General features: G+C 40.0%; 48 protein-coding genes, 1 rRNA gene and 3 pseudogenes. 16 read left to right on the forward strand and 36 right to left on the reverse strand.

The annotated features are described in order from the left end of the window. Positions 1-323 precede the first annotated feature (323 nt). From BMX30_RS21110 to BMX30_RS21120, 3 genes are all read right to left on the reverse strand, one after another. Positions 324-1,052: a LytR/AlgR family response regulator transcription factor gene (locus BMX30_RS21110; RefSeq protein WP_139195429.1), complete on the reverse strand. Its 729-nt coding sequence runs from the start codon at positions 1,050-1,052 to the stop codon at positions 324-326. A 199-nt stretch (positions 1,053-1,251) separates the two neighbouring features. Further along, entirely contained in the window at positions 1,252-1,410 is a 159-nt protein-coding gene (locus tag BMX30_RS21115) for a sporulation histidine kinase inhibitor Sda (protein WP_090750069.1), read from the reverse strand. Between the two features lie 299 nt (positions 1,411-1,709). Continuing rightward, positions 1,710-2,480, reverse strand: coding sequence for an HpcH/HpaI aldolase family protein (locus tag BMX30_RS21120; protein ID WP_090750071.1), 771 nt, complete (start codon positions 2,478-2,480; stop codon positions 1,710-1,712). 223 nt (positions 2,481-2,703) lie between these two features. On the opposite strand from BMX30_RS21120, the gene BMX30_RS21125 reads away from it, so the two are divergent. After that, on the forward strand, positions 2,704-3,294 hold the full coding sequence (locus BMX30_RS21125; protein ID WP_090750074.1) for a hypothetical protein: 591 nt from the start codon (positions 2,704-2,706) through the stop codon (positions 3,292-3,294). A 205-nt stretch (positions 3,295-3,499) separates the two neighbouring features. Here BMX30_RS21125 and pdxR read toward each other — a convergent pair whose 3' ends face one another. Next, entirely contained in the window at positions 3,500-4,861 is a 1,362-nt protein-coding gene (pdxR, locus tag BMX30_RS21130) for a MocR-like pyridoxine biosynthesis transcription factor PdxR (RefSeq protein WP_090750075.1), read from the reverse strand. 92 nt (positions 4,862-4,953) lie between these two features. Here pdxR and BMX30_RS21135 point away from each other — a divergent pair, with 92 nt between their 5' ends. Continuing rightward, positions 4,954-5,529 carry a GNAT family N-acetyltransferase gene (locus tag BMX30_RS21135; RefSeq protein ID WP_090750078.1) on the forward strand — a complete coding sequence of 192 codons (576 nt, stop codon included), beginning with the start codon at positions 4,954-4,956 and terminating at the stop codon, positions 5,527-5,529. Positions 5,530-5,641: 112 nt separating this feature from the next. Here BMX30_RS21135 and BMX30_RS21140 read toward each other — a convergent pair whose 3' ends face one another. After that, the gene (locus BMX30_RS21140; RefSeq protein ID WP_090750080.1) at positions 5,642-7,048 is read right to left on the reverse strand and encodes a fused MFS/spermidine synthase; all 1,407 of its coding nucleotides are present in this window, start codon (positions 7,046-7,048) and stop codon (positions 5,642-5,644) included. Positions 7,049-7,674: 626 nt separating this feature from the next. After that, positions 7,675-7,959: a hypothetical protein gene (locus BMX30_RS21150; protein WP_090750085.1), complete on the reverse strand. Its 285-nt coding sequence runs from the start codon at positions 7,957-7,959 to the stop codon at positions 7,675-7,677. Between the two features lie 227 nt (positions 7,960-8,186). Between BMX30_RS21150 and BMX30_RS21155 the strand changes: the two genes are divergently transcribed. Beyond that, a complete protein-coding gene (locus BMX30_RS21155; protein ID WP_090750087.1) occupies positions 8,187-8,828 on the forward strand; it encodes a YesL family protein in 642 nt (213 codons plus the stop codon). Positions 8,829-8,907: 79 nt separating this feature from the next. Here the strand turns inward: BMX30_RS21155 and BMX30_RS21160 are convergent, their stop codons facing one another. The 5 genes from BMX30_RS21160 to xylA all read right to left on the reverse strand — a co-directional run bounded on the left by BMX30_RS21160 (position 8,908) and on the right by xylA (position 15,382). Beyond that, positions 8,908-9,735 (reverse strand): carbohydrate ABC transporter permease, encoded by an 828-nt coding sequence (locus BMX30_RS21160; RefSeq protein WP_425283794.1) that lies wholly within the window; start codon positions 9,733-9,735, stop codon positions 8,908-8,910. A 67-nt stretch (positions 9,736-9,802) separates the two neighbouring features. Beyond that, entirely contained in the window at positions 9,803-10,681 is an 879-nt protein-coding gene (locus BMX30_RS21165; RefSeq protein WP_090750091.1) for a carbohydrate ABC transporter permease, read from the reverse strand. A gap of 87 nt (positions 10,682-10,768) precedes the next feature. Beyond that, entirely contained in the window at positions 10,769-12,055 is a 1,287-nt protein-coding gene (locus BMX30_RS21170; RefSeq protein ID WP_090750156.1) for an extracellular solute-binding protein, read from the reverse strand. Positions 12,056-12,334: 279 nt separating this feature from the next. Next, complete coding sequence (gene xylB, locus BMX30_RS21175; protein WP_090750093.1) at positions 12,335-13,837, reverse strand: xylulokinase; 1,503 nt, start codon at positions 13,835-13,837, stop codon at positions 12,335-12,337. A gap of 222 nt (positions 13,838-14,059) precedes the next feature. Continuing rightward, positions 14,060-15,382, reverse strand: a complete 1,323-nt coding sequence (gene xylA, locus BMX30_RS21180) for a xylose isomerase (RefSeq protein WP_090750095.1) — start codon at positions 15,380-15,382, stop codon at positions 14,060-14,062. 281 nt (positions 15,383-15,663) lie between these two features. On the opposite strand from xylA, the gene BMX30_RS21185 reads away from it, so the two are divergent. Continuing rightward, on the forward strand, positions 15,664-16,761 hold the full coding sequence (locus BMX30_RS21185) for an ABC transporter ATP-binding protein (protein WP_090750097.1): 1,098 nt from the start codon (positions 15,664-15,666) through the stop codon (positions 16,759-16,761). A gap of 432 nt (positions 16,762-17,193) precedes the next feature. On the opposite strand, the gene BMX30_RS21190 is transcribed toward BMX30_RS21185, so the two are convergent. Genes BMX30_RS21190 through BMX30_RS21210 form a run of 5 tightly spaced genes read right to left on the reverse strand, consistent with a single transcriptional unit; the run spans position 17,194 to position 21,388 of the window. Beyond that, positions 17,194-18,441 carry an ABC transporter permease gene (locus BMX30_RS21190; protein ID WP_090750099.1) on the reverse strand — a complete coding sequence of 416 codons (1,248 nt, stop codon included), beginning with the start codon at positions 18,439-18,441 and terminating at the stop codon, positions 17,194-17,196. After that, entirely contained in the window at positions 18,434-19,366 is a 933-nt protein-coding gene (locus BMX30_RS21195) for an ABC transporter ATP-binding protein (RefSeq protein WP_090750101.1), read from the reverse strand. The genes BMX30_RS21190 and BMX30_RS21195 overlap by 8 nt, the downstream gene beginning before the upstream one ends. 6 nt (positions 19,367-19,372) lie before the next feature. Continuing rightward, the gene (locus BMX30_RS21200; protein ID WP_090750103.1) at positions 19,373-20,239 is read right to left on the reverse strand and encodes an ATP-binding cassette domain-containing protein; all 867 of its coding nucleotides are present in this window, start codon (positions 20,237-20,239) and stop codon (positions 19,373-19,375) included. Between the two features lie 3 nt (positions 20,240-20,242). Further along, positions 20,243-20,638 (reverse strand): GntR family transcriptional regulator, encoded by a 396-nt coding sequence (locus tag BMX30_RS21205; RefSeq protein ID WP_090750104.1) that lies wholly within the window; start codon positions 20,636-20,638, stop codon positions 20,243-20,245. 24 nt (positions 20,639-20,662) lie between these two features. After that, complete coding sequence (locus tag BMX30_RS21210) at positions 20,663-21,388, reverse strand: hypothetical protein (protein ID WP_090750106.1); 726 nt, start codon at positions 21,386-21,388, stop codon at positions 20,663-20,665. A 285-nt stretch (positions 21,389-21,673) separates the two neighbouring features. On the opposite strand from BMX30_RS21210, the gene BMX30_RS21215 reads away from it, so the two are divergent. The 5 genes from BMX30_RS21215 to BMX30_RS21235 all read left to right on the forward strand — a co-directional run bounded on the left by BMX30_RS21215 (position 21,674) and on the right by BMX30_RS21235 (position 27,433). After that, the gene (locus BMX30_RS21215; protein ID WP_244532687.1) at positions 21,674-22,168 is read left to right on the forward strand and encodes a CBO0543 family protein; all 495 of its coding nucleotides are present in this window, start codon (positions 21,674-21,676) and stop codon (positions 22,166-22,168) included. A gap of 131 nt (positions 22,169-22,299) precedes the next feature. Beyond that, positions 22,300-22,983 (forward strand): response regulator transcription factor, encoded by a 684-nt coding sequence (locus tag BMX30_RS21220; RefSeq protein ID WP_090750160.1) that lies wholly within the window; start codon positions 22,300-22,302, stop codon positions 22,981-22,983. A 1-nt stretch (position 22,984) separates the two neighbouring features. Next, a complete protein-coding gene (locus BMX30_RS21225) occupies positions 22,985-23,989 on the forward strand; it encodes a sensor histidine kinase (protein ID WP_090750108.1) in 1,005 nt (334 codons plus the stop codon). A 172-nt stretch (positions 23,990-24,161) separates the two neighbouring features. Beyond that, positions 24,162-24,848, forward strand: a complete 687-nt coding sequence (locus BMX30_RS21230) for an ABC transporter ATP-binding protein (RefSeq protein ID WP_090750110.1) — start codon at positions 24,162-24,164, stop codon at positions 24,846-24,848. Then, positions 24,845-27,433 (forward strand): ABC transporter permease, encoded by a 2,589-nt coding sequence (locus BMX30_RS21235; RefSeq protein WP_090750113.1) that lies wholly within the window; start codon positions 24,845-24,847, stop codon positions 27,431-27,433. The genes BMX30_RS21230 and BMX30_RS21235 overlap by 4 nt, the downstream gene beginning before the upstream one ends. 146 nt (positions 27,434-27,579) lie before the next feature. Here the strand turns inward: BMX30_RS21235 and BMX30_RS21240 are convergent, their stop codons facing one another. The 4 genes from BMX30_RS21240 to BMX30_RS21255 all read right to left on the reverse strand — a co-directional run bounded on the left by BMX30_RS21240 (position 27,580) and on the right by BMX30_RS21255 (position 31,606). Next, positions 27,580-28,800: a glycoside hydrolase family 3 N-terminal domain-containing protein gene (locus BMX30_RS21240; protein ID WP_244532688.1), complete on the reverse strand. Its 1,221-nt coding sequence runs from the start codon at positions 28,798-28,800 to the stop codon at positions 27,580-27,582. 183 nt (positions 28,801-28,983) lie between these two features. Then, the gene (locus tag BMX30_RS21245; protein ID WP_090750115.1) at positions 28,984-31,074 is read right to left on the reverse strand and encodes a beta-glucosidase; all 2,091 of its coding nucleotides are present in this window, start codon (positions 31,072-31,074) and stop codon (positions 28,984-28,986) included. A gap of 256 nt (positions 31,075-31,330) precedes the next feature. Continuing rightward, on the reverse strand, positions 31,331-31,465 hold the full coding sequence (locus BMX30_RS21250) for a YjcZ family sporulation protein (RefSeq protein WP_090750117.1): 135 nt from the start codon (positions 31,463-31,465) through the stop codon (positions 31,331-31,333). Between the two features lie 45 nt (positions 31,466-31,510). Beyond that, positions 31,511-31,606: a YjcZ family sporulation protein gene (locus BMX30_RS21255; RefSeq protein ID WP_090750119.1), complete on the reverse strand. Its 96-nt coding sequence runs from the start codon at positions 31,604-31,606 to the stop codon at positions 31,511-31,513. 323 nt (positions 31,607-31,929) lie between these two features. Here BMX30_RS21255 and BMX30_RS21260 point away from each other — a divergent pair, with 323 nt between their 5' ends. Next, the gene (locus BMX30_RS21260; RefSeq protein ID WP_090750121.1) at positions 31,930-32,166 is read left to right on the forward strand and encodes a hypothetical protein; all 237 of its coding nucleotides are present in this window, start codon (positions 31,930-31,932) and stop codon (positions 32,164-32,166) included. Positions 32,167-32,274: 108 nt separating this feature from the next. Then, positions 32,275-32,430 carry a hypothetical protein gene (locus BMX30_RS23695; protein WP_170843964.1) on the forward strand — a complete coding sequence of 52 codons (156 nt, stop codon included), beginning with the start codon at positions 32,275-32,277 and terminating at the stop codon, positions 32,428-32,430. A 67-nt stretch (positions 32,431-32,497) separates the two neighbouring features. Here BMX30_RS23695 and BMX30_RS21265 read toward each other — a convergent pair whose 3' ends face one another. The 4 genes from BMX30_RS21265 to BMX30_RS21280 form a co-directional block, all read right to left on the reverse strand. Further along, entirely contained in the window at positions 32,498-32,995 is a 498-nt protein-coding gene (locus BMX30_RS21265; protein ID WP_090750122.1) for an STAS domain-containing protein, read from the reverse strand. 185 nt (positions 32,996-33,180) lie between these two features. Beyond that, positions 33,181-33,894, reverse strand: coding sequence for a CPBP family intramembrane glutamic endopeptidase (locus BMX30_RS21270; protein ID WP_090750125.1), 714 nt, complete (start codon positions 33,892-33,894; stop codon positions 33,181-33,183). A 222-nt stretch (positions 33,895-34,116) separates the two neighbouring features. Further along, positions 34,117-34,233, reverse strand: a complete 117-nt coding sequence (locus BMX30_RS21275) for a YjcZ family sporulation protein (RefSeq protein ID WP_090750127.1) — start codon at positions 34,231-34,233, stop codon at positions 34,117-34,119. 54 nt (positions 34,234-34,287) lie between these two features. After that, positions 34,288-34,374 (reverse strand): YjcZ family sporulation protein, encoded by an 87-nt coding sequence (locus tag BMX30_RS21280; protein ID WP_139195430.1) that lies wholly within the window; start codon positions 34,372-34,374, stop codon positions 34,288-34,290. A gap of 553 nt (positions 34,375-34,927) precedes the next feature. On the opposite strand from BMX30_RS21280, the gene BMX30_RS23700 reads away from it, so the two are divergent. Both BMX30_RS23700 and BMX30_RS21285 read left to right on the forward strand, forming a co-directional pair. After that, positions 34,928-35,089, forward strand: a complete 162-nt coding sequence (locus BMX30_RS23700) for a hypothetical protein (protein WP_170843965.1) — start codon at positions 34,928-34,930, stop codon at positions 35,087-35,089. A gap of 205 nt (positions 35,090-35,294) precedes the next feature. Beyond that, positions 35,295-36,437 carry an NADH-dependent flavin oxidoreductase gene (locus BMX30_RS21285; protein ID WP_090750131.1) on the forward strand — a complete coding sequence of 381 codons (1,143 nt, stop codon included), beginning with the start codon at positions 35,295-35,297 and terminating at the stop codon, positions 36,435-36,437. 444 nt (positions 36,438-36,881) lie between these two features. Here the strand turns inward: BMX30_RS21285 and BMX30_RS21290 are convergent, their stop codons facing one another. Beyond that, a complete protein-coding gene (locus BMX30_RS21290) occupies positions 36,882-38,042 on the reverse strand; it encodes a DUF4317 domain-containing protein (RefSeq protein ID WP_090750133.1) in 1,161 nt (386 codons plus the stop codon). 263 nt (positions 38,043-38,305) lie between these two features. Between BMX30_RS21290 and BMX30_RS21295 the strand changes: the two genes are divergently transcribed. Next, the gene (locus BMX30_RS21295; protein WP_090750134.1) at positions 38,306-39,799 is read left to right on the forward strand and encodes a carboxylesterase/lipase family protein; all 1,494 of its coding nucleotides are present in this window, start codon (positions 38,306-38,308) and stop codon (positions 39,797-39,799) included. A gap of 115 nt (positions 39,800-39,914) precedes the next feature. On the opposite strand, the gene BMX30_RS21300 is transcribed toward BMX30_RS21295, so the two are convergent. From BMX30_RS21300 to BMX30_RS21310, 3 genes are all read right to left on the reverse strand, one after another. Further along, entirely contained in the window at positions 39,915-40,904 is a 990-nt protein-coding gene (locus tag BMX30_RS21300) for an NADPH:quinone reductase (protein ID WP_090750136.1), read from the reverse strand. A gap of 271 nt (positions 40,905-41,175) precedes the next feature. Further along, positions 41,176-42,450, reverse strand: a complete 1,275-nt coding sequence (locus BMX30_RS21305) for an MFS transporter (protein ID WP_090750138.1) — start codon at positions 42,448-42,450, stop codon at positions 41,176-41,178. A 364-nt stretch (positions 42,451-42,814) separates the two neighbouring features. Further along, positions 42,815-43,573 (reverse strand): SDR family oxidoreductase, encoded by a 759-nt coding sequence (locus BMX30_RS21310; RefSeq protein WP_090750139.1) that lies wholly within the window; start codon positions 43,571-43,573, stop codon positions 42,815-42,817. A gap of 203 nt (positions 43,574-43,776) precedes the next feature. Here BMX30_RS21310 and BMX30_RS21315 point away from each other — a divergent pair, with 203 nt between their 5' ends. Continuing rightward, a complete protein-coding gene (locus tag BMX30_RS21315) occupies positions 43,777-44,355 on the forward strand; it encodes a TetR/AcrR family transcriptional regulator (RefSeq protein WP_090750141.1) in 579 nt (192 codons plus the stop codon). Between the two features lie 165 nt (positions 44,356-44,520). Here BMX30_RS21315 and BMX30_RS21320 read toward each other — a convergent pair. Then, positions 44,521-45,210: pseudogene (locus tag BMX30_RS21320) on the reverse strand (alpha/beta hydrolase); the annotation flags it as partial. Positions 45,211-45,341: 131 nt separating this feature from the next. After that, positions 45,342-45,486: pseudogene (locus tag BMX30_RS24325) on the reverse strand (alpha/beta hydrolase); the annotation flags it as partial. A gap of 358 nt (positions 45,487-45,844) precedes the next feature. On the opposite strand from BMX30_RS24325, the gene BMX30_RS21325 reads away from it, so the two are divergent. Continuing rightward, complete coding sequence (locus BMX30_RS21325; RefSeq protein ID WP_090750145.1) at positions 45,845-46,408, forward strand: hypothetical protein; 564 nt, start codon at positions 45,845-45,847, stop codon at positions 46,406-46,408. Positions 46,409-46,479: 71 nt separating this feature from the next. Here BMX30_RS21325 and BMX30_RS21330 read toward each other — a convergent pair whose 3' ends face one another. The 6 genes and pseudogenes from BMX30_RS21330 to rrf form a co-directional block, all read right to left on the reverse strand. Beyond that, positions 46,480-47,553, reverse strand: a complete 1,074-nt coding sequence (locus BMX30_RS21330; protein WP_244532689.1) for an SGNH/GDSL hydrolase family protein — start codon at positions 47,551-47,553, stop codon at positions 46,480-46,482. Positions 47,554-47,835: 282 nt separating this feature from the next. After that, positions 47,836-47,907: pseudogene (locus BMX30_RS24035) on the reverse strand (YjcZ family sporulation protein); the annotation flags it as partial. Positions 47,908-48,049: 142 nt separating this feature from the next. Next, positions 48,050-48,160 (reverse strand): YjcZ family sporulation protein, encoded by a 111-nt coding sequence (locus tag BMX30_RS21340; protein ID WP_090750150.1) that lies wholly within the window; start codon positions 48,158-48,160, stop codon positions 48,050-48,052. A 184-nt stretch (positions 48,161-48,344) separates the two neighbouring features. After that, complete coding sequence (gene pfkA / locus BMX30_RS21345) at positions 48,345-49,304, reverse strand: 6-phosphofructokinase (RefSeq protein ID WP_090750152.1); 960 nt, start codon at positions 49,302-49,304, stop codon at positions 48,345-48,347. Between the two features lie 191 nt (positions 49,305-49,495). Further along, positions 49,496-50,056: a CBO0543 family protein gene (locus tag BMX30_RS21350; protein WP_090750154.1), complete on the reverse strand. Its 561-nt coding sequence runs from the start codon at positions 50,054-50,056 to the stop codon at positions 49,496-49,498. Between the two features lie 564 nt (positions 50,057-50,620). Next, positions 50,621-50,736, reverse strand: a 5S ribosomal RNA gene (gene rrf, locus BMX30_RS21355). Positions 50,737-50,913: the final 177 nt, after the last annotated feature.

Raw genomic sequence — 50,913 nt, forward strand, 5'->3', positions numbered from 1 at the left:
CATCTTAAAACAATCAAACTGAACATCTGTAAAAAAAGCCTCTTAATTGGGGAGGGGGAAATTATATTCAAAACCAATAAAAATTAGGGAAATCTATATGATCAGGCCTAAAAAGAGGATCAAAAGGCAAAAAAAGAAATGAAACCGAAAGGTTGAATTCCCATAGGCCAGGGGCCGCGACTTCATTCTTCTCTGGCAATCAAAAATTTTGCGTATGGATCTTCAGCCTAAAAAACATCAAAGGCACAACTAGCTCATTCTCACTAGTTGTGCCTTTTTACATGCAAAACTTCCGATTGTCCGCTTTAAGAACCGTCCCCTGCCTATTCTCCTGAAATAAAGGATATCTCTTTGTATAGTTCTTTTATCCGAAGCTTGGAAATGTGTACAAAGTGGGGATGATCTTCTAGGTAGGCAAGATAACCTTCGCCCTCCGTAGTAATTTGTGAAATGTAATATAGATTAACAATAAAAGCGCGGTGTGTTCGAAAAAAGTCGCTGTTCAGTCTCTTAGAAATACTATCTAAAGATTCATTTGTTTCGTATTTTTTATCAAGCGTATGAACAATCGTTTTGCGATTCGCTTTTTCTATATAAATAATCTTTGAAAAATGAATAAAATGGGAATCTCTATTAATCTGTAAGGTTAGAATTTTCTTCTTTCCCGCTAGATTCTGTTTTGAGATGGCCATTTTCGCCTTTTCTAAAGCAATGTATAACCGCTCTTTTTTAATTGGCTTGATGACATAGTCAACGGCATTCAAGTCAAACGCATGGACAGCATACTCACTATGGGCTGACGTAAAGATAAACTTTAAATGAGGGTTAACAACTAAACAGGCTGCAATCGCTTCTTTTCCAATTATTAACGTCATATTCATATCTGCAATGATTATATCTGGCTTTAGTTTACTATTCAAATCAAGCAAACTTTCTCCATTATCAGCAAACCCTACTATTTCAAAGGATTCGAGAGGTTCAATAAAAGTCGCAAAGCATTCTTTAGCGCCTGGATGACCTTCTGCAATCGCTACTTTGATTTTTGAGTTCACTTCAGATGCCACCTTCTCTCTTGGTTGCCTAATTTCCTAGTTTGGAAGGCTTAAATTGATGAGTTCTTCCTTTATATAAGATTGTGGCGTTTTTGTGAACACTCCCATTGTAACATTCATTCTTTGAGAAACTGTCGCTCTTAAGGAATTGGCAAGTATTTACCATAAATTCCACTTATTTATAAAAGCCCTCAACCTCCTAACTCTGCGGGGAGGAAGCGGACTGGTTATATTTGTGACCGATTTCTTTTCTTCGTTTCATCTCTTGTTTTAGTAGGTTAATAAACTCTTGGTCCACATCTAATGCGATTGCCTTCTCGTAAACCTCTAATAAAAAATCATCACTTAATTTATTCATTTACTAGAAACCCCTTTGTTTTTTACAATAGTTTTTTAATTATATTCTCTATTTTTTTGTTTTTAAACGTAAGGGGCGTCTAACGAGATTTACTAGAGTGTATCAATCCGGTATTTGAATCCTTTTTAACGTAATTTCAGTAGGATAAATCGGCTTTCTAATCTTTCGCAGGAATCACTCGAAAATTGTCAACTTTTGTTTTTTGTTGCCCTAGGGACGGTTCTCTTGCTTCCATCGCTTGAAACTTAAGAGGAAGTATTAAACAGGACAAGGAAGCAGGAGAACCGTCCCCCTGCTTCCTATTTCCCAGTACTCTTAAACTCGGTAACTAGCTGTCTGACTCCTTGATATAGAATCGCAGCATCGATTCCTCCTAATAGGAAGGTAAATCCCATGTCTAAATGTTGGTCCATTGCCCCTGACCAGGTCATGATTCCTGGGGTTACATTATGTTTCTGGCACGCTTCGATGACCTTCTGACATTGTTTTTGAACTTCAGGATGATTTATCTGTCCTTGTAGTCCCATCGAGGTACTCAAATCCATTGGTCCGATAAATGCTAGATCAATTCCTGGGACCGATAGAATCTCTTCAATGTTTTCAACCGCCGTATAATGCTCAATTTGAACTATGACCAATACTTCGTCATTGGCAGCTTTAAAATAGTTCTCATACTCTTCTGCTCCAGCTCCAAACAAAATCGCCCTGCCTGCTCCCATGCCACGGACACCGAGTGGCGGGTATTTACAAAACCTCACCGCCTTCTCGGCATCTTCTTTTGTGTTCACCATCGGAATCATAATCCCCGCAGCACCGGTGTCTAATCCTCTTTTAATCAGCGATTGCTCATTTCCGGCTACTCGTAGTAAGGGAACGGTTGATGTCCCTCTTATGATCGAAACCATGCGCCCCGCTGTTTCGAGATCCATTGACCCATGTTCGCCATCAATCATAATGCAATCCGCCCCAGCATGTGCTAATATCTCAGCCGTATCCAAACCATTTGTCATAATAAAAGTTCCGAAAACCTTTTCATTATTTGCTAGTTTCTTTTTTAATGAATTCTTCATTTATCCATCTCCTTAAAGAAGTTATTAACCTAACAATATGACAAAAAAAATGGGTTGTATAGAAGGATTTCTAGAAATTTGGAAGCTTGTTCATGTGGGGTTTGGCAAGGTCTTATGCCCCCGATTAAAGTGACCAAACTGTCTCCTCCATCTAATCACGGTATTGGAAGCCAAACGTAGCTTACTCTGTTCTTTCCTTGTAAAATGGAGATGATTGATTTTTATGAAAGGTCTGATAAAAATGAGATTTTTACTGATGATTGTTTCTCTCGGGATTCTGTTGGCAGGCTGCGGGTACAAAACTCTTGATGAAGCGATTGCGAAGGACCTTCCTTATGAAGTCGAAGATGTGCTCCTCGTTAAAGAAATAAACGGAGTCAGTATCGTATTATACACGACCATTCCTGATCAGGAGGAAATGCCCCATATCAAGGGGGCTGTTCTAGCACGTGCCTATTTTAAAAAGAATGAAAGGGGGAAGTGGGAAAATACAGGTGGGAATGGATGGGAACATCAAGAAAATAACCAGTTTACGGTGTATCATGATTATTACACCGAGACTGACCATAACGGAACGGAAGTGATCAACATCCCTACCATTATCGGTGAAATAAACAATCTCGAGATCACTAGGATTGAAACCCTTTCACTTGGAGAGGAAGAATACAAGCAAGCAACGGTTGTCGAAAAAGATGGCCGGCGTTATTACCTCGCAATAGGACAGATTAATGCCGTCAAAGGCCTTTCTGAGGATGGAAAAGTGGTTGATTTCCAAAGCTGGCAGATTGGCGACCATCCTGCTCCCAAAGAATGAAGTCGGATTCAGGGACAGGCACCGTGTCCTAACTTAGACCACGTTGCCTGTCCCTTGACCCTCCCCATAAGCTTGAGCGGATCAATCGAACGATAGCCCACTTCAATGGCTTTCCCGACAACAGTTCACATTCTTCAAGGTAGTTGATTTGATCATCTACCGAAACTTTTTACCTTTAAAAAAATCTATAAAATAAACCTCTATACTACCCTTTTCTCCAAACACTTGCCAGCAGCTGAACTCCCTCGGAGATTTCTTCCATCGAAGGGGCACCGTAACCTAGCATGATTTGGTTCTTTGGCTTTGCAAGCTGGTACATGATTGACACAGCATCGATGTCGACTCCAGCGTTCTTCGCCCGGTCTATCGCTTCCGCCTCTTCCAATCCTCCCGGAAGCTGCAGGAGGATATGCAAACCTGCTGAATCCCCTATGACCTGGTATTCCTCTCCCAAAGAATCGGCAATACATTGAATTAAAACCTTTCGTTTTGCTCGGTACAATGACCTCATTTTAGCGATATGTCTCGCATAATGGCCTTCTTCCATAAACATGGCAAGCACTTGCTGGTCGATTCTTGAAACGGAGGACTTCTGAAAAACGTTGAATTTCTCGTAGTTGGCTACAAGGGTTGTAGGTATGACCATATAACTCATTCGAAGAGACGGCAGCAAGGTTTTTGAAAAGGTTCCAAAATAAAGCACGCGCTCACAATGATCCAAATGGGACAAAGTTGCAATAGGCGCACCTGTATAACGGAACTCTGCATCGTAATCATCTTCGAGAATATACGAATCATTCTTTAATGCCCATTTCAGTAATTGCATTCTTCTGGCTGCAGTCATAATCACACCAGTCGGATATTGATGGGCAGGTGTTGTATATAAAAGCTTTACTGCTTGCTTCGGAATAGAACTGCCTTCCGCATCGATTGGTATAGGGTGACACTCCATCTGCAATTGTTCAAAAACAGACCTGGCCCGGACAAATCCAGGTTCCTCCATACCGATCGCCGGCCTCTGAAAAAACAGGCTTATATTCATCAGCTGTTGTTGAAAACCGCTGAACAAAAAGATTTGCTCCGGCTGGCATGAAAGCCCTCTTGCTTGCTGCAAGTAATGGGCAATTTGCACTCTTAAGGAAATCTCTCCTTGCCACGGTGCATTACCCCCATTGCCTTCATGCAGTTCCCTCTTATAGAGCTTAAGCCATTGCTTATAAGGAAAAGCGCTGGCATCCACCTGACCATTTTTAAAATTGATATAACTGTCCGTGTTTCTATTCTCCACCGCTAGTACAGTGGACTTCTCTACATATTGCCAATCCTCATCAATTACTGCGGCAAAATATCCTTTTCGTTCAACGGAATAGATATAGCCTTCGCTATGCAACTGCTCATAAGCTAGTTGCACCGTCATGATACTCACGTTTAATTGCTGTGCCAAATTTCGTTTCGAAGGGAGTCTGTGATGAGCTGGCATCCTTTTGTCGAGGATGGAGTGGCGGATGGATTGATAGATTTGTATATACTTGGGATGATTTCCTTTGAAAATGATTTGAAGTTCCATAATAGGTCACCTGGTATTATTTTTATTTTAAGTTTTGGTTCTAACCATCATACCAGAATTGAAGTTTAATAAACATATGAGGAGTGATAAGAATGAAAAGATTAGAAAATACGGTCGTCCAATTAATTCCGATGGAACTGAATCATATCAAAGGCATTTTTAAAGCCGCTCAGGATCAGCGAATATGGGAGCATATGTCCGTTGATTTGACGAATAAAAATAGTGTTATTCAATATGTACAGGATGCGCTTAGGAAACGAGAGAACGAAACTGATTTTGCTTATGTGATTATCAGCAAAAAGGACCAATCAATCATTGGTGCTACCTGGTTCCTTGATATTTCCAAACATCATCGGCGCATTGAAATCGGTTCAACCTGGATCAATCCCCGGTATTGGCGAACAAACATCAACACCCATTGCAAATATTTGCTGCTGAAATATTGTTTCGAGGAACTGAATCTAAACCGTGTTCAAATCAAGACAGGACATGAAAATATCAGGTCCCAAAAAGCAATCGAACGAATTGGCGCAGTTAAAGAAGGTATCCTGCGAAACCATATGATTCGCAAAGAAGGAGAAATCCGTCATACCGTCATGTACAGCATCATCCGGGAAGAATGGGCTCAAGTAAAAACAGACTTCGAAAAACGTTTATTACAACAATAGAAAAATCCCAATAGTAGATTGGGAATTGCAATCTAGAGTTCAAGCTCCCACTGGAATAAATACCTTAGAAGGGCTGGAGAAAATTATTCACCAGCCCTCTCCTTACGATTGATTAATTTAAGTTTCTCAGTTTCGTATCCTCGTCTGAAATGAGTTCCCCACCCTTTACCTTTACAGGCGTCAGCCCTTTAAATGTTTGCGAGGTCAGAGGTTTATTGCTTGCCATGATTAATAGATTTTGCCATTCACTACGTTCATCTTCTGCGAGTATCTGTACTTCGTTGAACACGCTTTTCAAGGTGGTGTCCATGCTTTCAATCACCGGGTCATCTGCAGGCTTTCCGATCGCATTGATAATCAAAATTCCGTCCTCCTGCAATTTCTCCTCTGTTAGTGTAAAAAATTCTCTTGTTATCAAGTGAAACGGAATCATGTTCGTATTATGGTAGGCATCAAGGACGATGACATCGTATAAGCGCCTTTGCTCTTGAAGAATTTTACGTCCATCACCAATTTCAACACTATCGCCTTCATATAGAAAATACTCCCTACTAACTTCGAGAACCGCTTGATCTAATTCCACCACCTTCACCTCTTCGATTTCGTTTTCAAACTGCCTCGTTAATGAACCAATTCCATGCCCAATCATAAAAATACTTTCATTGTTTGGTGCGTGCCGCTCAATTGCTTCCCAAATATGTTGGGTATAATCCAATTTTAAGGTTTCCGGGTCTTCCATATCCATGAGCCCTTGTACCGTGTCCTCAATCCCAAATCTCATGTAGCGGAGATCACCTGTCATCCCATCGAACTCCCTCGTTTCAAAAACCTGAATCTCATGATAAAGGCTTGTTTCATCATAAAGGATGCCTGATGAAGAGAGGTTTCCCGGCACAAAAGGAAGGAAAATCCCCATAATCGGTAGCACTAAAAGAATGGTCTCCATCTTTTTCTTGGTATCAAAATAAAATAAATAAGGAAGAAAGATCATCGCAGCAAATATCGCTATGACGGTATTTATGTTGGTCAAAGGGATAAAGAAGAAAGTAGTGACCAGTGTTCCAAGAACACTGCCTAAAGCAGAAGCTGTGTGAAGATTTCCAATCGCCTTTCCGCTCAACTCTTTATCCAGCCCCATTTTCATCAGCATCGTCACAATCATGCTGAAGAGAATATTGGGGATAAAGTAGAGAATTAGGACACCGACCGTCGTACCTGGTACACTCGACACAAACTCTAAAAACGGGAATACTCCGCTTTTTATCAAGGGGATCAGACCGATGAAAAGGATGCCTAATATATAGAACCAGCGCATCCATTCAAGTCCATTTTTCCTGTCTGCAAGATTTCCCCCTAGCGAATACCCTATCGAGGAACCAATCAGGAACACAGAAATGACAATCCCCCATGTGTAGACGGTATTCCCAAACGACGGCGCAATCAACCTCGTCGCCGTCATCTCTAATCCCATGATCACAAAACTGACCAAAAATAAATTTAGATAAATTTTCTTTTGCATAATAAACTCCAAGTCTTTTAATTAAAGGGTCGGTTCATCAGCTTCATTGATTTTAAGACAATTCTACTTTCGGAGGTTATAGCACTGACGATTTGATGATTAAAAACACGTTATGCTTTAACGAAACCGAAGGATCTTTTAGTTTTCAAACTCCATCTGCAAGTAATAAAGGTATTTGTTGGCTGATAGAAGTAGCTGGTTTACAGCAGGGTGAACTAACTGATTTACTTTTCACTATACCGCAACCATTTTTCACTCTACAAGACCTAAAGAATAAAAATCAAATAAGACGCCCCCTTGTAAAAATGATAGGAGGCGCCTTTTCCGTGATTACTCAAGATGTTTATATATAAAATAATCAAAATCCGCAAAGGCATTTCGGCCTAATGGATACCCTTTTCTAAATGGAAATCCATTCCATTCTTTTTGTTTAAGGCTGTGTTAAAGGACAATGTTGATTTTGAGCAGGTTGATTGGAGCTCCAGGCACGAAGACTCCTGCGGGAGTGCAAGACCAAGGGAGACCCCGCAGGAGCGGTAGCGACGAGGAGGCTCCCGGACTGCCCGCGGAAAGCGAAGTGCCTGGAGCGGAAATCAACATCTACGTATAACATAGCCTTGTTTAAATTATAGATTATTCAGGTAGGTTTGCAAGATCTGTTTAAGATGCTCAGGTTCTTCCGATTTAATGACAAAATGATCACCATCTAAGTGAGTCGATACCCCTTCAATCCCTTGTACCTTTAAAAAATCAACAATATCTTCAACCTCTTCAGATTGCGTCAGTAACGTCTTTTTCCCAATATACTCTTCATTAACATAAACATCATACTGATCGTGAGCATTTTTTATTGGTTCAGCCTCGGGTCCCCGTCTAAATGGTGGAAAGGCATTTTGATTATATGTTTGCACTATCATCACTCCTATTTGAATTACTTACTGTTAGTTTGCTCCAATTAACAATGGGTTTATGTGTGTAATACGAAACTTATAAATAAGGGTGTTTTTGCACACTTTGTTGCTCTCCACAGTTCTACCTTCAAGCTTGACTACTCTCTATGGAAAATGCTTGCTCATACGTATGGATTTCAAATTCCAAGAAATACTAATCGTAAACAGTACGGAAGGAGTTGTTACTGGTGAATTCGTTCATTTCAGGTTTCTACCGTGCAAATGAGTGGGTAATGCGGTTTGCTTTGGTTAATTTATTATGGTTTCTCTTTTCTCTACTAGGTCTAGTTTTGCTCGGATTCTTTCCTGCGACCACAGCCATGTTTGCTGTTATTCGGAAATGGATTATGGGAAGATCGGATATCTCTATTTTTGAAACCTTTTGGCATACCTACAGAAAAGAGTGGCTAAGAAGCAATCTATTTGGCGCAATCCTCTTGGTTATCGGTTTCTTAATCTATTTTGATTTGAATATTGTTTACCATAGTTCCGATCCTTTGCTTCAATGGAGTAAGTATCCTTTGCTTATCTTGGTCATCAGTTTTAGTTTAGCTCTGCTTTATGCCTTCCCCTCGTTTGTTCATTATAATGTAAGCCTTTTTAATGTTTTAAAGAATGCCTTTTTAATCATGTTGATCAATCCAGTTTATAATGTCATCATGTTATTAGGTTTAGCATTGATTTATTTGATGGCCAATATCCTCCCTCCTTTTTCGATTTTCTTTGGAGGAAGTGCGATTGCATTTGTGATTATGTGGTCTTGTTACCAAAGCTTTTTAACTATTGATCGAAAAAAAGCAAAACGAAAAGACATTACGAAAGAGCCTTAAAGGCCACAAATTCTCTTTTCATTCCTAATAAAAGAAGAATAACTTCATTGAGAAGTTATTCTTCTTTTCTGTTCTCTGCTTATCCTTTAACTGCCCCAGCAGCGATTCCTTCGACAATCTTGTTGCTAAGGAAAACGAAAGCAATGAGGATTGGTAAAACACTGATCACTAACGTTGCCCCAATGGCTCCCCAATCCGTACTATATTGCCCAATGAAATTTTGAATCCCAACGGTTAATGTCTTAAAACGATCTGAACTGATAAACGTGTTAATGAACACAAATTCATTCCAGTTATAAATCATGTTAATAATAAATGTCGTTGACATGACCGGCATCGTCAGCGGTAAGATGATTTGCACAAAAATTCGATGAATGGAACTTCCATCAATAATAGCTGCTTCCTCAATCTCACGTGGCAAGGTCGTATAAAAACCAAGTAAGATCATAATCGTCAACGGAAGATTAAAGGCTGTGTAGGTTAAAATCAAAGCTAACGGATGGTCAATTAAGTTAATGTTTAAGAAAAAGTTAAATAAAGGAATAATCGTAGAATGGACAGGAATCATTAACCCTACCATAAATAGACCTAAGACTAGTTTATTTAGTTTCCAAACCATTCTCGTAATCGCAAACGTAGCCAGACTCGCGATAAGCACGGTTAAGATAACAGAAACTAAGGTAATCCACACACTATTGAAGAAATATAGGCTTATATTTCCTTGTGTCCATACGGTTGTATAATTCTCCCATCTAGGTTCAATTGGTAATGCAAATGGAGATGCATTAAAAACTTCTTGGTTTGACTTCAGCGAGAATATCACTAGCCAAATAAGTGGGTAAATTTGGAGGAAGGCGATAATCCCTAGGATCAGATACAGAATGCCATACCCAACTTTCCCCAACATATTTCCTTCATTATTATTCTTACGGGATACGTCATGCTCTGTCCCATTCATGTTGGTGTTAGCCTCCTTAGTATTGAATATCGTCGTCGGACTTAGTTAGTTTTTGAATAAATACCGTTGCTAATAAACAAAGCAATAATAAAGCAAACCCAATCGCACTACCGTAACCAAAGTTGTAGCTATTAAATGCTTGTTTATACATATAAGAGGCAATAACCTCACTTGCTCCATTTGGTCCTCCACCTGTCATTACCCAAATTAAATCAAAGTATTTTAAGGAACCAACAAAAGATAGAACAATCGTTACTTTAATAACACCAAGAATAAGCGGCAGCTTAATTCGATAGGCAATTTGTAAGGGACTTGCGCCATCAATTTTAGCTGCTTCAATCACAGTATCAGGAATATTTTTCAGAGCCGCGTAATAGATCAATATATAAAAGCCGGCATATTGCCAAATAATCGGCACAAAAATGGCTCCTAAGACCAAATCTGGATTGGCTAGCCATGACGGAGGATTGTCCACCCCTATATTGACAAGGAAGCTGTTTAATAGCCCATTAATCGGGTGGTAAACCTTTAACCAAAGTTGCGCAATCGCAACGGAAGAAAGTAACATCGGAATCAAGTAGATTTTTCTTAACAGATTGGCTCCCTTTATTTTAGCGGCTAGAACAAGTGAAATCGCTAGATAACCGATCAAGCTTACTCCAGAGAAGATTGCTAATAACAAAGAGTTTAGGGCACTTCCCCAAAATTTCGGATCGGATAATAGCCTTGTGTAATTTTCCAATCCGATAAAGCTCATTTCTCCAATTCCATCCCAATCCATTAACCCATAATATCCGGTCAGGACGATAGGAACATACACGAGTACCAGAATTAAGAGAAGTGCTGGTAAAATATATAAGGCAATGACAAATTTATTTGACATTACTTTGTTCATATGTTCATCCCCTCTCTGTTTACTTATAGTAGAAAAAAGGGCATATCCGTAAATTCTCGATATGCCCTTTTTAAATTCAACTTGTTTTTAATCTTCAGCTTCTAGTACCTGCTCATGTTGTTTTGCGAATTCTTCTGGAGGAATTTCCTTACCAAATAATGATTGAATTAAATTCAAGTGTTCTTGTGCGGCAGCTGCGCTCATTTGTACATCTGCATACAAAGTAATATTAGAGGCATTGTTTAACTCATCTAATACATCAATATACATTTGAGGCAAGTCTAACTCAGCTGTATCCACTTTTGTCGCTGGGATTACACCCGCATCCGTTACCGACCGTTCTCCCCATCTTTGAACGAAGAACTTAACAAAGTCTTTTGCTTCATCCTTCACCTTTGATTGCTCAGCAACGAATAACCCTACACCAGGGCCTCCAACAAAGCTATTGATATCCCCTTTCCCACCGTCATACGTTGGGAATTTAAAGAAACCAATTGATTCTCTGAATTCTTGTGGAACATCTTCATTCGTTGTGTAGTTAGGTAACTCCCAAGTACCCATCATATACATTCCAGCTTGGTTATTCATAAATGGACCTTTTGCTTCTTCATTTCCAAGTCCGTTGTACCCTTTTACAAAAGCATCCAAGTCAACTAGGTTTTGAAGTTCTTCCGCCGCTTGGATTAATCCTGGATCTTCAAATGTTCCCGTTCGATTGATGGCATTCGTTAATGTTTCTGGTCCACCTATGCGGTCTGCTAAATACATATACCACATCGAACCTGTCCAAGGTTCTCTGTTCCCGACCGTAATTGGTGTAATTCCATTCTTCCTAAGTGTTGTGACAACATTTTTAAATTCCTCAAAGGTTTTAGGAACTTCTAGGTTATTGTCTTCAAAAATCTTTTTATTATAATAGATAGGCGCAATGTTTAACTCAAGTGGAAGTCCATACGCTGTTTCATTTGATGAAAAAGCATCTACTGTCCCTGCAACAAAGGAATCGCTTAAATCCCCTTCTAGCACATCATCAAGACTTGTAAACTTTTCACCTCTAATATATGGTTCCATGAACCCCGCTGCCCAAGTCAAGCCCACATCAGGAAGCTGATTTGAGGAAGCAAGTACTTTGATTTTCTCCTTATATTGATCATTAGATAAAACTTCAACATCAACTTTCACATTTGGATTTTCTTCTTCATACGCGTTAACGATGTCTTGAACGATCATGTTATGCTGTTTTGCACTACCTTCTGGCCAGAGATGCATAAATTTCACTGTCTTTTGATCATCGCCACCTCCATCGGTGGTGCCTGCATTGTCCTCGTCTCCACCACCACCACAAGCACTTAAAACGATAGAAACTATCATCATAAGCAACAAAGAAATGGCTGTAACTTTCTTCTTATACACAATGAATCCCTCCTATTTAAATATGTATCAATATAGACATGCATATTTTCCTCTAATACTTCCTTGTTTATTCGCCTTAGACAGAATGCTTTATGTTTGCAGCTTGAACTTACCTCTTGAATTTTAGTAAAAATAAAAAAACTTGCATTGGTTATAATCGATTGATTCGTTGCAAAACCATGTAAAAAAGAAGAAGAAAAGCTTCCTCCTTCTTTCATTTCTTTTCAACTCATAAACAACCTATATTTTCCGAAAGCTCTTTAAGCCTGCATTTAACTCTTTTGTTTGTTTATAAACCTGTTGATATAAAGCAAATAACTCATTGTATTTTTTTACATTATTTTCAATTGGTTCAAAGAATTTGTCGTAATGAACAAATTGATTTGCACACTCTTCTAGAGAGGCGTACCATCCGCAACCATAAGCAGCCAACATAGCTGCTCCCATCGCTGCACCTTGCTCATTTTTTAATTTAATAATCTTGGCATCAAATACGTCCGCTTGAATCTGAAGCCAAGTATCATTTTTGGAGCCTCCTCCGATGGAGATAATTTGATCAATCTTCTTGCCTGCTTTTCTAAAAATATCAATAGACTCTCGTAAAGAGAACGTAATCCCTTCAATCACCGCCCGAGCAAAGTCTATCCTTTTATGGGAGGCATCCATCCCGATAAAACTCCCACGAATCACAGCATCCGCATGGGGCGTTCTTTCCCCTACTAGATATGGGGTATAAAGGAGTCCATTGCTACCAATCGGCACATTTGATAATCCTTCTAGAAAAGTTTCAAAGCTTTCCCCTTTTGCAAACGTATCCCGGAACCAACTTAAACTATGTCCCGCGGATAACGTTACACCCATGGTATAGTAGGCATCTTCTTTACTATGGTTGAAATAATGAACTTTTCCTCCAAAATCTCTATCCTTCGTTTGCTCATAAGAAAGCACAACACCTGATGTACCAATGCTGCAAAGGGTTTTCCCATCTGATAAAATCGATGCACCTGTCGCACCGCACGCATTATCCGCGCCACCAGCAAACACTTTGGTTGTTTTGGACAACCCTGTTTTTCGCGAAAAGTCCTCTGTAATCGTACCTACTTGAGCGGTCGATTCAACCAATGGCGGGCAGAGTCGTGAAGAGATTCCTACTACATCACAAATCTCTTTGCTCCATTCTTTTTTAGCAATATCTAACAGCAAGGTTCCTGCTGCATCGGAATATTCACTATGTATAGTTCCTGTCATGACATAGCGCAAATAATCTTTAGGTAACATAAAAACAGAAGCCTGTTTAAATAACTCAGGCTCATATTGTTTTACCCAAAGAATCTTAGGTAAAGTAAACCCTTCTAAGGCGGGATTTTTCGTAATACTTAATAACCTTTCTTCGCCGACAAGGTCATAAATTTGCTTACATTGCTCTGTTGTCCTGGTATCATTCCAAAGAATTGCATTTCTTAGAACCTTCTTCTCCTCGTCAAGCAATACGAGACCATGCATTTGTCCAGAAAAACTAATCCCTTCAATCGAAGAAACATCCCCAGAAAACTTATCAACTAGCTCCTTTAAAGCCTCTGTAGTCTTATCAATCCATTCTTTTGGATCTTGTTCACTATAACCATCTTTTTCCTGAATTAAAGGATACTCTTTCGAAACTTCAAGGACAATGTCCCCGTCTTGATTGAGCAAGATTCCCTTGACTGCACTTGTCCCAAGATCTACACCAATCACATATTTCATTGTCTCACCACCTTACTTATTTTAGGCTGTGTTAAACGCAACTGTTGATTTATGCTCCAACTAAACTCTAAACAACATTGACCTTTAACACAGCCAGTATAAAAATAAAATAAAAGGGGTCAGGCACTCTTTTACGAATGCCGTCCTCACAAAGAGTTCTACTTATTTTTTAAACCAGTGAACCAAAGACCCTTCTCGAAACAAGTTCATTATTTCTAGATTTTACCCACGAACAGCATTCAATAAATATTGATTGATAATTGCTTTCAAGTGCTCCTGTCGGCCGGATTTATTTTCAATCTCACCTAAGCTAAGCGCATAATCGGATAATTTATGAAAGTCTGCTTTTCCTTCCACAATGTCACGTCCGATGCCCTCTTTATAGCTGCTATATCTCTCATCAATAAAGTTATCCAACACTTTATCTTCTATTAGTTTTTGTGCAACTTTTGTTCCAATCGCAAAACTATCCATCCCAGCTATATGAGAAAGAAATAAATCATCAGGTTCAAATGATCCTCGTCTCACTTTTGCATCAAAGTTTAAACCACCTGTACCAAGGCCATCATTTTTGAGGATTTCATACATCGCTAAGGTGCTAGAATACAAATCTGTTGGAAACTCATCTGTATCCCATCCAAGTAATGGATCACCTTGGTTTGCATCGACAGATCCCAACATCCCATTTATGCGCGCCACACGTAACTCGTGTTCAAAGGTATGTCCTGCAAGCGTGGCGTGGTTCGCTTCAATATTGAATTTAAATTTTTGATGAAGATCATATTTTTGAAGGAAACCGATTCCTGTTGCCACATCAAAATCGTATTGATGCTTTGTCGGTTCTTTCGGTTTTGGCTCAATCAGGAATTGCGCATCAAAACCAATTTCCTTCGCATAATCTAGTGCCATATGGAAAAAGCGAGCTAAGTTATCTAGTTCAAGTTCCATATTTGTATTAAGCAATGTTTCATACCCTTCACGACCACCCCAGAATACATAATTTTCTGCACCTAGTTCCTTTCCGATTTCCAGACCTTTCTTTACTTTTGCCGCAGCATAAGCATAAACATCCGCATTTGGAGCGGTAGCTGCTCCATGTAACCAGCGGGAGTGGGAGAACATATTTGCCGTATTCCAAAGTAATTTTGTTTTACTAGTTTTTAAGTAATCTTTAATCATTCCGACAATTGTATCGATATTTTGGAACGTTTCACTTAAGGAATTTGCTTCAGGTGAAATATCAAAATCATGAAAACAGAAATAAGGAACATTCATCTTTTCAAAAAATTCAAAAGAAGCTTCTACACGTGCCTTTGCTAAATCCATCCCTGTGAATTTTTCATAAGGTCTTACCATTGTGCCTTGTCCAAATGGATCCGAACCCTCACCGGTAAACGTATGCCAGTAGGAAACAGCAAAGCGTAGTAATTCTTCCATTGATTTACCGTTAATCTGTTCTTCAGGATTATAATATTTAAATGCAAACGGTTCTTTGGAATCTGGCCCCTCAAATTTCACTTGATTGATATTCCCAAAATAACTCATGACAATTTCCCTCCTATAGTCCATAAATAAATTAGTGCCAAATCTAGATGTCTAGGTTAAATTAAAACCTAAAGCATAGTGTGTTCCTTGAGGACTAAATTATTCTTTTCCGACTCAAGAAAACATCGCTGTATATTTCCCAGCTTTCCTTATTTCAGACAACTAAACAGCTGTTTACGAGCTAAATGAAATGTATAGTCATGTCATTCATTTCCAATACTACTTAGGAAAATAGAAAGTGCATTTAAAATCACAACCTAGTAGGAGGGAATTTTAACCTAATGGCAGAACTTCGGTTAGAACATATTTATAAAATTTATGACGGGAATGTAACGGCTGTAACGGATTTTAATTTAGATATAAAGGACCGGGAGTTCATTGTATTCGTAGGCCCATCGGGCTGTGGCAAGTCAACCACCTTACGGATGATTGCTGGCCTCGAAGATATTTCTAAAGGTGATTTCTATATTGATGACCAACGTGTGAATGATGTTGCACCTAAAGATCGAGATATTGCGATGGTTTTCCAAAACTATGCTCTGTACCCACATATGAAAGTATATGATAATATGGCTTTTGCGCTTAAGCTTCGAAAAATGGATAAATCAGAAATTGATAGAAGGGTTCAAGAAGCGGCAAAAATCCTTGGACTCGAGCAATATTTGGACAGGAAGCCTAAAGCTTTATCTGGTGGGCAACGGCAACGTGTTGCACTTGGACGCGCGATTGTCCGCGATGCAAAGGTATTTTTGATGGACGAGCCTTTATCGAATCTTGATGCTAAACTACGGGTCCAAATGCGCTCTGAAATTATTAAACTTCACCAACGTTTAAATACCACTACCATTTATGTAACCCATGACCAAACGGAAGCCATGACCATGGCTACTCGCATTGTTGTCATGAAAGATGGGGTGATTCAACAAATCGGAGCCCCAAAGGAAATTTACGACAAACCAAATAATGTCTTTGTCGGAGGATTTATCGGTTCACCTGCCATGAATTTTTTCCGAGGAGAATTAAAAGAAGATCGGTTCATCATGAATAACTTTGCTTTCCAAGTCCCAGAGGGAAAATTGAAAGTTTTGCGAGAAAAAGGCTATCAAAATAAACCAATCATCCTTGGAATCCGTCCAGAAGATATCCATGATGAACTCCTATTTATTGAGGCTTCATCTGGTTCCACTTTCGATGTGAAAATCGATGTCGTCGAATTAATGGGCGCAGAAACCATCCTTTATGCAACGATCAATGATCAAAATTTAATTGCACGCATCGATTCCAGAGCGGATATAAAAAATGGTCAAACCCTCCAGCTAGCCTTTGATATGAATAAAGCTCATTTCTTTGATCATGAAGCCGAAAATCGAATTTACTAGGGACGGTTCTCTTGCTTCCGTCCTTCTTCTTATCAGGGTATGCTGTTCATTCGCATACTCTGTATATCTAATAAAATCTGTCAATTCTTCTCTCTTAGAACAGACAAAGAGGTGTAAGAATGAACAAAAAAAGTTTAGAATAAAAGGGACGGTTCTTATAGCGGGCAATCGGAAGTTTTGCGCGAAAAAAGGCACCACAAGCGGTTTTAACTGCTCGCGGTGCCTTTTTCTGTATTGTGATTCAGCTTAACGCAAAAGTATTCTTTCTTGGAATTGTTTGGTTAGGCGATTAGACAATACCATAAGAAAGAGTATTTTTCTTTTTTTATTAATTTTTAATTTTCAAGACTGTTTTGAGAGCCATCGCGGAGCGATTTCGTTCTTCTTTTGCTTCCGCATCGAAGGAAGCAAAAGAACTGTCCCCTTGCTTCATTACTGTCTGATCCACTTCCAAATTTCTTGTGGGGTTGCATTTTTTCCGTACATAAGGATGCCGGTTTTGAATATTTTCCCTGCGAGCTTCATGAAGAGCCATATACTTAGGACCAGGATCACCAAAGAAATGATGATTTCAAGCCATGGCCATTCTTCCAAAACCGAGAGACGGAAGAGCAAGATGGCTGGTGAAGTAAGCGGAAAATAAGAACCAATTTGAGCAATCAATCCGCTTGGGTTTGAGAGTACTGGCCCAATAAGGATGGCAGGAAGAAACGGAAGCATCATGACCATTCCTTGGAAATTGCTTGTAGCCGTCATGTCTTCTACTGTCGCACCCACACCAACAAAGATGGCGGCAAAAAGAAGATAGCCTGCAAACGAAATAAATAATAGAAGCAGAAGTTCAGGAACAAATAAATAGCTAAAGAGTGGAAACTCAAAAAACCAAGTGATAATCGGAATAGCGAATAACATCCACACAAATACTTGAACCATTCCCAGCCCAAAGTAACCGATAATTTTCCCGTTCATTAATTCTTCAGGGGTTAATGAAGAAAGAACAATTTCAGCCACCTTTTCTTTCTTTTCCTGCGAAGCACTTTGGAAAATCATCATCCCCGTTATAACAATTGAAAAGAGAACGATGCCAGCAGTCGCGCCTGGTACAATCCGTTCAAGTTGATTTTCCATACCAACCTCGCCAACAGGATGATCCATACCAGCTTCATCTGTTTCTTCTGAAACCGAAGCTTCTTCAAAAACTACACCTTTGGTTAAAACCTCAATTTCCTCTGCTGATAACCCCAACTTCTGAAATTGCAACTGCCTTAGGGGCCCTTCTAATACACTCAGCTGATAGATAAACGTGTCATCTACGTCCTCACTTAAGTAAACTTGAATTCTCCCTTCTTCTAGCGCAGCTTCCGTTAAAGGAATATACGCGGCATTCTCCTGCTCGGTTAATTCTTCTAGTAGCTTTGCCTCTTGTTCAGTTGTTATCTGAACATTCCAATCTACCTCTAAAGAAGCGAGCACTTTCTCCATTTCAGTCCAACTATTTAATTCATCTTTAATATATACATTTACACTATCCTGTTCATCATTATTAAATTTTTCAAGTAGTGTCGGAATCGTGGCAAATACAATAAATAAAATCGGGGTTAAAAACAAGGAAATAATGAAAGATTTATTTTTCATGTTTCGCTTCATTTCCCATTTCGCTACCTTAAAACTATTACGCATCTTGTACTCCCTCCTTTGTTCCCGTTCCTGTTGCAATTTGAATGAAAATTTCATGAAGTGTTGTACGGTCAATAGATAATTCCTCTACCTGAATTCCCTCTGGCCATTGTTTTACCCACTTTGGTATATCCATTTCAGCAGATAAATAAAGGATGGTTTGCTTTCCTTTTTGCTCAATCCTTAATACATTAGGAATTTTTTCAAGGAGGGCAGGTTCATTATCTCCATGTATCGTGCATTTAAAATTAGCGTATTCTTTTTTCACTTCGGATAATGTTCCTGACACCACTTTTGATCCTTGGTGAATCATATATAACCGATCACAAAGCTCTTCTACTAAATTCATTTGATGAGAAGATAAGAGAATCGCAGTACCATTGTTGGCCAATTCCTTAATTTCTTGTTTGAACACCTCTTGACTAACTGGATCCAATCCTGAGAATGGCTCATCTAAAATCAATAACTCTGGTTCATGGATAATAGAGGCGATAAATTGCACTTTTTGGCCCATCCCTTTGGATAGTTCTTCAATCGAGGTTTTCTCTTTTCCCTCAAGACCAAACTTCGATAAATAAGCAAGTGCACGTTTTTTGGCTTTTGCTACAGGATAGTCCTTAAGTTCAGCAAAGTACATTAAGATATCCATAATACTTACATTTTTATAAAGACCACGTTCCTCAGGCAAATAACCAATTTTATGGCGAGGGATACTTCCCGACTTATAATGAGCAAAGGTCACAGATCCTTCATCTGGATACATAATTCCCATAATGTTTCGAATGGTCGTTGATTTCCCGGCACCGTTCGGGCCGAGAATCGCCATGATTTCACCCTTCTTTACTTCAAAAGATATATCAGAAATAATTTTTTTATCTTTGAATGATTTACCTAACTGACTGACACTAAGCACGATTTCCCCACTCATTCTAAGTCACCCTTTCCTTTCATTGTTCAACACGATTGAGATAATGTCTTCTAAATCAAGAGACTCAGCATCGAGCCAACGCTGGTTTTCTTTACGCAGGTGGGCCTCTGTTTCTAGAGGATGGTTACTAATGATTAGGCGTTCGCCTTTTCGGGCGATTTCCCCTGGTAATGGTTGAGCAGACAGAGAAGATTCTAGCCAGTAACGTTTGTATTGTGCTACTAGTTCTTCTTTTACGTAATTCCCGACGATTTTTCCTTTTTGAAACAGAACTAGGTAATCCGCTAGTTTACGGATGTCCTCCACTTGGTGGCTGGCAATGAGAATCATTTTATCTCCTCTATCCATCCAGTCAACAAGGCAATCCATTAAAATTTGTTTTGTCGGGATATCCATATGTGCCGTTGGTTCATCCAGTAATAAAATCTCCGTATCCCTTGGAATCGTTAACGCAAGGCTAAGTTGCTTTTGGACTCCTTGTGACAATTTGCCAAAAGCTTTTGATAAAGGAAGTTCAAACTGATGAACAAGCTTAGTAAACAAATCATCATCCCAGGTAGGATAATAATGAGAAACTAATTTCTTCAATTCCTTCCCTGTAAACGAGTTGACCCCATTCAAACTTTGGGGCTGATAGGAAATCTTTTTCTTCCAATCTTCGTTTTCTCCTAGAATGGATTGCCCTTTTATAAAGATATCCCCTTCCGTAGGAGAAACTAAATTCATTAAAAGCTTGAAAAACGTACTTTTTCCCGCACCATTTTTCCCAACTAATGCTGTGATGGTTCCCGGCTCAAATGATAGGTTAATAGGTCCTAGTTCAAAATCATCATTTGATTTTCTTACATTTTTGAATTCAATCAAAGGCTGCATTTTCTACTCCTCCTTTTTTTTATAGGCGGCAATGATCGATTGAAAGATTTTCTCTACCTCAGTCGGTGTATAATCATGGCGAAGAGCTGTTTCAATGGCTCCTTCAATCGCTTTATAAACGGCTTCGACTTTCACCTTTTCCTTTAATGCATCCTCGATGTCAGCTACAAATGTTCCTTTTCCTTGCGTTGTTTTAATGAACCCTTGATATTCAAGGTTCTGATAGGCACGTCTAATCGTGATCACACTGATTTCTAAGTCTTTTGATAGTGCGCGGATTGATGGTAAAGGAGTACCTGTTTTGAGCTGTCCGCTTGAAATCAGAGCCTTGATTTGATTTTCAATTTGATGATAAATCGGTTCTCTTGACTCTTTGGTTAACCGTATGGGAAGATGCATTTCTTTGCCTCCTTCCTTTCACCTTCATGAAAAGTAATCCACTTTCTGGATTTTTTGTTTCATTTTCCTTTTCCAAAAAACCGTACTTAATCTTACTATAAGAACGGACCCTACGATTGATTGAAAAGGCCACTCTGTTGCTGCAATCATCGTCCAGGCAACAATTCCATTCTCCGTCCCCATTTGAATAAGGACGAGTGCCACAACAATTCCAAAAAAGAGTGGAATCGTCTGAATAGTCGACTTTAACAAGGTGATATAGTCGCCTGCGTCTACGGCTGGAAAAATAGATCCAACACTAACGCCAAAACTCAACCAAATTAATGAGAAAACAAGAAAAGATGGGATATCCATACTCTCTCTAAGTGCAGGAGTAAGAGTATAAACTGAAATTAATATCAGTAAGTGCAGAGGAATCGAGTAAAAGTAATAAATTAGAAATCGGCTATTTATCAATGCTTCGCGTTTAATTGGCAATTGACTAAGTGTCATAAAAAGTGGAAGACCCCAAGTCTCATCATTAATCTTTTGATATTGAAACTCCTTTGGTTTAGCCCATATCGCTGCGATTCCGAATACCATAAGAAAAGCTAGCTCATAGAAGATGATTCCCGTATCCCGATAGAACACATAAAATTCGCTAAAAAAATACGAGGCTGAAATAGCCATTAACAGCAATAACCCTATTGCCGTTATGGATTTTTTTAATTCGAATTTCACTAACCAGAATGCTTGTTTCCAATGATCCATTATAAATCCTCCTTACTAGTTAACTGTTATAGTGTTTATATCTATATATACACTATACGACAGTCCCCAAATACTGGCTACCCCTTTTTTATTTTTCTTCCACCCATTCCTAAATTACAGCAAGACCAAAAAAGACCAGACTACGTGAGTCTAGCCCTTCCATTCACTAAAAAATAACAAGACGAAACTTCACCTTTGCCTATAGTGCGAGTTAGCCGCATCTTGGTTTGTGAAAATTACATAAAACCCTGTCATTGGCAAATATTAAAACAGGAGGTGTAAAAATTGATTAAAAAAAGTTGGCAATCGTATTTTTTAATCATCACAACCATCATCGGATTATGTTTATTACCGTTTGCGATTATCAAACGCCCTTTTAAAGATTGGCTGATTGTTTATCTTGTCAGTATCATTGGCAATGCCGCGGCAGATAATTATTTAGTTTCAAAAGGCTACCTAAGTTACCCACGTAAACTTTTCTCGAGAATTACTTCTATCCATTTGCCTTTTGATTTTATCCAATACCCGCTTATTTTGCTTTATTATAATCAGTGGACGTTGAACAGCAAACCAGCGGGAGTCTTATTCAAACTTTTTCCTTTCCTCGTGCCTCAAATATTGATTGAAACGATCGCTGCCAAGAAAACGAAGTTAATTTCCTGGAAAAATGGCTGGTCGTGGTATCACTCGATGATCAGTCTAATGATAAAAATGCTCGTTTGCAGAGGAATTATTGCCCTAGTTCGTGTCATAAACAAGGACAAAGTTTCACTAAGTTAAAGAGACCTAAATCAATGCCATCCGTACTCTCTCTGTATTCGTTTCTTTTTAACGAGGAAATCACATCAATTTTGACGAAAACAGTTCTTTTCAAATAAGATGGAAGAAAACGCATGATAGGGATGAGCGAGATGAGAATTTTATTGGTGGAGGATGACCGGACCATCGCTTCAGGGCTTGAATATTCGTTAAAACAAGAAGATTATGAAACGGTTCTCTGTCACAATGTAGCTACAGCCAAGGATGTTATTAACAATCAACTTGAAGAAATTGATTTATGTTTATTTGATTTGTCTTTACCTGATGGAAGTGGCTATGAGTTATGTGAATTAGTAAAGAAACAGCAGGACATACCCGTCATTTTCTTGACCGCTTACGATGATGAAGTCAATGTCGTCATGGGCCTTGAAATGGGAGCGGATGATTATATTACCAAACCGTTTCGGATTCGAGAACTGTTATCGAGGATTAAAACGGTTTTACGCCGCTACCATCGGCACACCCAACCAACCAGCTCGATTGAAATTGAAAATATCCGGATCAATACGTTAGAAGGCAAAGTATATAAAAACGGCGAGGAAGTCCTGCTAACTGCTTTAGAATATCGGCTTTTCCTCATTTTTGCCAATCATGTCGGACAAGTTCTTACAAGAGCACAATTGTTAGACCGAATCTGGGATGTCGCCGGTGATTTTGTCAATGACAACACATTGACCGTATACATAAAAAGATTACGTGAAAAGTTAGAAGACAACCCACAGCAGCCAACCTTAATTAAGACTGTGCGAGGCTTAGGCTATAAGGTCGGTGAGTAACTTGCTTCGTAATCGAGAAATTCTATTTTTAATCCTTTTTCTCAGTTTCATCAGTTTGTTTGGATTTGTCATAGCCTCCCTTTTTGCCTCAATGGAAACAGCTGCGTTTGTTTTGGGTGTATCGATTTTGTTGATTGGCTGCACATTGTTTTTTACCAGATGGCGCTACCGGGAAATCGAAAAGCTATCAGGCTATCTTCGCCAAATTAGCAGCGGTGACTACACGCTAGATGTCCGTGATAACTATGAAGGAGAATTGAGCATTTTAAAGAGTGATATTTATAAAGTCACAAGAAAGCTTGCTGAACATGGTTCGCTTCTACAACATGACAAGGCGAAGCTAACGAATGCGATCTCAGATATCTCCCACCAATTGAAAACACCGCTCACTTCCATGATGGTAATGGTCGATTTGTTACAAGACAACCGATTAGATGAAACGAAACGAGCAGAGTTTACCCGGAACATTCAAGTCCAGCTCGAACGGATGGAATGGCTCGTATCATCCTTACTAAAGCTTTCTAAAATTGATGCCGGAACGATTGCCTTTAAAAAGGAAACCGTTTTGGTTCCTGATTTAGTCCGTCGTGTCGTCGGGCCTTTGGTCGTTCCGATGGAAATAAAAATGCAAAGTTTACACGTGGAAGGCGATGCAAATGCCACATTTATTGGTGACTTCAATTGGACAGCAGAAGCGCTGATTAACATTTTAAAAAATTGTGTCGAGCACACAGGTGACGGTGGAAACATTTATATTGCCTACTCCGAGAATGCCCTATTTACTGAAATTTCGATTCGTGATAATGGAAAAGGAATTTCAAAAGAAGACCTTCCTTATATCTTTAAACGATTTTACAAAGGGAAAAATGCCAGTGAGGATAGTGTCGGCATTGGCCTTGCGATGGCGTACAGTATTATCACAAGTCAGCAAGGAGATATCGAGGTTAGCAGTGAACCTGGCATTGGTTCTTTGTTTCAACTGAAGTTTTACAAGCAGGTGATATGAGCAATCATTCCCTGCTTTTGTTTTGTTGGGAAGGAAATCAAACTTCCTCGTTCCCCCTCCCTTTCAAAGGTCTTAAAGATTCCAAAGTGACAAAACTGTCACTTAAGAGTCACTTTAAAGTCATACTAGGCAGATATACTGAACTCAACTTAGAAAACGTGGAGGTTTTACCATGAAAAATATATTAGAGATTCAGAATTTGTCGAAGGTATACGGCAAAGGAGAAACGACTGTAACGGCACTTGATAATGTTTCGTTTTCGATTAAAAAAGGCGAATTTGTTTGTATTATCGGTCCGTCTGGTTCGGGGAAATCAACGCTCCTTCATTTACTCGGTGGTGTCGACCGGCCGACTAGTGGGAAGGTCCTCATCGATAACACCGATATTTATAACCTGAACGAAACACAGCTTGCCATTTTTAGAAGAAGGCAAATCGGATTGGTCTATCAATTTTATAACCTCATTCCGATTTTAACGGTTGAAGAAAATATTACCCTACCAATGCTATTGGATGAGCAAAAAGTAGATCCTTCGCAATTTAATAAGGTGGTCGACATCTTAGGGTTGAGCAATCGTCTTTCTCACCTTCCCAACCAGTTATCAGGTGGTCAGCAACAACGGGTATCGATTGGACGAGCGTTGATCAGCAATCCAGCCATCATGCTTGCCGATGAGCCAACCGGAAATCTTGATAGTAAAAACAGCGAAGAAATTATGGAACTTTTAAAAATGTTTAACAAGACCTATAATCAAACACTGATTGTCATTACCCATGATGAACGGATTGCCCTTCAAGCCGATCGTGTGATTTCGATTGAAGATGGTCGGATTGCCAAGGACGAGGTGATCCGTCCGTGAATATTATCAACAAACTAACTCTTCGCCACCTAAAAGAAAACAAACGGCGATCACTTGTTACGATTATTGGCGTCATCATTTCGGTGGCGATGATTTCCGCCGTTGCGACACTTAGTGTATCCTTCTTGGACTTAATGATTAGACAAGACCTTGCTAGAAATGGTGAATGGCATGTTCAATATAAAAATGTGAATACCAGTCAACTCGAAGCAATCGAAGAGGACTCCGAAACTGAGAAGCTTGCTCTCTCAAATGATGGGTACGCTGCCTTAGAAGGCTCGTCTAATAAAAATAAACCGTACGTATATTTTAAAAACTATGACAAAACCGGGATGACCCAGTTCCCGATACAAGTGAAGGAAGGAAGACTTCCCCTTAGTGACAATGAAGTCGCTATTTCTGAGGAGATTGCCAAAAATGCAAACGTGAACTATAAAATTGGCGATCAACTGAACTTTGACATTGGCGATCGGTGGAATGAGGCTCAAGGAATCTCCCTTTCCCAAAACGATTCACTGAATAAAGACGAAAGTGGCGCGATTACTGAGGAACTGCAAATAGAAGAATCGAAAACCGTTACCATCGTTGGAACGATCGAGCGTCCCACTTGGGAACCTACTTGGTCCCCCGGGTACACCGTTATTGGTTATATTGAAAAAGATACGCTAAACGAAACTGACACAGTGGATGCTTTTGTTGTTTTAGATAAAGTCAGGAGTTCGCTCTATGACCATTCCGAAAAAATTGCATCCGAACAAGGGATAGAAAAAGTCAATTATAATTCGGATTTGCTCCGCTACTACGGAGTGACCGACAATGATAATTTACGCATGACTCTCTTATCCTTATCTGCAATTATCATGGCCGTGATCATCATAGGTTCGATCGCGTTGATTTATAATGCCTTTGCCATCAGTGTATCAGAACGCGCCAAACACTTAGGGATGCTTTCGAGCGTTGGGGCGACGAGAAAACAAAAACGGAACTCGGTGTTTTTTGAAGGAGCAGTGATTGGAGCCATTAGTATTCCAATCGGGATCATTGCAGGACTTGCAGGGATTGCAACAACCTTTGTATTTATCAATGGATTTCTCGCAGGAGCACTTGGCACTACAGAAAAACTAGAACTGGTTGTCACACCTGCCTCAATTCTTATCGCCTGTGCTATTTCGATTGTGACGATTTTTATTTCGACCTTTGTTCCAGCTCAAAAAGCATCAAAGATTTCCGCCATCGATGCCATTCGCCAAACGCATGACATCAAGTTGTCAGGGAAAGCGATAAAAACCTCTAAATTCGTTCGAAAAGTCTTTGGGCTGGAGGCAGAAATCGGCCTTAAAAATGTGAAAAGGAATAGAAAACGCTACTTAGCCACTGTATTTTCGCTAGTGATTAGCATTGTTCTCTTTTTATCTGTGTCCTTTTTTACCGCCAATCTGAAAAAGTCGCTAGAAATGTCGCAAAATGACATTAGTTATGATATTCAAATTTCAAGTGACGAACTAGACACAGAGCAAATTGAACGGTATACACAAATGGAACATGTAACCCAATCAACCGTCATTAAAGAAGCTCAATTAGAAGCGCTCATTGATAAAGAAGAAGTTTCAAATGAATTAAAAAAGATAATTAACGAAGATGACTCTGTTTTGGAGGATGGAAAATACCCATATTATATTAGCCTCCAGGGATTAGACGAAGAAAGCTTTAAAGACTATGCGAAACTAGTTGGAGTGGACGCAGCTGATTTTAACAAGCAAGATACTCCAACAGCGATTGTGATTGAAACCATTTCTTATCAAGATTATGAAGCTAAAAAGTTTGTTGAAACAAAAGCGATTGAGTCTGAAGTCGGAAATGAGATTCGCTTATATAATCGGATATTTAGTGATACAAATGAAACGAGCGAGCGAGAATTTGTGAGCAATGTTAAAATAGGTGCCCTAACCGACCATGTTCCTATGGGAATCTATACGAATGGGCTTGGAGGCTTAAACATCATTGTCTCTGAAGAAACGATGAAGAACTTGGTTGCTGACCGGGCGAACACCAATACCTATGTCTATTTGAACACGAATGACCCAATGGCTACGCAAGAAGCGATCGAGGAAGGCAGCGACTCGAATGTTCATGTATACAATGTCTTCGAGCGACGTCAACAGAATGAACAGTTAATTTTGCTCATGTCTGTGTTCATCTATGGGTTTATTACGTTAATTTCACTGATTTCGATTGCCAATATCTTTAATACCATTTCAACAAGCATTTCACTGAGAAAACGGGAATTTGCGATGTTGCGTTCAGTAGGAATGACACCAAAAGGCTTTAACAAAATGATTAATTATGAAAGTATTTTTTATGGGGTAAAAGCATTGGCCTATGGTTTACCAATCAGCCTTCTCGTCATGTTAGCGATCCATCGTTCTCTTCGCAATACCTTTGAATACGGATTTACACTTCCGTGGGTAAGTATTTTATTTGTCATTGCAGTTATTTTTATCATTGTAGGTTCTGCAATGTTGTATTCGATTGCTAAAATTAAAAACGAGAACATCATTGATGGCTTGAAACAGGAGAATACTTAAGGGTTTTATAAGGAAAAAAGGATAGGCCAACAGTGATTATCGCTGCGGGTCTATCCTTTTTTAATAGCAGTACTCCTTTGAAGATGGAAAGCACAAGCAAATGGGTTTTTTAGAACTAGAAAATTCTGAACTTAAAAAGGGATCCATTAGGACCCCAATTTATACGTTAAGATTCTTCTCACTGATTCATCAATTCGCTCTTCGGTTAGCTTGTTTGTTTCGACCGCCTCTCGAATGCCATCGATGACTTGCTTTTGACTTTCAAATGTATGGCAAACAAGTAGTACATCATTCCCCGCCGCTACCGCGCTATAGCCTAAATCCTTGTAGGTAAAGTACTTATTTACTGCCCCCATTTCGAGGTCATCGGTAACGACCAGTCCTTTGTATCCCAGTTTTTCTCGTAAGAGTTCTTTGATGATTACCGGAGAAATACTTGCTGGGTTCTTCTTATCATAGGCTGGATATTTAATATGGGTGACCATCACAAAAAACTGTTGATGATCAATTTCCTCAATGTTTTTTTTAAAAGGATAGATATCCTTGTTTTCAAGATCTAACTGATCCGCATCAACAGAAGAGCTTTCAAAATGGGGATCAATTTCACTACGGCCATGCCCAGGAAAATGCTTCAGCGTTGCCGTAATCCCCGCATCATTTAATCCTTTGATGGCTTCGCTACCAAAACGCTCCGCTTTCTTCGGGTCCATACCAAATGAGCGGTTATCTGTTGCCGATAAATCGAGGACTGGAGCATAGTTAACGGTAATTCCCATCTCCTTTAGTTCGTTCCCTGTTCGGAGATTCGTTTTGTAGACAGCTACTTTTTCTCCTAATTCTTGTTGAGATGGCTTTGGCGCGAGCTTGTGTTTCATACGAACAATCTGTCCACCCTCTTGGTCGACACTAATCATTAACGGGATCTTTAGTTTATTGTTTATCGATAGCTTTTGCAGATTCCTCGTTAATTGAGCTACTTGATGAGGAGATTCCATATTTCGATCGTACAAGATGACGCCGCCAACCTTATACTTTTCAATCATCGTTTGAATATGAGAATCAACCTGTTTGCTCGGAAAGCCTACGACGACGAGTTGCCCAATTTTCTCTTCAAGGGTCATCTTAGCAATCAGTTCATTCACTCGAGTCTCAATACTGTTCTGCTCTTTTGATAAAATAACAGTCTCCAGAGACTCTTCCTTAGCGACAGACTGTTTTTCTATCAGATTGGTTTCTGACGATGTTGCTACTTCTGTTTCGTCCTGCTCTTTCTCCGTTGAAGGCTGTCGTTGAAATTCGCTGCATCCAGCTAGTAGAATCACAATCAATATCCATAAAGGAATAAGAGAAATAAAAATCCGGTTCATTCGATAGGGTCCTTTCATTATTCCGGTCAGAGTAAACCATTTGGATAAATCAGTATCTTTACAGTTTGGGTTAGACAGGAATAATCTATACAGTCCAATTGAATGATACAAAAAGACTCATTGGTTTAAACCAATGAGCCGCTCTCTCCAAAACAGAATGATCGGGACAATCCCTTTCTCTCCCTAATTTCTCACGCCTATCAAACTAATCTTTCCTTCAACTAAATCCTTATTACTACTACTCGTTCCAATAAAGACTTCGTAGTCCATTTCTTCAAGTTCCCAGTTATTTGTATCTGGGTTAAACCATTTGATTTTTTCAAGAGGACAAGTCACCGTTACTTCTTGCTTATCGCCTGGTGAAAGGTTCACTCTTTCAAACCCACGTAAGACCTTGACAGGACGATCAATTTTCGAATTCTTATACCCAACGTAAAGTTGGACCACTTCGGCACCTTCCATGTCTCCGGTGTTTTCAACTTCGCAGGTAGCAACGATTTGATCCTTTTCAACATGGAAGGAAGCGTTTGAAACATCAAAACTTGTATAAGATAAGCCAAAACCAAATGGTAACGAAGGCTCTACTCCTTCTTTCTCTAATTTGGTATAGCCATGATAATACTCGTAAGTAATTTCCGTCGCATCCCAATCGGTTGCTGGAAGATGATCTTCTTGTGTTGGCAACACGAATGGCAATTTCCCGCTCGGATTCACATCACCGAACAGGGTCTTCGCTAGCGCTGTTCCGCCTTCCATGCCAGGATAGTAAGCCATAAGAATCGCAGACACATCAAGCTTCCACTCTTCGATCATGATCATGTTTCCACCAATAAGAACCACTGCGGAGTTTTTATTTTCTGGACCTACCGCTTGAATGAGTTGGATTTCGTCTTCATGAAGTCCTAAAGAAGTTCTACGGTCACCTCCAGCACCAAAGCCAGCATCGCCATCCCCTAAGGCATCGCCATCTCCATCCGGATTATTGATGAACTCTCCTTCATCGTCATGACTGTATCCGACCACAAAAATCACCGCATCGGCCGATTTAGCCAATTCTTTCGCTTTTTCTAGATCGGAACCATCTTCAAAGACAACCTCTGCAGTAGGAAGTAGTTTTTTGATTCCCTCTAATGGAGTGACGATATAATCTGGGAATACACGGCTTGATCCATGGTCACCAATATTTCCTTTGTTTCCAAGCTTGCCGATGACAGCAATTTTTTTCGTTTCTGTTTTAGAAAATGGCAACACCTGATCATTGTTTTGCATTAGTGTCATCGATTTTTCAGCTGCTTCTAGAGCTAAGGCAATATGTTCCTTGTTTCCAATTAAATCTTTGCTGTACTCTTTATCATCTGCCTCGGTAAAAGCAAGAATAGTACGCACAATCCTTAATGCCGCAGCATCGATTTTCTCTTCGGCTACTTTCCCCGCTTTGACTGCTTCAACGAGGTTATCTCCGAAAAATTTCGTATGGCACATTTCAATATCCATTCCGCCATTTGCGGCTTCGACAGTATCTTTTACTCCCCAGATGAAGTCACTAATAACAAAGCCATCAAAATCCCATTCTTCTTTTAACACTTGATTTAAAAGATAGTCGCTATGTCCACAATATGTACCGTCGTACAAATTATAAGCGCTCATGATACTAGCTGCACCCGCATCAACACAATCCTTAAAGTGGGCTAGATATACTTCACGTTCGGTTCGTTTATCTGCTTGAACACTGACTTTAAATCGAGCATTTTCCATGCTATTAAACGCGTAATGTTTGACGCATGCGATTACATTTTCTTCCTGGACTCCCTTCACTAGTGCCGAGCCAAGCGCACCTAAATGGAACGAATCCTCACCATAAACTTCCTGACTTCTGCCCCAACCCGGATTGCGCGGGAGGTTGATACACACACCGCCAAAAAGGTTTCCACCATGAGCGCGAATTTCTTTCCCAATCGCTATTCCAATCCGTTCCTCTAAATCTTTATCAAAGGTTGCTCCCCTAGACATAGATACTGGAAAACAAGTGCTGCTTCCTGATACAACCCCGCGAGGACCGTCGACAAACTTCATTTCAGGTACACCTAATCGATCGTTTCCTCCTGCAGGGTATGGATACCAGTTATAATGGTGACCTTTTGCAATATCGGCCATCAATTGTTCAAACGGCATCTTCCCGCTCATTAAATTCACTTTTTCTTCTAAAGACATTTGGTTGACAATCTCTTGCGCCTTTTTCGTGTAAGTTAAACGGTCCTGTTTTGTAACTGTCACAGTACATTTCCCCTTTATAAAAAAATAGTAAACGTTTACATTAGTTTGTCTAATGGAAAAACAAAGTTGCTATCTCTATTATATTAGGAATTTAGGGTCTTTAAAAGAGGGAAAAATAATAATTCCTTGCTTGGCATGCTTAACTCAGCCGCTGCAATCTGTTCATTACCCAATAGCAGCAATATCAACATATAAAAAGGTCCCGAATCCAAACAGGATTCGGGACCTTTGGAAGCACGGGAACCGTCCCCTTGCTTTATGCCCAAGTTGCGCCGATGATGATTAGAAGGATAAACAATACGACGATTAGCGCAAAGCCTCCGCCTGCTTGGTATCCGCCGTAGCCATATCCACCGTATCCACAGCCGTGACCATATCCATATCCGAACATAATGATTCCTCCTTAAATTTTTTATTTATATCAATTTATTTTATTTTAGTATCCAAACCCCACGTAAGATGCTCCTACAATGATTAGGAGAATAAACAATACGACGATTAAGGCAAAGCCTCCTCCTGCGTATCCACTCATGAACAACACCTCCTTGTTCATTTGTTATTACTATATGAGCTTTTGACTTTTTTGGAATGGCAAATGCCCATTTTTTCTAAAAATGGGCTAATGCACGTAGGCCACCATCCTGATACCTTCTTAATACGTAATATAATGTTAAAAACTAACAGTTAATCAATTATATGACCAAACCAGCTAAGAGGTTTAGGCGTATGACCCTAACACCGTATAAATATTTAACTTGTTTCGCAAATGGTGAAAAGGTCTATTTTTCCAACTGACAAACTCCATTCTTATCATCAAACCATAAGCTATTTCATCGAAGACAAGGAGGTTGTTTAATGTATACAATCATAACTGGCATCAATGGTGGGGTTACCTACCATGGATTTCCCCCACCAGCGTTTGGTGCATGGAACCAGCAGATTCTAGGAGTACATCCGCAATATTATAATATTGGAGGAACTCACTACAACATACAATCACTAACTGGGGTTCCCCAGTTCCCCCAGGCTTTTCCATCTACGGTTGCTGGTACAACCGTGCCTTTTAGATGCGATTACAAAAGTTTCTTTTAATCCTAGCAAATATTTACCGAGCCCCAACAAAACCCTTTGTTTGCTGGTTAGCCATAAGTTTTTTTCTTTTCTACGGAACATACTAACGATAGAAAGGAGGAAGAAACAATGGCCAATCAAGATAGATCAAGAAGAAATACTTCCCGAAACAGAGGGTTCAATGAAGAAATGAGCATGGAACAACTAGCAAAAAAAGCACTTGCTGAAACGATTCGAGATGGAGGAGCGTTTGCTCGAGAAAACTCTGACGCTTTCAAAAAATAAGGGAGATGGCAGCCAATTTATGGCTGTCACCTCCCTTACTAAAAAAACTCCTCATGGATGTGAGGAGTTAGAGGTCTGAATTCACTTCTGTAATCGCTAGACCCTTTTTCTTCAAAAGAAATTCTAAAGCTGTTTTAAAATTAGAGAATGCATTGATTTCATTCACCAAGCTAAGTCCCGATTGAACCATCACTCTGGCGAACTGTGGGGCAAAACCGACAACAAGTACATCAACCCCCATTAGATTTAACGCGGCTATCAAGTCTTTTAGGTATTGCCCTAAAACCTGCAAATCCTCAACATTGTCCATTGATATCGCTGTAAAATCAATGATTGCGGAATCTGTCGGCGTACTACCAGCATAATCCAAAATTTTAGGGATGAACATTTGAAACCGCTCCGATGATAACACTCCTGCAAATGGGACTAACAGGGTGTTTGGAACAACAGATGGGATAATTGGTAAAGGAGCTTGTTCTATTTGCTCTTCTAATTCGACTACCCTCTTCTTTAGACTTTTAATTGTATCCTGCATGGATTCCATTTCAGCTAAATTCTTTTCCATAAGACCCCTCATTGTTAGTTAGGATAGATAACTAGATAAATAGATAACTAGTATTATATAACCATTTTAACAATATAAGAAAGCAGCTGACAGTACTTTTTACTCAATTCTTACAAAAGTACCTAAACAAATACAAATACTGCAATAAAAGCTAAGCGTATAACAGCACTTATGGATGAACCTAGTTAGATTTTAACAGTGGCATCCGTTTCCTCAGGTATCTTTTTTGTAAATAAAAACGCACGCAAGTCAATGATGATGTGAAGAAGGATCGGAAAGAGAAGCGATCCTGTTGATAAATAGACCCTTGCCATGGCATAGCCGACGATTCCTGTTAATAGAAACCCTTTCCATCCTTGATAAATATGCGCAAAACCAAAAATCACGGCAGAAATGAGCACGATATACGCTGGTGGGATATCAAATGGTAACTTTGAAAGATACTCAATTACAAACCCCCGATAAATAATTTCCTCACAAACCCCTGCCGTAATCGCTGCAAGGACTGACCATTTCCGCTCCAATTTCGTAGTTGGCAACATATAATCAATTTCACCAATTTGGCTGTTTTGATATTTTCTATAAAAAGGGATTTTCATAAGTACAAAAACAACCGCCAAAACCCCCACTAAAAAACCAACAATCATTCCTAAATTTTCGGAAATGTTTTGATTGGGCAGCATTAAGCCAATATCTCTAAACGTGGAGGCGGACACCAGCACAAACAACAGAATAAAGGCCACGACAATCCATTCTGAATAGATAGCAAACTTGTAATAAAATAATCTCGATTGCGAATCCTTTTTCTCTTTCAATGGTTTTGTGTACTTTAGATCTAAAAACGGATAAATAAAGATAAGAAAAATTAATAATAAAGAACCGAAAATGATGATTGCCAATTCCTATTTCCTCCTTTTTAAGGAAAATTATCTCATATTTTGGAATTATGTACATATTTTTCAAAAAAATTTCGTACTAGAGTCCCATCCTGGGGCTAGGCGCTGAAGCTGTTACCGAGAACGGCACATTGTCCATCCTCCATAACCTTTTATAACTATAAAAAATCCCGAATCCAACTGGATTCGGGATTTTCTGGGAAGCAGGAGAACCGTCCCCTTGCTTTATGCCCAAGATGCGCCAATGATGATGAGAAGGATAAATAATACGACGATTAGCGCGAAGCCTCCACCTGCACCATATCCGCCGTAGCCATATCCACCGTATCCGTATCCGAACATGATATCCCTCCTAATTTTTAATCTCAGTTTATTTTATTTTAAGATCTCTGATCCTTAGCCAACGTAAGATGCTCCTATAATAATAAGGAGGATAAATAATACGACAATCAAGGCAAAGCCTCCTCCTGCGTATCCACTCATGAACAACACCTCCTTATTCATTTGTTATTACTATATGAGCTTTTCTCTTTTTCGTAATGGCAGATGCCCATTTTTCTTGAAAAATGGGCTCTTGCGTCAATCTCCACGTTTCCTGATAGCTTTAAAAATAGGAAGGTGAATGTTAAATAGTAACAATTAATAAATTGTATGAATGAGACACGTTCGATGTTTAGGCTTTTGCCCCGCTTTTTGTAAAACTTTTCCTAGGTGAATTTTCAAGTCTCAAAACTGGCTCTCGGGCTCCCTCTTCCCTGTGCTGCATTCCTCATCTTATTACCAGTACGAGCACGTTATATTGATATAGACAAAATTTCGGAGTGAGGTTATCACTTTTTCTTGTGTATTTAGCACATAGTGTAAGAAACAACAATTCACTAATAGAATTGTCCTAGGTAATAATAACTAGACAATCTGCTTAAGCCAGCAACAAAGCATTGGTTTAATTATACAAAAGTTATTAAAATAACATCGAAATCGCTTTCATTGGTGTGAATTAATGCTATAATCATAGTAAATATAGGGGGATGATAAAATGAATAGCAAAAACAATAAACCAATGTACTTTGATGGCAGTGGAACCAATCAAATCAAGGCTTTATCGTCTGATTCATCTAAACAATATGTGATTAAACCACAAGGAATTGAGAGCAGTAAATTGCCGAAATTCCCACATTTTCCACTAAGAAATACATAAACTTGATAATATATTAAAATAACAAAAGGACCTATCCAGTTTTGAGAAGCATCAAAACTGGATAGGTCCTTTTTACTAGAAAATATTCGGGACCTTTTGCCTTTTTACTATTTATTAATCCTCTTTAGAATTACCTTTTCATAAATTTCATTTGTTTGGTTAAGTATAAAAAAGGTTTTATCTAAGAAAATGGAGGAACTTTAACATGAATCAAGACAATCAATCCTTTTTCTCCCCTTATACTCTCCCTAATGGAGTAGAATTAAAAAACAGAATTGTCATGGCGCCGATGACAAATTTCTCGTCTCATCCGGATGGAACAGTAACGGATGCAGAAGTGAACTATTATGCTCGCCGCTCTGCGGGTGTCAGCATGGTGGTGACAGCTTGTACGTATGTTACTCCAAATGGAAAAGGATTTCATGGTGAATTTGGCGCTGATACGGACGAGATGATTCCAAGTTTAGCGCGGTTAGCCACAGCAATTAAGGAACAAGGTGCAAAAGCGATTTTACAAATCTTTCACGGTGGAAGAATGTGTCCTCCCGAATTGGTTCCGAACGGGGAAATTGTCAGTGCAAGTGACGTACCTGCAGAAAAAGGTGGAGTTTCAACAGACGAACCGGATGTAAAACCTAGAGAGTTGACGGAATCAGAAGTGGAAGAGATGATTCATGCCTTTGGCGACACGACTCGTCGTGCAATTGAAGCAGGCTATGACGGCGTTGAAATTCATGGTGCAAACGGCTATTTAATTCAACAGTTCTTCTCTCCCCATTCAAATCGCCGGTCGGATCGATTTGGTGGTAGTTTAGAAAAACGAATGACCTTCCCGCTGGCTGTCGTTGATGAAGTAAAAAGAGTCGTAAAAGAACATACTTCATCTCCATTTATTGTCGGATATCGATTTTCACCAGAGGAGCCAGAAACACCTGGGATTACAATGGGGGATACTCTAAAGCTCGTCGACACTTTAGCCAAGCAGGAGTTGGACTATCTCCATGTTTCACTAACGGAATTCTTTTCTATGCCGAGAAGAGGAGTGGAGAATGTTAATAAGACACGGATGGACCATCTTCTCGAAACCATTAACAACCGTGTCCCACTCATAGGGGTCGGGTCCATCTACTCTGCCGAAGACGCGCGTAAAGCCTTCAACACAGGTGTTCCGCTGCTAGCACTAGGAAGAGAACTAATCATTGACCCTGACTGGGTCCAAAAGATTCTAGAAGGAAAGGAAGACGAAATTGTCACCAAGTTAGACAAAAACAAACAAAAAGAACTAGTCGTACCAGATCCATTATGGAACATCATCACCAACACACCTGGATGGTTCCCAGGAGTTTAGGGACGGTTCTTCTGCTTCCAATTTGGGAAAGTGATGAGACAATTTTAATATAATGGTTGGACCGTGGGGGCGGTCATAAAGCTGAAGGCAACAAAAAAGTTGGCCTCTACAAATATGTAGAGGACCAACTTCCCATTCACTATATTCTCTTTAGTTTACCGAACGATTCGCTCTGTTAAAGGATTTTTGATTGATACTAGAAGTTAATTCTATTCTCCCAATGCGGATGGTAGACCTCTGAGGTACATCTTATGAAGATGATTTCTGGCTCATTCCTCCAGGATTTCATCTTCATTAGGCTTATGAAGGTGATTTCAAGCTGATTTCCTTCTCGTTTTCATCTTCATTAAGCGCCGAGGAGGCTGCCAGGAACCCCCACCGTTTGCTAAGTGCCTAGAGCAATCGAAAGCCGCACTAATCATTCATATCCAATAATACTTGTCCCTAAAGCGTCTCTGTCTCCAGTTTAAACCCTTCTAATACTACATCTTCCTCCACCTCTAGCAAGAGGCAACGTTTCCCCTGGAAGTTAATATATTTTAAGTTTCTCAGTTCTTTTGAATTGATGGTGACATCGGCAATTTTTGTGCTGATCTTGATTTTTTTAGGCACTAGACTGCTAGCTTTGAATTCATGTTTTTCGTCCGCAATCACCGTTTTGAGCGCATGTTCGACTTTCTCAGCATCGACGTTTTCAACCCCACTAACATCAAGAATCCGCTCGATATCACGATAATCCAACTTCGGAGGCTCACTGTCTTCACTTTCTTCGTTTTCCTGAACAATTTTATCAATCTCGTCATAGACATTGGAGATGGTTCGAGAATCGACCTCGTCGCCCATGACATTCATCAGTACTAAACCAAAAATATCTTTATCTTCCTCGGCGGTAATCACCTCTTCACAATTCAGCACTTGTTCAATAAAGGCCTCATCTGGTTGATTATTTTTCCCTGCACAATATAGAATATGGTTCACATCGGCACTATTGTCAGTGAATGCTGGGAACAGAAAACCAGACAAAGGCGATGATAAATTGATGATTGGATCAAACACATTGTTCGGTTTGAATGTTCGCTCGATATAGTCAAACAATAACGCCTTTTTCGGCTGGTCGGTTTTATTCAAACTACAAAGGATAAAATCATTCGAGTAAACTTCATCGTCCCCGCCTTGTTCCGATTCTAAGTCACGATTCTTCGTATTCTTACGGTATTCTCCGCGAATAAACGTCACAACTGTATCAAACTCATACACCTTATGAGCAAACATCTTAACGACGATATCAAGCATGTATTCCTTCCAGTCATCCGTCAATTCAGAATGTAAGCCATCATAGAGGATGGTTTGCGTGCTATCCTCTACATCCCGGGTAAATTTCAGTTCAAACAATTTGGAGTCAAGTTGTCCGGTCAAAACCTTTTTGAAATTGGCCAAAAATAATTCCTGCGATTCTTGATCTAACATCTCAAAAGGTTGACTCAAATGGTGGTAAATCTCACCTGTTTCTTTTTGAACATAAACATTAAAGATTTCGCGGATATTCATTTTCGGATTATTTAATTTAAACTCCTTGCGGATATTCGAAATGTCGTTTCTATTCATTTGTCCTGTCTCCCATACTGTTAGACTTTGATCGATTATGTTTGTTTACTATAACAAATTATTTTTCTATACTTCAAGGTTTATTTTTTACAAGCATTTTGGTTTTTAATAGGAGATTAGAAAACCAACGGTTCAACCGCTGAAAATGTATTTTTCCTATATTTTCCGTAAATAACAGGAAAGCGCCTTCATGTTCTCGAATAAAGATAAATAGCAGCATAGATAATTAGCTGGGGATTGCTAAAATCGAGAGGAGAATGTGAATGTCTAATTTGATTGTTGAAAGTACTTATGGAAAGCTTCAGGGAGAACAAGTTAACGGAGTATGTTCTTGGAAAGGGATCCCGTTTGCAAAGCCTCCGGTAGGACCGCTACGGTTTCGCGCTCCTGAGTTACCAGATTCCTGGGAAGGGACGCGTGATGCGACTTCCTTTTCAGCAGTTGCGCCGCAAACTCGCCGCGATATCATGGAGTTCTTTGGGAATGACATCTCAAACGTAAGTGAAGACTGCCTCTATTTAAATGTCTGGTCACCGGCAGCCGATGATAAAAAACGCCCGGTAATGGTATGGATTCACGGTGGCGCTTTTCTTGCTGGATCCGGTTCTAGCAATTGGTATGATGGGACTTCCTTTGCCAATCAAGGGGATGTAGTCGTTGTTACAATTAATTACCGCTTAGGGGTATTAGGATTCCTCCACCTCGGCGAAATTGGTGGTGCAGACTATGCTACCTCCGGAAACTGTGGCATCCTTGACCAGGTAGCCGCCTTGCAGTGGGTCCAAGAAAACATCTCTAAGTTTGGAGGCGACCCGAACAATGTGACGATATTCGGTGAATCCGCAGGTGCGATGAGCGTCGGGACTTTGCTTGGATTTCCATCCGCACAAGGCCTTTTCCATAAAGCCATCCTCCAAAGCGGTGCGGCAGCGAGTGTTCACACGGCAGAAACAGCTACAAAAGTGGCAGGGCATCTTTTAACGGCCTTGCAGGTGGAGCCAACGAATCTATCAAAATTGGAAGAGATGCCAGTGGAACAGCTTCTTCAAGCTGCAGACCTCCTTCCTGCGATGAGCTTACAGCCGGTTATTGATGGCGTGTCCCTTCCGAAGCACCCAGAAGAAGCCATTGCTGAGGGTTCTGCAAAGGATGTTACGAGCTTAATCGGAACGAACAAAGATGAATTTACGATCTTCACTCATTTCGATCCAGAGTGGAAAGATGCAGACGATGCAAAGATCAAAGCGATTTTTGATAAAACCTTTGGGCAGCTCGTGCCGTTGATTTCCCAACATTTTGCAGCAAACGTTCCGCTTGGCCAAGAGCTTTTCAATAAGCTTGTGACTATTACTGTGTTTACCCACCCAGCAAGAAAGCTAGCTGAGTTACAAGCAAAGCAAGGTGCACCTGTATGGATGTATCGCTTTGATTGGGAGACCCCAGTCTTTAATGGCGCTCTTAAAGCAACGCACGCATTAGAAATTCCATTTGTTTGGAACAATTTGGATGATGAGAATACCATTAACTTCACTGGTAATTCACCAGACCGGCAATTGCTCGCGAGTCAAATGCACCAAGCCTGGATCAATTTTGCGCGGAATGGAGACCCAAATACGACTGACCTTCAAGAATGGCCAGCCTATGATCTGAATAACCGCTCTACAATGATCTTTAATCGTGACAGTAGCGTCGAAAACGATCCAAATCGTATGGAGCGAATCATGTGGGAACAAGCAGCGATGTTGATGAAATCCTAGGGTAGATAGAAAAGAATCATCCACCCTCAACCAATATGGTCAAAGGGTGGATGATTCTTTTGCTAAAACTTGAAATAGACCTCCGCCCCATAATACAAATAGTTTAGCCGTTTTGCTAACTTTCATGTTTAATGGACAGTATCGTCTTACCTCGAGCTTTCTTATTTAAAATTTCTATATGTGCTTTTGCCGCATCCTCAAGCCCTAATTCTTCCCCGATGATTGGACGTAAAACTCCTGACTCCAGAAACGCACCAATTGCATGCAAACTCTCCTTGTACTCATGGGCCGGTGCATTCCAAAGGGCAGTTCCCAATATATCTGCTTCCTTTATCATCGCCATTCGCGGATTGATTTCCAAACTTCCCCGGTTGCCAACAATGACAATTCGACCGTATGGGGCAATCACCTTTAAGTCGCTTTCTAAATTTTCATTGGCGAGGCATTCGATAATGACATCCAGTCCACGCTCATTCGTGATGGCCAATAAGTGATCCAATGAATCATTAGCCAAGTGGTTGATGACATGGTCTGCACCAGATGCTTTGACTAAAGCCTGACCCTCGTCAGTACTCGCGGTTCCAATTACTGTCGCTCCACTGTTTTTCGCCATTTGCACAGCCAATAACCCGACGCCTCCACTGGCCCCTTGAATCAACACCGTCTCACCTGACCTAAGCCTCGCTCGATGAAACAAGGCCCGATATGCTGCTAAAGCCGGGATGCCCAGCGCAGCACCCTCTTGGAAAGAGATTGAATCTGGCAAACGGTGGACCGCATCTGAGTCACACACCACTTTCTGCGCATATGTACCGGTATTTCGCTTCGCTAAAAGTGCCGCTACAAATACCCGATCGCCAATTTTCAGGTGCTTTACTCCCTCCCCAATCGCATCAATCACTCCAGCTCCATCAAAACCTGGTGTGTATGGCAATTCTGGAATATAAAAAGAATACGTTCCCGTTCGAACATAAGCATCATTAGGGTTCACGCCTGCTGCCAATAGACGTACCCGAACTTCATAAGGAGCTGGATTCGGCTCCTCTACTTCCTTGAATTTCATAACGTTTGGTTCACCAAATTCTGAAACCTGAATCGCTTTCAATGCGTGATCCTCCTTTTGAATATTTCTTAACTACCGTTGCATGGGCAAACAAGGTCGAAATGACCTGAAATTGAAACCTCCCCCGCGTCTTTAAGCAGAAGCAGTTGAAGTAAACTCTGGGCGAAAAAGGCAACCCGTTGGAGTTATTAGTGAAAGAATAACGTAGAATACTATTGTCTAATCACTCTGGTTTACATAATTAAATTACAGTTTCCTATAAAACTATCCCTTCGTATTTACACTGTTTTTGTGTACTAGCTTCGTTTAAAGATCAATTACTTACATTTGGGATGGAAGCAGAAGAACCGTCCCTTTGCTCTTTAATTAGAATGACCCCTACTAGGCCCATTAATGAAAAGAGTACAGGTATTAGGAATCCGTAATGGTAGCCAATGCTTATTGAATGTTGTGCATATTGATCTAGTACTTTTCCGAAAACAATCGGCAAGACCACTGCGCTTAAAAAGCCCCCCATATTGGCAAACCCGGATACAACCCCCACTTCTTTCATAGGGAAAGATTCTCGGACCACGGCGAACGTTAATGAGCTTGCTCCCATACCAAATCCGATGATAAAAAGAAAAACCACCACCATTAGGAAAGGAGGTTTGACACCAGATAAAAACAGTCCAAACCAACTTAGAAACACAACGAAATGAATAATGGTATAAATGTTTCGAATAGAAGATAATCGACTAGTAATCCAGCTAATTAAAGGAGCACCGACCATCGCTCCAAAAAGCCCATACATAATTAGTTGACTTGCCTCTGCACGGGATAAATCCAATACATGGATTCCATAAGGGACTCCCCAAGAACCGATAAAGCCTACATAGGTACCGACAACTCCGAAGTGACAAAGAAATGTTGCCCAAGCTTGACGAGTAGAAAACAATCTGCGCAGAATCGTCCAAACACTTTCGCGGTCTTTTGAAGAACGCTTCATCGGTTTAGCTTCATCTTTAAATAATTGTTTCGGTTTCGAAACAAGAACGAAGTAAAGCAAAAAGAATGTTGCCACTAATATAATTCCGGTGCCAAGGAATGGGATTCTCCACCCTGAAAAAGCAATCCACACGGAAAAAGGGACGGTAGCTGTCAATGACCCAAGGCTGCCAACCAGTGACGCTAATCCAATCAATTTTACAAATTCATTTGCCTTAAACCACTGACTTAAAATTAAAACTAGGTTAACAAAAATGGTCGCATCTCCCACACCAACCAATAGTCGCGAAAAAATCAAAACATATTCATTAGGAGCAAAACTGTAGATTAGGCTTCCTATCCCGGTAAGAAGTGTCCCAAAAATGAGAAAACGATTGGGACCGTAGCGGTCAGATAATAAACCCGCCGGGATTTGAAGTCCGGCATAAGCAAAAAATTGAACACTGCTCATCAGTCCGATAATCGAAGCCGAAACTTGAAAATCCGTCATTAATTGATCTGTAATCAGTCCTGGAGCTGTTCTTTGGCTCACAATTAAAAAATAGGCTAATAAGACGGAACTTAATACCACCCATCTATAGCCACTTTCCTGTTTGTTCATATGGATGGATCATCCCCCGTCTAAAATATGTATGATTACAAATTATAACATTGAATCTGTTTTATGTGCGGGGTTCTAATTTGAAAAAATGTATCATTGTCTTTTAACTCAGCTTTCGTCAGCATGTAGGTGTTCTTCGAATAGATAAACCTCATCAAGTTAACATAACTATATTATGGAAACCTTTAGATGCCGATAAAAACCCTTTTAGGACAATCTTGAGTCTATTCCTAACATAAAAAAAAGGGAGCCCATACGACGATTTCTCGCCTATCGGCTCCCCTTTTCTTAGGATGACAATTTTTTATCTACACACAGTGAGAACATCCAGTTTCATCTTCTGTATGGTTGTTCGTTTTTCCTATTAATAAGCAGTCCAACCAGCATCCCCTGTAATCACCGTTCCGTTCACGAAGCTAGCATCATCAGAAGCAAGGAATAAAGCAATGGTTGCGATTTCTTCTGGCTTACCAATCCGTGGATTGATGGCCATTCCTGGTTGAATGCGCCCCATACCAAATTGGTTAACATTCGTCATCGATGCACTAATATTGGTTTCCACTCCACCTGGTGCAATCGCATTACAACGAATTCCATTCTTTGCATACATATATCCAGTATTCTTCGTGAAGCCAACGACCGCATGTTTTGAAGCAGTGTAAGAAGCACCCGCTCTAGCTCCTTCTAGACCACCAGCCGAAGCAATGTTAATAATCACACCGCTTTCTTTCTGTAAGAAAATCGGTAGTGCTTTGCGAGTTGCACGCATAACACTAGTCGTATTAATCGCAAACACTCTTTCCCACTGGTCATCTTGGATGTCACCAGCTGGTTCAAAGTTGTCCATAATCCCAGCGTTATTCACTAAAATATCGAGTGTCCCATATGTATTAACGGTTGTGTCGATAAGGTTTTGAATGTCTTCTTCCTTTGCGACATTTGCCATTACCGCAAGAGCCTCGCCACCATTTGATTTGATTTCCTCAACAGTACGATTCGCTGCCTCCTCGTTGATGTCAGAGACAACTACTTTTGCCCCTTCTTTCGCATAGAGAACGGCAATAGATTTCCCCATTCCTGATGCTGCACCTGTTACGACCGCTACTTTATCTTGTAATCTCATATTTGTTTTCCTCCCATTCTTAGATCTTACTTTCCACAATTGTTTCTTAACCAACAGTTGTCTATTATTTAACAACCTATCTATAGTATAATAACCCTTATAGGAACGCTTCAATCAGCAAAAAAACAATTGATTGTCCATTAATGAACAACTAGATAAGCAAATGTATATTATCTTTTTTAAATGAACACCGGGGGATTTTTATGACTAATAAAAATGACTATATTGACAGAAGAATCTTGAAATCTAAAAAGGCTTTGAAGGATGCCATCATTTCCTTAATGCAGCAAAAGGACTTCAAGGAAGTGACAATATCAGATATCGTGAGGCTTGCAGACTTAAACCGAGGAACATTTTACAAGCATTATCAATATAAAGAGGACCTTTTAGACGACATCATCGATGAGGTAATCACCGATTTAATTGCCTCTTATCGCGAACCCTATCAGAATATCGCTACATTTGATGTGAGTAAATTATCGTCAAACGCTATTAAAATTTTTGAACATGTTCATAAGTACGCGGAGTTTTATAAACTGATTGTGAATTCCAATGTACTCACCTCTTTTCAACATAAGATTTGTATTGTCATTAAGGACCTCGTCATGCAAGACGTTACTGGTAAATTAACCAATCCAAACATTAACAAAGAATTGATCGCCAGTTATCATTCCTATGCGATTTTTGGCATGATGATAGAGTTAATTCATAGTGGTTTTAAATATAGTTCCAGCTATATGGCCGAGCAATTACTAGCAATTATTCATAGTCATAATAACTAAAGATTTTTACTTAAAAATAGGCTCTGTTAAAGGTAGCTGTTGATTTACGCTCCGGGCACTTCGCTCCAATCAACGTGTGGAGAATCAACAATGTCCTTTAACAAAGCTTAAAAATAAAAAAGTAGTTATGTCCGTCTTAAAAAAAGACGACCATAACTACAATCTTTAATCGATATAGTTCTCTACAAAACCCCACACCGTGTTCCAGTAAGTGACTGGATCCACTTTTTCGGCATCTCCGTGACCAGCTTCTGGAATAATGAGTCTTTCCTTTTCTACATTGGCTGCGTTGTAGACCTCATCGAGCATTTCAAATGGAACAAACGTATCCGCATCACCATGGATAAACAAGGTCGGTGTTTCACTTTTAGCCACCTGGTCTACTGCACTCGCTTCATACAAATCATATCCGGCACGAATGTTTGTCAAGGTGTTTGCCGCATTGATGACCGGAAACTCCGGTAAGCCGAATAGATCATCTAATTGATACACGAAAACATCACTTACAGAGGCATAGCCGCAATCCTCGACAACCACTTTCACGTTCGCTGGCAAGTCCTCTTCACCAGACGTCATCATCACGGTTGCCCCTCCCATCGAAATTCCAAACAACACAATCTCTGCTTCTGGATCTTTCTCAATAATTTCATCAATCCATAACAGCATATCTTTACGATCATGCCAGCCCATACCGATATAATCCCCTTCACTTTCCCCATGTCCACGAAGGTCTGGGGCAAGAACATGATACCCTTTTTCGTGAAAATTCCGGACGTATCTCGTCATATGCTGAGCGTTACTCGAATAACCGTGAACAACAATCGCCCACTTATGTTCAGAAGGATCATTCTCATATAAAAATGCATTCAGTTTGAATTGGTTTTCATCAGCCGAAACCACGTTTACTTGCGTCGGCTCATGTTCCTTTTTAAATTGTTCATCCGCTAGCTTCGCTTCCTCTGCGACCGAGGCTAAAACCGCCTCACTTTCCTCCAAATGTGGATTCCCTTCCAAAAACTCTTTTTCCCGGTCCGCATTTAAAGCATAATTATAAAAATAATTCCCGACCAGCCCATACGCTACTGCAAGTAGTACCACTACTGATCCAACAATAATTGTAATTTTTTTCATTTTCTCTCTCCCGATGTTATTTTTATAGATGCATCATTTTTTGAATGACTTTTGTAACGGGTCTAGACTGCTTCTATTGTCCAGCCCTCATCCTCTCAATCTGTCCCATCCCTTTCTAACTTTTCTAATCTCCTATTGTTTTTCTAGTATAAATCTTACATGACATTACAAAGAGGTGCAATTCAAAATAACATTGGAAGTTCTGGCCTGCCTGAATATCTTTTCCCTGCATTAAACCCATATCACCAGCCTTCAGCGACTGTGATAACTATTTCATACTTCCTCAATAGGGAGGAAGCAAGAGAACCGTCCCCATAATTACCTAAAAAATGGGTAATTTATTAATGGAGGTATGCTTATGATTGTTTATCATGGATCGATAAGAAAGTTTGATCGTTTTACGAATGAATCTGTCGTTCAACATTTGAGGAACGACATCAACACACTCGGGTTGTGGTTCACCTCTAATCTTGAGGCGGCGAAGCCTTTTGCCATAGGAACGGAGAGCGTTATTGAAAAATCGGCAACTGAGTTTTGGGAGGATGGAGAACCGAAAGTCGTACAAGTTGAAAGACCGGTCAGAGGCTTTATTTATAAAGTTTATGTGGATGAACCAAATTTAAAAGAATACCAATCCAATACCGGGGACTCATTTGATTTATTTATGAGGGAACGAGACAAATACTGTGATTATTTGGGTTCGCACAAAAAAAATCTTACCTGGAAAGACGGAGCCATTTTGTTAAATGAAGCAGAAGCCAATAGCGCTTTTCGAAAGCATTTAATAAACCAGGGTTACAGTGGTTTTATCCTACGAGAGACTCAACAATTTAATAATATTACAGACTTGGTTTGCCTTTTTTCCACAGGTTCTCTCCAAATTGCAGAAATCATGCCTTTAGATGGTTTCCCTCCTTCATAACGTTAATTTTTTCATTTAAAAAGAGCAACGTCTACATAACATGACGTTGCTCCCGACTTTTTATATGCACTTTATTGGCTTTCCTCTGTGGTCATGTCCGTTTCTACATTCAATTCTAACATGTCTTCTGGGATGATTTCTGACTCTACATCAATCTCTTTCATGTCCTCTAGCACGCGTTTGGCAATTAATTTGTAACCGCTTGTGTTCGGGTGAAAGAAATCTTCTGCCAATAGCTCTATGTTCGTATTCATAAATAAGTCCGCTGTTGGAATATAATGGACATTCTCAAACTCTTCTGTCACGGCTTTCCCGGCATTATTCCAGTTATCCATAATCATTCCTAATTCCTTAATATCACCGAAAAAATGCTCAAAAGGATTATAAAAACCAATTAAATAAATTTGAGTGTCTGGATTTAGTTCATTTATTTTATTAAAAATAGCTGTTAATCTCTTAATATAGTGCACTTCTTCCTGCTCGAAAGGCTCTATTGTGAGGTTCGTAATATTGCTTTTCACTACCTTCATAATGTCATTGGCACCAATTGTGATTAAAACAATATCTGCCTTGCTTATGGAGGAAGCAATTTCTTTCTTATCCAACCGCTTAAGCAATTGATCGGTACGATTTCCTCTTTTTCCAAAGTTTTCGATGGTGATATTCACATTATTATCAGCAAAAGTATGGTTTAGAATTCCGACATAACCGCCACTTTCCGTTTCATCCCCAACACCTTGAGTAAGAGAATCACCGATAGATACAATCTTTAAATCCTTCTTAAATAAGTTTATTGTACCTTCAACGACTTCTTTAATTTTTTCTTTAATTTCTTCTGTTATCGTTTTCTTCTCACCATTGTCATCTGCTTCTTGATGTCCATCTTCTTCAGCTGTAGGATCCGTAGCAATATGCTCGAGTTGGCTCTCTTCACCAGCGTCAGGCTCGGTTGCCATCTCCTCTTGTTGGTCCTTTTCTTCCGCTACAGTAACATTCGAAATATCCTCTACCTTTGCCACCGCAATCGATTCTTGAGGATTCACACTTACTTGCTTCGTTTGATTAAAGTTTGAAAAAAATAAATAAAGAAGGACGCACACGAATAGCAGACCAGCAATAATGATTATTGCTCTATGTCTTTGCACGTTAACACCACACCTACCATAATTTTAGAATCCTATCCTACTAACCTAAGATATCAATATTCTTAGTTATAAGCAGTCTATTCATTTTATCACGTAAGCTTACTCAGGGTAAGACAACAAAATATAGAAAATAGCAGAGGGACGGTTCTTCTGCTTCCTCCCTATATTAGGCTATGCGTGCTTAAAAGGAAGCAGAAGAACCGTCCCCTTGAACTTCAAAAAACCCGAATCCAAGGGATTCGGGTTATTCTAGAAAGCAGGAGAACTGCTCCTATTAGCTATTTATAGCCAAGATGCGCCAATGATGATTAACAGAATAAATAGTACGACGATTAGCGCAAAGCCTCCGCCAGCACCAACGCCGCCGTAACCATAGCCTGCTCCTGCTGCGCCATAGCCGCCGTATCCGAAACCGGGACCATACGCACCGTAGCCACCATATCCAAAGCCCATAATAACCCTCCTTTATTTTATAATTTGTTGAGTTCATTTCCTTTTAGTAACCGAAGCCAATGTAAGAAGATCCCACAATAATAAGGAGGATAAACAACACGACAATCAAAGCAAAGCCAGAACCATATCCAGCACCTGCAACTGCACCACTCATAACAACACCTCCTTAGCATTTGTATTACTATATGCCCCATCACCCCTTCGCGTAATGGACAAATGCCCAGTTTCTATAAACTTAATTAAACAGGCCACATGGGGACGGTTCTCCTGCTTCCTAAAATCAACATTTGGTTCATAATCGAAAAAAACTCCGGAGGTTTCATCCTCCGGAGCAATCTTTAAATGGAAATACTTCTTGCTAAGTCATAGTCGTCAAGGTTAATCTTGTGTTTTCCCTTTGCGGCTTCCTCAAAAGAGGGAGAAACAAGCTGGGCATTTTTCCAGCCAACCATGACTCCCTTCTGTCCTTCAATTAACAAATCAACAGCTTTTCCACCCATTCTACTTGCCATCATTCGGTCATAGGCTGTTGGGGATCCACCTCGTTGTAAATAGCCAAGGACAATAACGTTGGTGTCAAGGTTTGAACGCTCTTTGATCTCCTTTTTAAGCTCCTCACCACTGCATACACCCTCTGCAACAACAATAATGCTGTGCATTTTCCCACGTTCTTGTCCGTGACGAATCCGATTCATGACATCATCGAAATCATATGTAGCTTCTGGGATGAGGATGGATTCCGCACCCGATGTAAGACCTGTCCACAGTGCAATATCCCCTGCATTTCGACCCATGACTTCAACGATACAGATGCGCTCATGAGAATAAGCAGTATCACGAATTTTATCAATCGCTTCAATCACGGTATTTACGGCTGTGTCAAACCCAATTGAATAGTCCGTTCCTGAGATATCGTTATCAATGGTTCCCGGTACACCAATCGTTGGAAAACCTTGTTCTGTTAATTTACCAGCACCCATAAAAGACCCGTCTCCACCAATCACGACTAGGCCATCAATCTCTGCGTCTTTTAACTGCTTAATGGCTTTCTGTTGTCCTTCTACTGTTTTAAATTCTTCACTTCTTGCACTTCTCAAAATGGTGCCGCCCCGGTGAATAATATCCCCGACACTTCCTAACTCCATCTTAATAAAGTCACCTTCCATTAAGCCAACATATCCGTGCCTTACCCCATAAACCTCTAAGTCATTATAGATTGCTCTTCTGACCACCGCACGAATGGCAGCGTTCATCCCTGGTGCATCTCCACCACTTGTTAATACAGCAATTTTTTTCATGTTGTTATCCTTCTTTCATTGAACTTATTATTATAGTAACAAAATTTGTTTCTAACTAAAAGAGACTCTTTATCATAAGAGCTGAAAGCAACTAAAATAAATGGGGATAGATGAAAGAGTTTTATCTAAACTTCATTTCAGCTCTCAATTTGCGAACTTGGTTACGTTTGCGAACGTGTCAATCTTAATCTCTATAAAGGTTCGAAAGTTTTTGCTCTACTAATTCGATACGCAATTAAATAAATGACAATATAAATGGGGAAAGAGTAAAAAACACTCCACTTAATTGGTGAGTAAAACCCTAACCACTCAAACAAGGGCTCGCCAATAAATGAAGTTAGTGCTGAGTAGATAACGGCCTTTAAAAGTGGATTTAAATTGGGTTTGTATTGTAACCAGAGCATTAGTGTTACAGGAACTAATGAAAAGTCCCATGGAATATAAGTTGGAATGGTCGGTAGAGCTCTCCCAGTATAATGCCAAGATCCGAACACCAATCCTAAAAAATCCAACCATGAAGCAATGATTAGCCCAAAACTTCCCGCTAGCAAGAGTCTTCCCTCACTTCCGCGCTTACGAACCAAAAACCAAATCACCCAAGGAAGAATAGCTAAAAGCCAAGACAGCCAGAAGTCCCAATGCCAAACAGTGTGTTCTTGCCAATATTTAAGATAATCCACTTCCACCTGGTGAATTCTATCAAAGAATTCTTTGGATTCCCTTATTTTTTCCTGATCCAACAACTGTTTCATACGTTCCACCTAATGAAAAATAAATTTACCAATTAATATCCCCAAACCTAGGCTGACTAATCTTGAAAGCACAAGTTTACCAAAACATCTGAAACTCATTAATGGGAACGGGTGTGATCTCTGCTATCTCAACAGAAAGTATCATTGTCTAGCTCCAAACTTCTCGGCCGTTTCTTTGCGCTTAAAGCAAAGGGACGGACCTTTTGCTTCCTAAGATAATTTAATGATTTTTTTAGATGAAATACAAAAAAGAACAGCCTTTAATCAGCTGTTCTTTCATTTGCCTGGCAACGTCCTACTCTCACAGGGGGAAACCCCCAACTACCATCGGCGTCGAAGCTTAACTTCCGTGTTCGGCCTCGGGCTGCCATGACCGGCGGATCTCTTCGTCAGCTTCAGGCTTTCCAGTCCTCACGTACATCGTACGTTCCGGGCTTCAATCCTTCACTTCCTCGACCTCCTTGGTCCTGACAACCCTCGGGATTCTGCACTTCACTCCGTTTAACTAGTAACTTGTCCTGACGGACATACAAAAAAACAACCAAACTTTGGTTGTTTTCATTTGCCTGGCAACGTCCTACTCTCACAGGGGGAAACCCCCAACTACCATCGGCGCTGAGAAGCTTAACTTCCGTGTTCGGCATGGGAACGGGTGTGACCTTCTCGCTATCGCCACCAGACTATGTAATTAAGGAAAGCTCTTTTGCTTGCGCAAAAGGGTTTGTTCCCTCAAAACTAGATAATGTAATCAGAAGGTAAAGTCATTCATATCTTCCTTAACTTTATAAGGTTAAGTCCTCGATCGATTAGTATCAGTCAGCTCCACACGTCACCGCGCTTCCACCTCTGACCTATCA

Origin of the sequence: Mesobacillus persicus (assembly GCF_900109925.1) — a bacterium.
Classification (GTDB): domain Bacteria; phylum Bacillota; class Bacilli; order Bacillales; family Cytobacillaceae; genus Mesobacillus_B; species Mesobacillus_B persicus.

Bases quoted from the DNA above. Each gene is read 5' to 3' on its own strand.
- BMX30_RS21115 (WP_090750069.1), bottom strand. From the start codon at position 1,410: ATGAATAAATTAAGTGATGATTTTTTATTAGAGGTTTACGAGAAGGCA.
- BMX30_RS21120 (WP_090750071.1), bottom strand. From the start codon at position 2,480: ATGAAGAATTCATTAAAAAAGAAACTAGCAAATAATGAAAAGGTTTTC.
- BMX30_RS21125 (WP_090750074.1), top strand. From the start codon at position 2,704: ATGAAAGGTCTGATAAAAATGAGATTTTTACTGATGATTGTTTCTCTC.
- pdxR (WP_090750075.1), bottom strand. From the start codon at position 4,861: ATGGAACTTCAAATCATTTTCAAAGGAAATCATCCCAAGTATATACAA.
- BMX30_RS21135 (WP_090750078.1), top strand. From the start codon at position 4,954: ATGAAAAGATTAGAAAATACGGTCGTCCAATTAATTCCGATGGAACTG.
- BMX30_RS21140 (WP_090750080.1), bottom strand. From the start codon at position 7,048: ATGCAAAAGAAAATTTATCTAAATTTATTTTTGGTCAGTTTTGTGATC.
- BMX30_RS21160 (WP_425283794.1), bottom strand. From the start codon at position 9,735: ATGTTGGGGAAAGTTGGGTATGGCATTCTGTATCTGATCCTAGGGATT.
- BMX30_RS21165 (WP_090750091.1), bottom strand. From the start codon at position 10,681: ATGAACAAAGTAATGTCAAATAAATTTGTCATTGCCTTATATATTTTA.
- BMX30_RS21170 (WP_090750156.1), bottom strand. From the start codon at position 12,055: ATGATGATAGTTTCTATCGTTTTAAGTGCTTGTGGTGGTGGTGGAGAC.
- xylB (WP_090750093.1), bottom strand. From the start codon at position 13,837: ATGAAATATGTGATTGGTGTAGATCTTGGGACAAGTGCAGTCAAGGGA.
- xylA (WP_090750095.1), bottom strand. From the start codon at position 15,382: ATGAGTTATTTTGGGAATATCAATCAAGTGAAATTTGAGGGGCCAGAT.
- BMX30_RS21185 (WP_090750097.1), top strand. From the start codon at position 15,664: ATGGCAGAACTTCGGTTAGAACATATTTATAAAATTTATGACGGGAAT.
- BMX30_RS21190 (WP_090750099.1), bottom strand. From the start codon at position 18,441: ATGCGTAATAGTTTTAAGGTAGCGAAATGGGAAATGAAGCGAAACATG.
- BMX30_RS21195 (WP_090750101.1), bottom strand. From the start codon at position 19,366: ATGAGTGGGGAAATCGTGCTTAGTGTCAGTCAGTTAGGTAAATCATTC.
- BMX30_RS21200 (WP_090750103.1), bottom strand. From the start codon at position 20,239: ATGCAGCCTTTGATTGAATTCAAAAATGTAAGAAAATCAAATGATGAT.
- BMX30_RS21205 (WP_090750104.1), bottom strand. From the start codon at position 20,638: ATGCATCTTCCCATACGGTTAACCAAAGAGTCAAGAGAACCGATTTAT.
- BMX30_RS21210 (WP_090750106.1), bottom strand. From the start codon at position 21,388: ATGGATCATTGGAAACAAGCATTCTGGTTAGTGAAATTCGAATTAAAA.
- BMX30_RS21220 (WP_090750160.1), top strand. From the start codon at position 22,300: ATGAGAATTTTATTGGTGGAGGATGACCGGACCATCGCTTCAGGGCTT.
- BMX30_RS21230 (WP_090750110.1), top strand. From the start codon at position 24,162: ATGAAAAATATATTAGAGATTCAGAATTTGTCGAAGGTATACGGCAAA.
- BMX30_RS21240 (WP_244532688.1), bottom strand. From the start codon at position 28,800: ATGAACCGGATTTTTATTTCTCTTATTCCTTTATGGATATTGATTGTG.
- BMX30_RS21250 (WP_090750117.1), bottom strand. From the start codon at position 31,465: ATGTTCGGATATGGATATGGTCACGGCTGTGGATACGGTGGATATGGC.
- BMX30_RS21255 (WP_090750119.1), bottom strand. From the start codon at position 31,606: ATGAGTGGATACGCAGGAGGAGGCTTTGCCTTAATCGTCGTATTGTTT.
- BMX30_RS21260 (WP_090750121.1), top strand. From the start codon at position 31,930: ATGTATACAATCATAACTGGCATCAATGGTGGGGTTACCTACCATGGA.
- BMX30_RS23695 (WP_170843964.1), top strand. From the start codon at position 32,275: ATGGCCAATCAAGATAGATCAAGAAGAAATACTTCCCGAAACAGAGGG.
- BMX30_RS21265 (WP_090750122.1), bottom strand. From the start codon at position 32,995: ATGGAAAAGAATTTAGCTGAAATGGAATCCATGCAGGATACAATTAAA.
- BMX30_RS21275 (WP_090750127.1), bottom strand. From the start codon at position 34,233: ATGTTCGGATACGGATACGGTGGATATGGCTACGGCGGATATGGTGCA.
- BMX30_RS21280 (WP_139195430.1), bottom strand. From the start codon at position 34,374: ATGAGTGGATACGCAGGAGGAGGCTTTGCCTTGATTGTCGTATTATTT.
- BMX30_RS23700 (WP_170843965.1), top strand. From the start codon at position 34,928: ATGAATAGCAAAAACAATAAACCAATGTACTTTGATGGCAGTGGAACC.
- BMX30_RS21285 (WP_090750131.1), top strand. From the start codon at position 35,295: ATGAATCAAGACAATCAATCCTTTTTCTCCCCTTATACTCTCCCTAAT.
- BMX30_RS21290 (WP_090750133.1), bottom strand. From the start codon at position 38,042: ATGAATAGAAACGACATTTCGAATATCCGCAAGGAGTTTAAATTAAAT.
- BMX30_RS21295 (WP_090750134.1), top strand. From the start codon at position 38,306: ATGTCTAATTTGATTGTTGAAAGTACTTATGGAAAGCTTCAGGGAGAA.
- BMX30_RS21305 (WP_090750138.1), bottom strand. From the start codon at position 42,450: ATGAACAAACAGGAAAGTGGCTATAGATGGGTGGTATTAAGTTCCGTC.
- BMX30_RS21310 (WP_090750139.1), bottom strand. From the start codon at position 43,573: ATGAGATTACAAGATAAAGTAGCGGTCGTAACAGGTGCAGCATCAGGA.
- BMX30_RS21315 (WP_090750141.1), top strand. From the start codon at position 43,777: ATGACTAATAAAAATGACTATATTGACAGAAGAATCTTGAAATCTAAA.
- BMX30_RS21325 (WP_090750145.1), top strand. From the start codon at position 45,845: ATGATTGTTTATCATGGATCGATAAGAAAGTTTGATCGTTTTACGAAT.
- BMX30_RS21340 (WP_090750150.1), bottom strand. From the start codon at position 48,160: ATGAGTGGTGCAGTTGCAGGTGCTGGATATGGTTCTGGCTTTGCTTTG.
- pfkA (WP_090750152.1), bottom strand. From the start codon at position 49,304: ATGAAAAAAATTGCTGTATTAACAAGTGGTGGAGATGCACCAGGGATG.
- BMX30_RS21350 (WP_090750154.1), bottom strand. From the start codon at position 50,056: ATGAAACAGTTGTTGGATCAGGAAAAAATAAGGGAATCCAAAGAATTC.